This window comes from Streptomyces cylindrosporus, from assembly GCF_022698165.1.
Classification (GTDB): domain Bacteria; phylum Actinomycetota; class Actinomycetes; order Streptomycetales; family Streptomycetaceae; genus Streptomyces; species Streptomyces cylindrosporus.
The window spans coordinates 965,384-1,022,908 of record NZ_JALDAY010000001.1 but is presented as its reverse complement, the minus strand read 5'-3'; the positions used below and the strand labels follow the sequence as shown (position 1 = coordinate 1,022,908).

The window sequence follows — 57,525 nt, the reverse complement described above, 5'->3', positions numbered from 1 at the left end:
GAGGGCCCGCTGCTCGGCGCGCTGCGCGCCGCCCGCTCGCTGACCCGCTTCGAGCTGCTGGACTCGATGACGGAGATCCGCGACTTCGAGCGCCGCTTCGCACCGGGCGGCGGCTCCATCGAGCTGGACGCGGCCACCCGGTACAAGGTGCTGGCCGCCTTCGACGGCTACCTGGAGACGCTGCCGGAGACCTCCCTGACCCGCCCGGACTCCTACCGGGTCAAGGACGTGGTCGGCCGGCGCGGCATCGGCATCGGCTCGGCCGGACTGCCGTCGTACAACATCCTCCTTGAGGGCCACAGCGACGCGCTGGAGAACGACGTCGTGATCTACATCAAGCAGGCCCAGACCCCGGCCGTCTCCCGGCACATCACCGACCCGGCGATCGCCGGGTACTTCCAGCACGAGGGCCACCGCACGGTGATCTCCCAGCGCGCCCTGCAGGCCCACGCCGACCCGTGGCTGGGCTGGACCGAGCTGGGCGGGGTGGGCCAGCTGGTCGCCGAGGTCTCGCCGTACGCGGTGGACCTGGACTGGGGCGACATCGACGACCCGGAGGAGATCGCGGCCGTCGTCGCCGACCTCGGCCGGGCCACCGCCACCATGCACGCGGCGGCGGACGACACATCCGGCGAGTCCCTGGTGCCGTTCTCCACCGAGCGGGCCATCGACGCGGCGATCGCCGCCGACGAGGCCGGTTTCGCCGACCTCCTGGTCTCCTTCGCGCACGACTACGGCGCACGCGCGCGTGCCGACCACCAGATCTTCGTGGACCTGTTCCGCAACGGCCGGATTCCGGGTCTCTAACAGTCCGTAATCTCACAGGGAGCTTTTAGGGGTCTCTTACCGGACCCCGTGACAGACTCTCCACGCCATGGACATATCCGGGACCCGCATCAGAGCGCTTCGCGCGGCGCTGTTCACGACACTGGTCGTGACGCTCAGCACCGCGTCGCACGTGCTGCTGTCGCGGGTCCCGCTGCCGTTGAACACGGTGGCCGCGGTCGCCGCCGCCGTGTTCGCGCTCGCCTACGCGCTGGCCGGCCGCGAGCGCGGCTTCGGGCCCATCGCCACCCTGCTGATCCCGCTGGAGCTGGCCGCCGACACGGTCTTCACCACCGGCCAGCACGTCTGTTACGGCGCCGCGGGCGGCCCGGTCGCGGGGCCCCTCCGCTCCGTCGGCTGGGACCTGCTGTGCGGGAGCAACGCGCAGGTCGGCACCCCGCTGGCCCGGGTGACGGGCGTGACGGGCACCGGCACCGACCGCCTCGCGGCCCTGCTGGCCCACGCCGACCCGGCCACCGCCTGGCTGCTGCTCGGCGCGCACGTCGGCGTCGGCCTCGTCGCCGCCGCCTGGCTGCGCCGCGGCGAGCGGGCGCTGGCCCAGTTGCTGCGGGCGGTGGCCGCGACGACGTTCCGGCCGCTGCTGCTGGCGGTCGCCGCGGTGACGGTACGGACGGCTCCGGAGGCCCGGTCGGTGCGGCGCACCGGCCCGCGCGCCTCGGTCGTCCGCGACCTGCTCTTCGTGCACTCCCTGGGACGGCGTGGCCCGCCCTGCTCGGTCGCCTTCGCCTGAACGACCCCTGAGCACCAGCACTCCCCCACACGTATCCCGCGTACGACGTGTGCGCGTCCCATATGGAGATCACCAACATGAGCAAGCGGAACAGCGCGGCGGCGAAGACTGCGGCCCGAGAGCGGCTGCGCGCCGAGCGCGAGCGCCAGGCCAAGAAGGCCAAGGTCAAGCGGCAGATCATCGTGGCCTGCTCGGTCGTCGCGGTCCTCGCGGCGGCGGGCGGCATAGGTTATGCCGTCGTCCAGGCCAACAAGCCCACCCACTGGGAGGCCGTGAAGAGCGACAAGGTCGTCGCCCCGGCCAACACCACCGGCAAGAACGGCACCACCGTCGTCATCGGCGAGGCGAGCGCCAAGAAGACCCTCAAGATCTACGAGGACCCGCGCTGCCCGGTCTGCGCCCAGTTCGAGCAGACCGTCGGCTCGACCCTCAAGAAGGACATCGCCGACGGCAAGTTCAAGTTCCAGTACGTCGGCGCCACCTTCATCGACGACAAGGACAACGGCGAGGGCTCCAAGAACGCGCTGAGCGCCCTGGGTGCCGCGCTGAACGTCAGCGACGACGCGTTCCTCGCGTACAAGACCGCGCTGTACTCGACCAAGTGGCACCCGGACGAGACGACCGACAAGTTCAAGGACGACAGCTACCTCATCAAGGTCGCCCAGACCGTCCCCGCGCTGAAGGACAACACCAAGTTCCAGAACGCGGTGAAGAACGGCACCTACGACGCCTGGGCGATGGCCATGTCGAAGCAGTTCGACGACAACAAGGACGGCGTGACCGGCACCCCGGGCTTCGTCATGGACGGCAAGCAGCTCAACAACGGCACCCCGATGCTGACGGTGGCCGACTTCAACAAGGTGGTCGACGCGGCCCTCAAGGCCTGACCCGACGTGCAGTAGAAGAGCGGGCGAACTTTTGCGAGTTCGCCCGCTCAAGCGCTTACTGGTCAGTAACCTGATCGCTCGTGACCAGTCGATACAGAGCACCCGGGAGCGCCGCCTCGCCATCCGAGGGCGCCAACTCGCTTTCCCCTCGCCGCCGTACGGTCGTCAAGGCCGCGGCGGCGACCGCTGTGCTGGCCGGCCCGCTGGCCGCCGCGCTGCCGGCCCGCGCCGCCGCGGACGCCCCCGCCTTCCTGCACGGCGTCGCCTCCGGCGACCCGCTGCCCGACGGCGTCCTGCTGTGGACCCGGGTGACGCCCACCGCCGAGGCGGTGCCCGGCTCCGGGCTCGGCCCGGACACCGAGGTGAGCTGGGTCGTCGCCAGGGACAAGGCGCTGACGAACATAGTCGCCAAGGGCTCGACCACGGCGAGCGCCGCCTCCGACCACACCGTGAAGGCGGACATACGGGGCCTGGAGCCGGCCACCGACTACTGGTTCCGCTTCTCGGCCGGCCCGACCGACTCCCCGGTGGCGCGCACCCGCACCGCGCCGGCGGCGGACGCCTCGGTGTCCGGCCTGCGCTTCGGCGTGGTCTCCTGCGCCAACTGGGAGGCCGGCTACTTCGCCTCGTACCGCCATCTCGCGGCCCGTAACGACCTGGACGCCTGGCTGCACCTCGGCGACTACATCTACGAGTACAAGTCCGGCGAGTACGCGGCCCGCGGCACGGTCGTGCGCCCGCACGCGCCGGCCAACGAGATCATCACGCTCGCCGACTACCGCACCCGGCACGGCAAGTACAAGACCGACCCGGACCTGCAGGCCCTGCACCACAAGGCGCCGGTCGTGGCGATCTGGGACGACCACGAGTTCGCCGACAACGCCTGGTCCGGCGGCGCGGTCAACCACACCGAGGGCGCCGAGGGCACCTGGACCGACCGCAAGGCGGCCGCCAAGCAGGCCTACTTCGAGTGGATGCCGGTGCGCCCGGCGATCGCCGGCACCACCTACCGCCGGCTGCGCTTCGGCAAGCTCGCCGACCTGTCGCTGCTCGACCTGCGCTCCTTCCGCTCGCAGCAGGCCTCCACCGGCTCCGGCTCGGTCGACGACCCGGACCGCACGATCACCGGGCGGGCCCAACTCGACTGGCTGAAGGCCGGGTTGAAGGCCTCCGACACCACCTGGCGGCTGGTCGGCAACTCGGTGATGATCTCGCCGTTCGCCATCGGCTCGCTCTCCGCGGACCTGCTGAAGCCGCTCGCCAAGCTGCTCGGCCTGCCGCAGGAGGGCCTCGCCCTCAACACCGACCAGTGGGACGGCTACACCGACGACCGGCGCGAACTCCTCGCCCATCTGCGCTCGAACGCCATCGGCAACACCGTCTTCCTGACCGGCGACATCCACATGTCGTGGGCCAACGACGTGCCGGTGGACGCCGGCACCTACCCCCTGTCGGCCTCCGCCGCGACGGAGTTCGTCATCACCTCGGTGACCTCCGACAACCTCGACGACATCGTGAAGGTCCCCGAGGGCACCGTCTCCGCGATCGCCTCGCCGATCATCAGGGCCGCCAACCGGCACGTCCACTGGGTCGACACCGACCGCCACGGCTACGGCGTCCTGGACATCACCGCGGACCGGGCGCAGATGGACTACTACGTCCTGTCCGACCGCACCGACAAGAACGCGAGCTCGTCCTGGGAGCGTTCGTACCGCACCCGCACCGGCACGCAGAAGGTCGAGCGGACGTACGACCCGGTGTAGGTCACGGGGGTTCTCACAGGGTTTCGAGGAAGCCGAGCGCCACCCGCCAGGTGGCCTCGGCCGCCTCCTCGTCCCAGTCCGGCAGGCCGGGGTCGGTGTAGAGGTGGCCGGCGCCGGCGTATCTGTAGATCTCCACGTCCGCGCCCGCCCTGCCCATCTGGAGATACCAGGCGCTCAGCCAGTCGTCCGTCTCGAACGGGTCCGGCTCCGCCACGTGCAGCTGGACCGGCAGCTCGTCCACCGAGGCGCCGGCCGCGATGTCCGAGGTGCCGTGCAGGAGCAGCAGCCCGCGGGCCCGCTCGTCGCCGAGCGCGAGGGTCTGCGCGATGGAGGCGCCGAGCGAGAAACCGGCGTAGACGAGCCCCCGCTCCGAGTAGGGAGCGGCGGCCAGCACGGCTCTCCTGAGCAGCTCGTCCTTGCCGATCTCGTCCTTGGCGGCCATGCCCTCCTCGACCGTCTCGAACGTACGCCCCTCGAAGAGGTCCGGGGTCCACACCTCGTGCCCGGCGGCGCGCAGCCGGTCCGCGGCCTCGCGCACCGCGGGCCTGAGCCCATAGGTCGAGTGAAAGAGCATGATGTTCATGGGGCCATGGTGCCAGCCGGGACCGACAACGCCCGGCCCACCGTAAACAGGCCCCCATGTTCATGACCGGCCGTCGCCGGTTACGTTCGAAGGCATGGAGAACGTACTCCGCCCGCTGATCGTGATCGGTGGCTCGGTGGTGCTCACGCTGATCATCGGCTGGGTCACCGATCTGCTGCTGCGCAAGGCCGACGAACGGCACGGCGAGACCCCGCTGTGGGGTCTGCTGCGCCGCGGCCGCGTGCCCTACCAACTCGTGCTGTGCTCAGCGATGCTCAGAGGCTCCTACGACCAGGCCAAGCTGACGCGGGAACACAGCGCCGCCGTCGGCCAGACCCTGACGCTGGTGCTGATCGGGGCCACGGCCTGGCTGGTGGTGAGCATCGCGGCCGCGATCGTCGAGTCGACGTACGCCCGCTACGCGCGCGCCAATCACGACGCCGCCCGGGTCCGCCGGGTGCGCACCCAGGTGACGCTGATCATGCGCGTGGTGACGGCGATCGTCGGTGTGGTGGCGGTCGCCGCGATGCTGCTGACCTTCCCGGCGATGCGCGCGGCCGGCGCCTCGCTGCTGGCCTCGGCCGGCATCCTGGGCATCGTCGCCGGTGTCGCCGCGCAGTCCACCCTCGCCAACATGTTCGCCGGGCTGCAGATCGCCTTCGGCGACATGGTGCGCCTGGGCGACACGGTGGTGGTGGACGGCGAGTGGGGCACGGTCGAGGAGATCACCCTCACCTTCCTGACCGTGCGGACCTGGGACGAGCGCCGGATCACCATGCCGGTGTCGTACTTCACATCCAAGCCGTTCGAGAACTGGTCGCGCGGCACCCCGCAGATGACCGGCATCGTCTACTGGCACCTGGACCACTCGGCGCCGATCGAGGCGATGCGCGAGAAGCTCCGCGACATCCTGCGCGAGTGCCCGGCCTGGGACGGCCGCGACTACGGCCTCGCGGTCACCGACTCGACGCCGAACACCCTCCAGGTCCGCGCCCTGGTGACCGCCAAGGACGCGGACGACGTGTGGACGGTACGGGTCACGGTGCGCGAGCGGATGATCGGCTGGCTCTGCCAGCAGCACCCGTACGCCCTCCCGCGCGTCAACACGGCCGACGCGACCCTGCCCCCGGGCTGGCCGGCTCCGACCGCCTCCACGGACGGCAACGTGCCCCGCCCCGACCCGGACGGCGTGGTGGCCCGCCGCGCCCACGAACCACCGCGGACGGGACGGGGCTGAAACCGTACGCCGCTCGACGGGGGCTCAATGCCCCCGTTCGGCACCCCCGTTGACCTGGACGACCTGCGAGGTGACGTGCCCCGCCGCCGGTGAGGCGAGCCAGTGCAGGGTCGCCGCCACGTCACCGGGGGTGCCGGCGCGCTGGTCCAGGGTGTCGCCGATCAGCCGCTCGCGCCGGGCCGGATCGATGGCGGGCCCGAAGAACTCGGTGTCCTCGATGTACCCGGGTGCCACCACGTTCGCGGTGATCCCGCGCGGCCCCAACTCCCGCGCCAGATCATGGGCGTACGGATGCAGGGCGGCCTTGGCCCCCGCGTACGCCCCGCTCCCGGACCCCCGGTACGCGGCGATGGAGCTGACGAACAGCACCCGCCCGCCCGGCGAGGCCAGCCGGTCCTTGAGCCCCTCGGTGAGCAGGGCGGCGGTGAGGGTGTTGAGCCGGAAGTTGACGGTCCAGTCGTGCAGCACCCGGTCGAGCGGATCGTCGCTCTCGACGGCCGGCTCCAACTGCCCGGTCCCACCGGCACTGTGGATCAACACGTCCACGGCCCCGAACTCACGGGCGACGAAGTCGACGACCCCGCGCACCCCGGCCGGCTCACTCAGGTCGGCGGCACAGATCAGCGCCCCTGGCACCCCGGCCTTCTCCAGGACCTCTCTCCGCCGCCCCAGCAACAGAACCCGATCCCCGTCCGCGGCGAACACCTGCGCCGCGGCGAGCCCGATCCCCGTACCACCACCACTGATCACAACATTCCGAGCCATGATTCAACCCTAGGCACCGAAAGCCGCCAACGGCGATCACCCCCCACAGGAGGGGCCCACTTCTCAGCCAACTGGAAACGGGCGGTGCGCGGGTGGGAGATCATCTCAAACTACGCACATCAAGATGCCGAAGCACCCGGTCCACAATCTCAGGGTCGGCCCCCACCTCGCTCCGCGCCGCCAGCACCTCGTGCCGCGCCGCGCTCAGCAACTCCCCCTGGATCCGCCGCATCCGCTTCAGCCGCCGCACCCGCATGTCATGAGCCTCCCGCCGCTCCTCCTCCCCCATCTCCGGACTGATCCGCACCCCGATCTCGAAGGCCCGCCGCAGCATCTGCTCGGACAGCTCCTCCGGCAGCTCCTCGACCTCCTCGATCTCCCGGAGCCTGCGCTTGGCGGCCTTGGCCGCGCGCACCGCGAGTTCCTTCTCGAACGCCTTCTCGCGCTCCGTGTCGGCCTGCACCCCGAGCCGCTTCACCAGCCACGGCAGGGTCAGCCCCTGCAGCACCAGCGTGCCCATGATCACGCCGAACGCGACGAACACGATCTCGTCCCGGTCGGGAAAGGCCGAACCGTCGTCCGTCTTCAGGGGAATCGCCAGCGCCAGCGCGACCGAGGCCACGCCCCGCATCCCGGACCACCACATGACGACGGTCTCCCGCCAGCTCATCGGGATGTCCTCGTCGTGGTCGCGCCTGGCGTGCAGCCGCTTGGTCAGCCAGGTCGCCGGCAGCAGCCACGCCAGCCGTACGAGGACGACCACACCGAGCACGGCCGCCGCCCAGCCGAGCATCTCGCCCCACCGCCCGGACGCCGTACGGATGGCGTTGTGCAGCTCCAGGCCGATCAGCCCGAACGCGACGCCCGTGACGAGGGTGTCGACGATGTCCCAGAAGGTGTGTCCGGCGAGCCTGGTCAGCACGTCGTCGGGGTCGGTGGCGTACTCGGCGAGGAACAGCGCGCCGGTGAGCACGGCGAGCACGCCGGAGCCGTGCAGCTCCTCCGCGAGGACGTAGGAGGCGTACGGCACGAGCAGGGTCAGGCCGACCTGCAGCGTCGGGTCGCCCAGCAGGTCGAGCAGCCGGTTGGCGCCCCAGCCCAGGGCGACGCCCACGGCGACCGCGACGACGGCGGACAGCACAAGGTCGAGGGCGGCCCGCCCCGGACGGAACTCGCCGCTGACGGCCGCGGCGACGGCGACGTGGTACAGCACGATGGCCGTCACGTCGTTGAACAGGCCCTCGCCCTCCAGGATGGACACCAGTCGCCGTGGCAGCCCGAGTTGGCCCGCGACCGCGGTCGCCGCGACCGGGTCGGGCGGTGCGACGAGCGCGCCGAGCGCGACGGCGGCGGCCACGGGCAGCCCGGGCACGATGGCGTTCGCGACGACCGCCACGCAGAGGGTGGTGACGAAGACCAGGGCCACGGCCAGCAGGAAGATCGGCCGCCGGTTGGCCGCGAACTGCCGCCACGAGGTCCGCCGTACCGCCGCGTACAGCAAGGGTGGCAGCAGCAGCGGCAGGATCAGATCGGGCGGGACATTGACGTTGGGCACGAAGTCGGCGACCGCGAGCACGATCCCGAGCAGGGTCATCAGCACCGGCGCCGGCAGCCCGAACCGGTCCCCGACCGGGACACTCACCACGGCACCGAGCAACAGCACGAACAGCAGGGCCAACTGATCCACGCTCAGCACTCCGGTGGTCTAGACGATCAAGACACCCCGGCCTCCAGCGTGCCACGCCGCCCCCACCGGCCCACTCCGCACCCGCCGACCGCCCGCGACCGGCTCCGTCGGCTACAGAGCTCGCCGCATGGCCTGGTGCGGTATCCCCGCCTCCGGGTACTCCGGCCCGTACGCCTCGTACCCCAGGCGCTCGTAGAACCCCAGCGCATGCGTCTGCGCGTGCAGGTCCACCGCCGCCAGCCCACGCGCGCGTGCCGCGTCCTCGATGGCCCGTACGAGCGCCACGCCGACGCCGAGGCCGCGCGCCTCCCGGGTCACCGCGAGCCGCCCGAGCGACCCCACCGACAGGTCCCCGTCGACCTTCGCCGCGGCCACCGCGCCGTGCAGCAGCCGCCCGGTCCCGAGCGGGGTCCCGTCCTCCCGCACGGCCAGCACATGCACCGCCACGGCGTCGAACTCGTCGTACTCCAGATCCTCGGGCACCCCCTGCTCGCCGACGAAGACCTCCTTGCGTACGGCGAAGCAGGCCTCCAGGTCGGCCGCGTCCTCGGCGACGCGCACGGCGTACGCGCGCGTGCTCATCCGTACGTCTCCTCGCGGACCTGGTCCAGCGCCTTCTGCAGGTCGGCCGGGTAGTCGCTCTCGAACTCCACCCACTGCCCGTCCCCGGGGTGCTCGAAGCCCAGGCGGACGGCGTGCAGCCACTGGCGGGTCAGCTTCAGCCGCTTGGCGAGCGTCGGGTCGGCGCCGTAGGTGAGGTCGCCGACGCAGGGGTGACGGTGGGCGGCCATGTGGACGCGGATCTGGTGGGTGCGGCCGGTCTCCAGCTTCACGTCCAGCAGGGAGGCCGCGCGGAAGGCCTCGATGAGGTCGTAGTGCGTGACGGAGGGCTTGCCGTCGGCCGTGACCGCCCACTTGTAGTCGTGGTTGGGGTGACGGCCGATGGGCGCGTCGATGGTGCCGCTGGTGGGATCCGGGTGGCCCTGCACGAGCGTGTGGTAGCGCTTGTCGACCGTGCGCTCCTTGAACTGCCGCTTCAGCGAGGTGTACGCGCGCTCCGACTTGGCCACGACCATCAGACCGGAGGTGCCGACGTCCAGCCGGTGCACGATGCCCTGGCGCTCGGCGGCACCGGAGGTGGAGATGCGGTAGCCGGCGGCGGCGAGGCCCCCGATGACGGTCGGCCCGGTCCAGCCCGGCGACGGGTGCGCGGCGACGCCGACCGGCTTGACGATCACGACCACGTCATCGTCGTCGTACACGATCTCCATGCCCTCGACCGGCTCGGCGACGACCTGCACGGGCGCGGGTGCCTGCGGCATCTCGACCTCGAGCCAGGCGCCGCCCTGCACCCGCTCGGACTTCCCGACCACCGAGCCGTCGACCGTGACCTTCCCCGCCGCGGTAAGCTCCGCGGCCTTGGTACGGGAGAAGCCGAACATGCGGGAGATGGCGGCGTCGACGCGCTCGCCCTCCAGGCCGTCGGGCACGGGCAGGGTACGGATCTCGGGAATCGTGCTCACCCGTCGAGTATGCCGGACACCGCCGAGGGCCCCGAACGAGCCTGTGGAAAACCCGGCCTGTGGAAAAGCGCGACCGGCCGGAACCGGAGGCTCAGTCCTTGTGGACGGTCCCGTCCGGGTCCAGCCCCTTGAAGGACAGCAGCACGATCAGGATGCCGCCGCACACGATCGCCGAGTCGGCCAGGTTGAAGACCGCGAAGCCCTTCGGGGCGATGAAGTCGACCACCGCGCCCTCGAAGACACCCGGCGAGCGGAAGATCCGGTCGGTGAGGTTGCCCAGCGCACCGCCGAGCAGCAGGCCGAGCGCGATCGCCCAGGGCAGGCTGTACAGCTTGCGGGCGAGCCGCGCGATCACCACGATCACGGCCGCCGCGATCACCGTGAAGATCACGGTGAAGGCCTCCCCGAAGCCGAAGGCCGCGCCCGCGTTGCGGATCGCCTCGAACTTCAGCCAGTCCCCGATGATCTCGATCGGCTCGTGGTGCTCCAGCTTGGCGACCACGAGCAGCTTGCTGCCCAGGTCGAGCAGGTACGCGAACGCGGCCACCGCGAACAGCACGGCGATCCGGCGCTTGCCCCTGGGGCCTGCCGCCGCGTCCTGCTCCGGCTCGGCCCCCGCCGCCTCGGGGGTATCCGGCGTACCGATGATGCGCTCCGCCTCTGCCACGTGAGTCCCTCAACCTAGGTACCTGACTGAGCACGAGGGTACGGCACGCGCGTGTACGCCCTCAGTACCGGCGTTCCTGCTTCTGCTTGCACTCCACACACAGCGTGGCCCGCGGGAACGCCTGCATCCTGGCCTTGCCGATCGGGTTGCCGCAGTTCTCGCACAGGCCGTACGTGCCCTCGTCGAGCCGTACCAGGGCGTGCTCGGTCTGGGTGAGCATCTCGCGCGCGTTGGCCGCGAGAGCCAGCTCGTGCTCGCGCGTGATGTTCTTGGTGCCGGTGTCCGCCTGGTCGTCGCCCGCGCCGTCCCCGGAGTCCCGCATCAGGCCCTGCAGCGCGTCCTCGGACGAGGTGATCTCGGCGCGCAGCCGCAGCGCCTCGGACTGCAGCTCGGCCCGCGCCTCCTCGACCTCGTCCGGGGTCCAGGGGTCCTCACCGGGGCGCACGGCAAGCTCGCCGGGCTCCACCGCCGCGGCGACCCGAGCCTTGGGTACGGCGGTCTTCGCCGCCATGGCCGTGCCAGGAGTCTTCTTCGCAACCACCGTCGTGGCTCCCGTCTGCTCCGCGGCCTGCGCCGCGCCCGCCTTCTTGGCCGTGCTCTTGCTCTTCCTGGCCGCGCTCTTCCTGGCCGGGGCCTGTGCGGCGACTGCCTTCTCCGCGACCGTCTCCTCGGCCGCCGTCTCCTTCACAGCCACCTTCTTCGCAGCCACCTTCTTCGCAGCCACCTTCTCGGCCGCCGTCTTCTTCGCGGCCACCTTCTTGGCCGGGGCCTTCTTGGCCGGGGCCTTCTTCGCGGGGACCTCCGCCTCCGCCGTCTTCCCGGCCACCGTCCTCTTCACCGCCGCCTTCTTGTCGACTGCCGTCTTACCGACTGCCGCCTTTTTCGCGACCGCCTTCTTGGCGACCGCCCCGCCGACCGCTGCCCCCGTGGCCGCCGCCTCCTTCACGGCCACCTTCTTGGCCGCCGTCTCCTTCACAGCCGCCTTCTTGGCCGCCGTCTTCTTCGCCGCCGCCTTCTTGCCGACCGCGGTCTTCTTCGTACCGGCAGGTCGCTCCGGACCGTCCTCCTCGACGGTCCCCCGCGCCCGCACCCGCTTCACCGCTCCAGCGGCCTTCTTCCCCCGCGCCGAGGCCTCTCCCTGCGCGCTCTTCTTCCCGCTTACATCCTTGGCCGCACCGCCCGAGGCCTGTGTGGACCTGCCCGACGCCGAATGCTGTACGGCGGTCTTCTTCGCCACCATGGCCGCGGCCCCTTCACATATTGTGATCTTGCACGCGAATCGTGCTGGGACGATAAATCGACTTGAGCCCCGCGGCAACGGGGCACACCGCCCGATTCGCCCGGCTCGCGCATGCCGCGACGCGAGCCTGCATCCGTTGTGCCCAGCTCCCCTCGGCATAATCCGCCGGACCGCCCGTCCCAGAATCCGAACACGCGTACCGCTCCATTCGGGTCATCTCCGCACCTACCGCGCCCGGTCCCCCGGGGCACCGAAAACCGGTCGGCCGCTGTCCGCGCGGCGCCGTACACTGGGCGGAGCGAGAAGCGTGGATGGGGACGAGTAGCGGCGTACGCAGCCCAGAGCGACCCGGGGACGGTGGAAGCCCGGGGGCGAGCGCGACGTGAAGATCACCCCGGAGCCGCCGGAAGAACGCCCGCCAAGGCAAGTAGACCCGGCATCGCGACCCCAATGAGGGGGCTCACCGGAGCGCAGTGCGCACCGGAGGGCCAAGGAGGGTGGTACCGCGGGAGCGCGCCGAAAGCGGCGTAGAGAAGACAGCTCTCGTCCCTCCGGACGGAAGGCAGCAAGTCCGCCGGAGGAAGCTCGCTGATGACAACGCCGACGTACCGCCAGGTGCCCGCCCAGGTCGACCTGCCCGCGCTCGAGCACGCGGTGCTCGACTTCTGGCGCGAGCAGAAGATCTTCGCCAAGACCCTGGAGCAGTCCGAGGGCCGCCCCGAGTGGGTGTTCTACGAGGGCCCGCCCACCGCCAACGGCATGCCGGGCGCCCACCACATCGAGGCCCGCGTCTTCAAGGACGTCTTCCCCCGCTTCCGCACCATGCGCGGCTACCACGTCGCCCGCAAGGCCGGCTGGGACTGCCACGGCCTCCCGGTGGAGCTCGCGGTCGAGAAGGAGCTCGGCTTCTCCGGCAAGCAGGACATCGAGGCGTACGGCATCGCGGAGTTCAACGCGAAGTGCCGCGAGTCGGTGACCCGGCACACGGACGCCTTCGAGGCGCTCACGACCCGCATGGGTTACTGGACCGACCTCGACGACGCGTACCGCACGATGGACCCCGAGTACATCGAGTCGGTCTGGTGGTCGCTCAAGGAGATCTTCAACAAGGGCCTGCTGGTCCAGGACCACCGCGTCGCCCCCTGGTGCCCGCGCTGCGGCACCGGCCTCTCCGACCACGAGCTGGCGCAGGGCTACGAGACGGTCGTCGACCCGTCCGTGTACGTCCGTTTCCCCCTCACCTCCGGTCCGCTCGCCGGCGAAGCCGCGCTCCTGGTCTGGACGACGACCCCCTGGACGCTGGTCTCCAACACGGCGGTCGCCGCGCACCCCGACGTCACCTACGTCGTGGCGACGAACGGCGAGGAGAAGCTCGTCGTCGCCGAGCCGCTCGTCGCCAAGTCCCTCGGCGAGGGCTGGGAGACCACCGGCCAGTCCTTCACCGGCGCCGAAATGGAGCGCTGGACGTATCAACGTCCGTTCGAGCTCGTCGAGTTCCCGGAACCGGCACATTTCGTCGTCAACGCCGAATACGTCACGACCGAGGACGGCACGGGTCTGGTCCACCAGTCCCCCGCCTTCGGCGAGGACGACCTCAAGGTCTGCCGCGCCTACGGCCTGCCCGTGGTGAACCCGGTGCGCCCCGACGGCACGTTCGAGGAGGACGTCCCGCTGGTCGGCGGCGTCTTCTTCAAGAAGGCGGACGAAAAGCTCACCGAGGACCTCCAGCAGCGCGGCCTCCTCTTCAAGCACATCCCGTACGAGCACAGCTACCCGCACTGCTGGCGCTGCCACACCGCGCTCCTCTACTACGCGCAGCCGTCCTGGTACATCCGCACCACCGCCGTCAAGGACCGCCTCCTCCAGGAGAACGAGAACACCAACTGGTTCCCGGACACGGTCAAGCACGGCCGGTACGGCGACTGGCTGAACAACAACATCGACTGGGCGCTGTCCCGCAACCGCTACTGGGGCACCCCGCTGCCGATCTGGCGCTGCGGGGACGACCACCTCACGGTCGTCGGCTCCCGCGCCGAGCTGACCGAGCTGACCGGCACGGACCAGTCCGAACTCGACCCGCACCGCCCGTACATCGACGACGTCACCTTCGACTGCCCGAAGTGCGCCAAGACGGCCACGCGCGTGCCGGAGGTCATCGACGCCTGGTACGACTCGGGTTCGATGCCGTTCGCGCAGTGGGGCTACCCGCACAAGAACAAGGAGCTGTTCGAGAGCCGCTACCCGGCGCAGTTCATCTCCGAGGCGATCGACCAGACCCGCGGCTGGTTCTACACGCTGATGGCGGTCGGCACGCTGGTCTTCGACAAGTCCTCGTACGAGAACGTGGTCTGCCTCGGCCACATCCTCGCCGAGGACGGCCGCAAGATGTCCAAGCACCTGGGCAACACCCTGGAGCCGATCCCGCTGATGGACCGCCACGGGGCGGACGCGGTGCGCTGGTTCATGGCGGCCGGCGGCTCGCCGTGGGCGGCCCGCCGGGTGGGCCACGGCACCATCCAGGAGGTCGTCCGCAAGACGCTCCTCACGTACTGGAACACGGTCGCCTTCCAGGCCCTGTACGCCCGCACCTCCGACTGGGCGCCCAGCGCGGCGGACCCGGCCCCGGCCGACCGCCCGGTCCTGGACCGCTGGCTGCTCTCCGAACTGCACGCCCTCACCGACCAGGTGACACAGGCTCTGGAGGCGTACGACACCCAGCGCGCCGGCAAGCTCCTGTCGGCGTTCGTCGACGACCTGTCCAACTGGTACGTCCGCCGCTCGCGCCGTCGCTTCTGGCAGGGCGACAAGGCGGCACTGCGCACCCTGCACGAGGTCGTCGAGACGGTCACCAAGCTGATGGCCCCGCTGACCCCGTTCATCGCCGAGCGGGTCTGGCAGGACCTGGTCGTGCCGGTGACCCCGGGCGCCCCGGAGTCGGTCCATCTGTCCTCCTGGCCGGAGGCGGACCTGACGGCGATCGACCCCGAGTTGTCGCGGCAGATGGTCCTGGTACGACGGCTGGTCGAGCTCGGCCGCGCCACGCGCGCGGAGTCGGGCGTGAAGACGCGTCAGCCGCTGTCCCGTGCGCTCATCGCGGCGACCGGCTTCGACACCCTCGACCGTGAACTGCACGCGCAGATCACGGAGGAGCTGAACGTGAGCTCGCTCGCGTCCCTCTCCGAGGTGGGCGGCAGCCTGGTCGACACCACGGCGAAGGCCAACTTCCGCGCCCTGGGCAAGCGTTTCGGCAAGCGCGTCCAGGACGTTGCCAAGGCCGTCGCGAACGCGGACGCGGCCGCGCTGTCCCTCGCCCTGCGCGAGGGCACGGCGTCGGTCGAGGTCGACGGTGAGACGGTCACCCTCGCTCCCGATGAGGTGATCATCACAGAGACCCCGCGCGAGGGCTGGTCGGTGGCCTCCGACTCCGGTGCCACGGTCGCCCTGGACCTGGAGATCACCGAGGAGCTGCGCCGGGCGGGCCTGGCCCGTGACGCGATCCGGCTGATCCAGGAAGCCCGCAAGAACAGCGGCCTCGACGTGGCGGACCGCATCGCCCTGCGCTGGACGTCGACGGACCCGGCGGTCATCGCGGCCCTGTCCGAGCACACGGCCCTGATCGCCGACGAGGTCCTGTCGACGGACTTCGCCCAGGGCGAGGCCGACGACGCCGGCTACGGCGACCCGTTCACCGACGAGGGCCTGTCCCTCGTCTTCCGCCTGCGCAAGGCGTAACGAGCGCGCAAAGGCCCGGTCTCCCTCACGGGGGACCGGGCCTTTGTCGTCGGCAACTCCCGTACAAGAGGCGTACAACACGCGTAAAAGGGCGGGGCCCCGGACCGAAATCCGGGGCCCCGCCCTATTTGAACGCTGCCGACGCCTGACGCGTACTACTGGCCGTGCCCGGCCGTCAGTTGTCGTCCTCGTCGATCAGGAACCCGCGCATCGGCGAGGGAGCCTGGCCCATCGGGCCGGGGCCCTGCGGACGGACCGGAGCCATCGGCTGGGTCATCGCCGGGGACATCTGCTGCTGGCCGCCGTAGGACGGAGCAGCGGGGCTCGGCGCACCCATGCCCTGGTTGCCGCCGTAGGACGGGGCGCTCGCGCCGGCCGGGGCCATCGACGGCGCCGGGGACGGCGGCAGGGAGGCCGTGGCCGGGGTGCGCGGCGGAGCCAGCGAGTCGTCGGCCTGGGTCTCCAACTGACGCAGCTGCGACTCCAGGTAGGACTTCAGGCGGGTGCGGTACTCGCGCTCGAAGCCGCGCAGGTCCTCGACCTTGCGCTCCAGCGTGGCGCGGGCGGACTCCAGGGAGCCCATCGCGACGCGGTGCTTCTCCTGCGCGTCCCGCTCCAGGGCGTCGGCCTTGGCACGGGCGTCACGCTCGAGACCCTCGGCACGCGAACGCGCCTCGCCGACGATCTTGTTGGCCTCGGAGCGGGCCTCGGCGATCGCCTGGTCGGCGGTCTGCTGGGCCAGCGAGAGGACGCGGGCGGCGCTGTCGCCACCGGGGCCCTGACCGGGGCCGCCCATCGGACCGCCCATGGGGCCACCCATCGGGCCGCCCATCTGCTGCTGCATGGGGGGCTGGCCCATGGGGCCGCCCATCTGGCCCTGGCCCATGGGGCCGGGACCCATCGGACCCTGGCCCATCGGGCCGGGACCCTGCGGGCCGCCCTGTCCACCGGGACCGGCGGGCAGCTGCGGCGCACCGCTCGGCAGCTGGGGCGGGCCGCCCATGGGGCCGCCCATCTGCTGCTGCGGCGGGCCCGATATGCCGGCCGGCACGGGGGCGCCCGGACCGCGCATGCCCTGCTGCGGCATACCGCCCTGCTGGGGCATGCCCTGCCCCTGATCCTGCGGACCGGGACCCTCCGGGGGCTTGCGCATGTTCTGCTGGTTCTGGGCAGCAGCGCGCGTGGCCGCGGCCAGTTTGGCGCGCAGGTCCTCGTTCTCGCGGAGCAGGCGGGTCAGTTCGGCTTCGACCTCGTCGAGGAAGGCATCGACCTCGTCCTCGTCATAGCCTTCTCGGAGGCGGACGGTCGTGAACTGCTTGTTCCGCACGTCCTCGGGGGTCAACGGCATCTCTTCACCTCAACGTAGTCATCGGCAGTCGGCAAGACCGGGTCGTCCACAGTCACCTCAGGAAATTCTGTGTGATGGTGATGAGGATGTAGACGATGATCATCAGCACGAAGAAGGACAGGTCGAGCGCCACGCCCCCGAGGCGCAGCGGCGGGATGAACCGCCGCAGAAGCTTGAGCGGTGGGTCGGTGACAGTGTAGGTGGCCTCCAGTACGACCACCATCGCCTTGCCGGGTTGCCATGAGCGGGCGAACTGGAACACGTAGTCCATGACGAGCCGGAAGATCAGCACGATGAGGAACACCATCAGCGCGATGTAGATCACCTGCGCGAACACGCCCATGGTTTGTGCTTCCCTCTCCCCTGTTCCGTACTTCGTTCCGGTGTTGCGTCTCAGCTCTGGTTGAAGAACCCGCCCTCTGCGATACGGGCCTTGTCCTCCGCCGTGACATCGACGTTAGCAGGAGACAACAGGAACACCTTCTGGGTCACCCGCTCGATGCTGCCGTGAAGACCAAACACCAAACCGGCCGCAAAGTCGACAAGTCGCTTCGCATCTGTGTCATCCATCTCAGTCAGATTCATGATCACCGGGGTGCCCTCACGGAAGTGTTCCCCGATGGTACGGGCCTCGTTGTAGGTCCGCGGGTGCAGTGTGGTGATCCGGTAAGGCTCTCGTTCCGACACGACCTTGGGCATGATCACCGGTGCGTTCTTCTCCAGGCTTGCGCGTTCTTGTGTGATGGACGCCACGGGCGCGATGCGCGCCGGGCGGCCGGATTCCGCGGGTAGCGAAGCGGAACGGGCGACCGGTTCGCGCGGAGTGGGCGGTTGCACGACTCGTACCTCTTCGTCCCTTTGGGACTGATGTGCGACGTGCGACTGGTGCGACGGCTCGTGCCGTCGATGGTCCCGCTCCGGCTCCGGGTCGAGTTCGGGCTCGAAGTCGTCATCGGGGTCGAATCCCCGGCCGTCGTACCCATCGTCCTCCACGAGGCCGAGGTAGACCGCCATCTTGCGCATCGCGCCGGCCATGCTCTGAGTCCTCCGCTCTGTGGTGGATCGGCTGACGACTGCCAAGTGCCCGCGATCCACGAGGTCGTTACGCCCGCCTTCGGCGGCATTGACCATATTTTCTGCTGTGGTCCGACTTCCTGGCGACGTTACCCGAGCCTCGGGCGGACTCCGAGTACCGCGGTGCCGACGCGCACATGTGTCGCTCCGGCCGCCACGGCCTGTTCGAGGTCCGCACTCATCCCTGCCGAGACCATGTTCGCAGCCGGATGGATTCGGCGCAGGTCGGTCGACAAATCCATCAACCGCTCGAACGCCGCCAGTTCACGTCCCGCGTACTCGCCGGTGAGTGGCGCGACGGTCATCAGTCCCGCCAGCCGCAGCCCCGGTGCCGCGGCCACGAGTTCGGCCAACTCTTCGATTCCGCCGGGCCCCACGCCCCCGCGCTCACCGCGTCCGCTCTCGTCCGCGTCCAGCGCGACCTGGACCAGACAGCCGATCTCGCGCCCCTGCCGCTCCGCTTCCTTGGAGAGCGCCGTGACCAGCCGGGCCCGGTCGACGGACTGCACCATATCGGCATAACCCGCCACGGAACGAACCTTGTTGGTCTGCAACTGACCGACGAAGTGCCAAGTCAGCGGCAGATCCGCGCACTCGGCGGCCTTCGGGGCGGCGTCCTGGTCCCGGTTCTCGGCCACGTGCCGCACACCGAGCTCCGACAGGATCCGCACGTCGCTCGCGGGGTAGGTCTTGGTGACCACGATCAGGGTCACCTCCTCGCGCCCCCGGCCGGCGGCCGCGCACGCGTCGGCGATACGACGCTCCACCTTCGCCAGGTTTTCGGCGAGTTCGTCCTTACGGTCCGTCATGCCCCTCAGTCCAGCCAGACATATCCCGCGAGTCGCCCCGTGGTGCGATCGCGGCGGTACGAGAAGTGATCGGCCGACTCCAGCGTGCACACCGGGGACTGCTCCCGGTCACGCACCCCGAGCCGTTCGAGCTGGGCATGCACTCCGGCGGTCACGTCGACCGCGGGCGTACCCCAACTCGTCTCGGAGTACGCCGCCGGTTCGACGACGGCCACCTCGGCGCGCATCGCCTCCGGCACCTCGTAGCACCGGCCGCAGACGGCCGGCCCGGTGCGGGCGACGATCCGGGCGGGGTCCGCGCCGAGTTCGGTCATCGCGCGTAGCGCGGCCGGGACGACGCCGGCGACCATGCCGGGCCGGCCCGCGTGGGCCGCGGCGACCACCCCGGCGACCGGGTCGGCGAGCAGGACGGGCGTGCAGTCGGCGGTGAGGACGGCGAGGGCGAGTCCGCGGCGGGCGGTCACGATCGCGTCGACCGACGGGATCTCGGCGCCGGAGCCCCAGGGCCCGTCGACCACCGCCACGTCGTTGCCGTGCACCTGGTTCATCCAGACCACGTCCGCGGCTTCGAGGCCGAGGGACTTGGCCGCCAGCTCGCGGTTGGAGCGTACGGCGTCGGGGTCGTCGCCGACCGCGCCGCCGAGGTTGAGCTCCTCGTACGGAACGGCGCTCACCCCACCCCACCGGTCGGTGAAGGCGAAGTGCGCGCCGCTCACGGTGTCGCGCCGTCCTATCACTTCAGGAAGTCCGGCACGTCCAGTTCCTCCGCCGCGCTGTCCGTGTAGGACCGGGACGGCGGGACCGGCGGGGCGACCGGGAGGTCGGCGGCCGGCTCGGGCGCGGGCTCCGGGTCCTCCTTCGGCGTGACGCTGCCGAGCGAGCCGAAGGACGGGCGGGACTCGGGCTGCCGTACCGGGGTCGGCTCGTCGCGGCGGGCGGAGGCCGAGGACGAGCCGAGGACGGTGTCCCGGCGGGCCGGCGGCTGGCCGCCGTCGAAGCCGGCCGCGATGACCGTGACCCGGACCTCGTCGCCGAGGGCGTCGTCGATGACCGCGCCGAAGATGATGTTGGCCTCGGGGTGGGCGGCCTCGCTGACCAGCTGGGCCGCCTCATTGATCTCGAACAGGCCGAGGTCGCTGCCGCCGGAGATGGAGAGCAGCACACCGCGGGCGCCGTCGATGGAGGCCTCCAGCAGCGGCGAGGAGATCGCCATCTCGGCGGCGGCCACCGCGCGGTCATCACCGCGGGCCGAGCCGATGCCCATGAGGGCCGAACCGGCCTCGGACATCACGGACTTCACGTCGGCGAAGTCGAGGTTGATCAGGCCCGGCGTGGTGATCAGGTCGGTGATGCCCTGGACACCGGAGAGCAGCACCTGGTCGGCCGACTTGAAGGCGTCGAGCACCGAGACCTGGCGGTCCGAGATGGACAGCAGCCGGTCGTTCGGGATGACGATGAGGGTGTCGACCTCTTCGCGCAGTTCGGCGATGCCGTCCTCGGCCTGGTTGGCGCGGCGCCGGCCCTCGAAGGTGAACGGGCGGGTGACCACGCCGATGGTGAGGGCGCCCAGGGAGCGGGCGATGTTGGCCACGACGGGCGCGCCGCCGGTGCCGGTGCCGCCGCCTTCACCGGCCGTCACGAAGACCATGTCGGCCCCCTTGAGGACCTCCTCGATCTCCTCGCGGTGGTCCTCGGCGGCCTTGCGGCCGACGGCCGGGTTGGCTCCGGCGCCGAGTCCGCGCGTCAGTTCGCGGCCGACGTCGAGCTTGACGTCGGCGTCGCTCATCAACAGCGCCTGCGCGTCGGTGTTGATGGCGATGAACTCGACGCCCTTGAGACCGACCTCGATCATCCGGTTGATGGCATTGACACCACCGCCGCCGACACCGATGACTTTGATGACTGCGAGGTAGTTCTGCGGTGCTGCCACGTCGAAGGCCTCTCGCCTCGAGTTACGTGTCGCCGTTCCGCGGTTGGCCGCGATCCGACGACGGATGCCGAATGGGACGGTCCGTAGCGCCGACCCGAACCCTAACGTTGAAGTTTAGGGTTACCAGTGTGTCTGTTCCTTGAAGTCTTCTGAACAGGACACTAAGTCGACAAGTGGCGCGCGTTCAACGAACACGCCGAACCTCCCGTTTTTCTTTTCACCCTATGTGATCAGCCGTAGCGGTGCCCAACCAGGGTGCTGGCCTGCGCGGATGTGCGTCAACTCCCCGATGACGCAGGGGCGGTGGGAACCGAGACGTCGAAGTGCCGCGCGTCCGGCGCCGCTTTCATGAGAGCGGTGAGCGTACGCGCCTTCAGCGCACCCCGCTCGGAACTCCCCCAGGCGACGGTCCGTCCGTCGTTCAACTCCAGCGAGATGTCGTCGTAGGAACGCACCTTGACGGTCCGCGCGATCCGGGCGACCCCGCTCGGCAGGGAACCGGCGACCCGTACCGCCTCGCGCACCAGCCGGTCCTCGCCGAAACGGCGCAGGCTCGCGCCGGTGGAACCGGTGGAGGAGAGCTTCAATTCCAGTTCGGGAACGGCTTTCGGGGCCCGGGAAACCGTGGCGAAACGGACACCGTCATCGTCCACTTCTACGAAGTTTCCGCCCTTTTGGACAATCAGAACCGGAGTGCGCTCAACCACTTTCAGGCCGATTCCGTGCGGCCAGGAACGGACCGCGTCAACCGTGTCAATTCGGGGCAGTTTCGCGCGCAGTCGCGACTCGATCGCATCGGTGTCGACGGAAATCAGCGGTGCCCCGACGGGGACTTCGGCGGCGGCGCGAACCTGTTCGGGCGTCAGCACCCGGGTGCCGGAAATCGATACGCGTTCAACGCGGAGCCACCGGGATCCGTACAACAGCCAGACGGTGCCCGCGCCGAGGAGGGTGAGCGCGATGGCGAGGATGATGATCGTACGAAGGCGGAGGCGGAGGCGTGTCGGCCTCAGCCGCCGGGCGAGAGGCGGGCCGGACGACTCCTGCTCACGTTCACCGCGTTGCTCCGCGGTGGTCGGTCCGGCCACGCTTCCTGCCCTTCGCCTACATGGAAATGCCGTTCCTAATGATGTGCACGACGGGCGGCGATCGCCTCGTACACCATGCCGACGAGCAGGTCGTCGGCGTCCCGGCGGCCGAACTCGGCGGCGGCGCGGGACATCTCGTACAGCCGGTGCGGATCGGCGAGCACGGGCAGGACGTTGGTCCGGACCCAGTCCGGCGTCAGTTCCGCGTCGTCGACCAGCAGTCCGCCGCCGGCCTTGACCACCGGCTGGGCGTTCAGCCGCTGTTCGCCGTTGCCGATGGGCAGCGGGACATAGGCGGCCGGGAGCCCGACGGCGGAGAGCTCGGCGACGGTCATCGCGCCCGCGCGGCAGAGCATCATGTCGGCAGCGGCGTACGCGAGGTCCATCCGGTCCAGGTAACTTACCGGGATGTAGGGGGGCATTCCCGGCATCTGCTGCACATGCGGCAGTTCGTTCTTCGGCCCGACCGCGTGCAGGATCTGGATGCCGGCCTGCTGCAGCCAGGGCGCGACCTGCTGGATCACCTCGTTGAGGCGGCGGGCGCCCTGGGAGCCGCCGGAGACCAGCAGCGTCGGCAGGTTGGGGTCGAGCCCGAACATCGCGCGGGCCTCGGGGCGGGCGGCGGCCCGGTCCAGGGTGGCGATGGTGCGGCGCAGCGGGATGCCGATGTAGCGGGCGTCACGCAGCTTGCTGTCCGGGGTGGAGACGGCGACCTTGGCGGCGTACCGCGAGCCGATCTTGTTGGCCAGGCCCGGGCGGGCGTTGGCCTCGTGGATGACGATCGGCACGCCGAGGCGCTTGGCGGCGAGGTAGCCGGGCAGGGCCACGTAACCGCCGAAGCCGACGACCGCGTCGGCCTTGGTGCGCTCCAGGATCTGCTCGGTCGCCTTGATCGTGCCGCGCAGCCGGCCCGGGACGGTGATCAGCTCGGGCGTGGGCTTGCGGGGCAGCGGCACGGCCGGGATGAGCGCGAGCTCGTAGCCCCGCTGCGGTACGAGCGTGGTCTCAAGTCCCCGCTCCGTGCCCAGGGCCGTGATCCCCACGGTGGGGTCCTGCCTGCGCAGGGCGTCCGCGAGGGCGAGCGCGGGCTCGATGTGGCCGGCGGTCCCCCCACCGGCGAGTACGACATGCACCGAAATTCACCGCTCTCCGGACGAGCGCGCCGCCGAGGCACGCCGTCGCATCGTGTTCCATCTCCGAGGCCCCCGTGCCGATGCGGCGCCTCTGGCCCGCTTTCTACCAAAGCGAGGTTGCCGCATCGAAAGCGCCGCCCGCGCAGCGGGCTCGTCACGCGCGAAGGCGATCAGCAGCCCGATGGCGAACATGGTCGGCAGCAGGGCGGATCCCCCGTAGGAGAACAGCGGGAGGGGGACGCCGGCGATCGGCAGCAGGCCGAGCACCGCACCGATGTTGATCACGGCCTGGGCCGTGATCCAGGTGGTCACGCCTCCCGCGGCATACCTGACGAAGGGGTCCTCCGTGCGGCCGGCCACGCGGATACCCGCATAGCCTAGAGCCGCGAAGAGGGCGAGCACCGACAGCGTCCCCGCGAGGCCCAGTTCCTCACCGGTGACGGCGAAGATGAAGTCCGTGTGCGCTTCGGGGAGTTGACCCCATTTTTCCACACTGGCGCCGAGCCCGGATCCGAAGATTCCGCCGGATGCGAGGGCGTAGATGCCGTGCACGGCCTGCCAGCAGTCCACCGGGCCCGACTGCGGTGAGGTCGCGCCGATGCAGGAGAGGCGGGCCATGCGGTTCGGGCTGGTCTTGATGAGGATCACACCGAGGGTGGCGGCGATGGACAGGACCCCCACGAACAGCCGTGTCGGGGCTCCCGCCAGCCACAACAGCCCGAACAGGATCGCCGTCAGGATGATCGCCGTACCCATGTCGCCGCCGAGCATGATCAACCCGAGCAGCATGAAGGCGACCGGGACCAGTGGCACCAGCATGTGCTTCCACTGGTTCAGCAGGTTCTTGTCCTGCTTGCGGGCGAGCAGGTCGGCGCTCCACAGGACGAGGGCGAGCTTGCCGAACTCGCTGGGCTGGATCTGGAAGGAGCCGCCGAGCGAGATCCAGTTCTGGTTGCCGTTGACCGACATCCCTATCCCCGGCACCTGCACGAGCGCCATCAGGAAGACGGCACCGGCGAGGATCGGGTAGGCCAGCGCCCGGTGCAGCTTGACCGGCATCCGGGAGGCGATCAGCAGCAGGACACCGCCGATGACGGCCGCGAGCAGCTGCTTGCGGAAGAAGTAGGAGCCCGGCAACGACATCTGCAGCGCGGTGATCTGGGAGGCCGAGTAGACCATCACCAGGCCCAGCACGGTGATCAGCACCGAGCCGCCGGCGATCAGGTAGTACGCGGTCAGCGGCCGGTCCCAGGCCCGCTTGGCGTTGAGATACAGCCGGCGCACGGGGTTGTCGCGAGGCGCCCGGGAAGCGGCGGGACGTCCGACCGCCCGCTGAACGGGCGGCCGTCCGGTACGGCTACTGGGCATCAGACGCCTCCGCTACGTCGGTCAGACGCCGAGTTCGCGAACCGCCTCCGCGAACGCGTCGCCGCGCTTGTTGTAGTTGGCGAACATGTCCATGGAGGCGCAGGCCGGGGCAAGCAGCACCGTGTCGCCTGCGGACGCGAGCCGCCGGGCCTCCTGGACAGCCGCGAGCATCGCCCCAGTGTCGGTCCGGTCGAGGTCGACGACGGGTACTTCCGGCGCGTGTCGCGCGAGGGCTTCCCGGATGAGGGCACGGTCCTTGCCGATGAGCACGGCACCGCGAAGTCGCTTTGCCGACTTGGCGACCAGTTCGTCGAAGGTGGCGCCCTTGGCGAGCCCGCCCGCGATCCAGACGATGGACTCGTACGCCGCCAAAGAGGCTTCCGCCGCATGCGTGTTGGTGGCCTTGGAGTCGTCGACGTACGCGACCCCGTCCACGTCCGCCACGTGCGCGATGCGGTGCGCGTCCGGCGTGAAGTTCCTCAGGCCGTCCCGTACGGCGGCCGCGGGCACCCCGAACGCTCGCGCGAGGGCCGCCGCCGCAAGGGCGTTGGCGATGTTGTGCGGGGCCGGCGGGTTGACGTCGGAGACCTCGGCGAGCTCCTGGGCGTTCTTCTGCCGGTTCTCCACGAAGGCGCGGTCGACCAGGATGCCGTCCACGACCCCGAGTTGGGACGGGCCCGGCGTGCCCAGCGTGAACCCGATCGCCCGGCAGCCCTCCTCGACGTCGGCCTCGCGGACCAGGTCCTCGGTGGCCTTGTCGGCGACGTTGTAGACGCAGGCGACCCGATTGCCCTCGTAGATACGGCCCTTGTCCTTGGCGTACGCCTCCATGGAGCCGTGCCAGTCGAGGTGGTCCGGCGCCAGGTTCAGCACCGCGGCCGAGTGCGGGCGCAGCGAGGGCGCCCAGTGGAGCTGGTAGCTGGACAGCTCCACGGCGAGGACGTCGTACTCCTGCTCGCCGAGCACAGCGTCCAGCACGGAAACGCCGACGTTGCCGACGGCGGCCGTGCGCAGGCCCGCGGCCGTGAGGATCGACGCCAGCATCTGGACGGTGGTGGTCTTGCCGTTGGTGCCCGTGACGGCCAGCCAGGGGGCCGCCTCCGGGCCGCGCAGGCGCCAGGCCAGCTCGACGTCGCCCCAGATGTCGACGCCGGCCGCGCGGGCCGCCTCGAACAGGGGCTTGTCGGGCTTCCAGCCGGGCGCGGTGACGACGAGTTCGGTGCCTGCCGGCAGGGTCGCGCCGTCGCCGAGCCGCACGGTGATGCCCAGCGCCTCCAGTTCGGCGGCCTGTTCACGCGCGCGTGCGTCGTCGCCGTCGTTGACGACCGTGACGAGCGCTCCACGCGCGTGCAGCACCTTGGCCGCCGGGACACCGGAGACACCGAGTCCGGCGACGGTGACGTGCTTGCCCTCCAGGGAGAGCCCCTGCCAGTCGGTCACTTGTCCGCTGCCCATCCCGCGTAGAAGAGGCCCAGTCCGACGATCACACAGATGCCCTGGATGATCCAGAAGCGGACCACCACGAGTACCTCGGACCAGCCCTTGAGTTCGAAGTGGTGCTGGAGTGGCGCCATCCGGAAGACGCGCCTGCCGGTGAGGCGGAAGGAGCCGACCTGGATGACCACCGACATGGTGATGAGGACGAACAGGCCGCCCATGATGGCCACGAGCAGCTCGGTGCGGGAGAGGATCGCCAGACCCGTGAGGACACCGCCGAGCGCGAGCGAACCGGTGTCGCCCATGAAGATCTTGGCCGGCGAGGTGTTCCACCACAGGAAGCCCAGGCAGGCACCCATCAGCGCGGAGGCGATGACCGCGAGGTCGAGCGGATCGCGCACCTCGTAGCAGGCGTTGGGGTTGGTCAGGGTCGTCGCGTTGGCGCAGGACTCCTGGAACTGCCAGACGCCGATGAAGGTGTAGGCGCCGAAGACGAGCACCGAGGCGCCGGTGGCGAGGCCGTCCAGACCGTCCGTCAGGTTCACGCCGTTCGACATCGCCAGGATCATGAACAGCGCCCAGACCACGAACAGCACCGGCCCGATCGACCAGCCGAAGTCCGTGATGAACGACAGCTTGGTGGAGGCCGGGGCGTTGCCGCGGGCGTCCTGGAACTGCAGCGCGAGCACCGCGAAGCTGATGCCGACGATCAGCTGGCCGGCCATCTTGGCCTTGGCCCGCAGACCCAGCGAACGCCGCTTGACGATCTTGATGTAGTCGTCGAGGAAGCCCACCAGGCCCATGCCGCACATCAGGCCGAGCACCAGCACACCCGAGTAGGTCGGGGCGTAGCCGGTGATGACCTTGGAGAGGAAGTACGCGGCCACGGTCGCCAGGATGAAGGCGATACCGCCCATGGTCGGCGTACCGCGCTTGCTGGCGTGCTCGCGCGGGCCGTCGTCCCGGATGTACTGGCCGTAGCCCTTGCGGGCGAGGAGCTTGATCAGCAACGGGGTGCCGACCAGGGTGAGGAAGAGACCAATGACTCCTGAGAACAGGATCTGCTTCATCATCGGGCGGCAACCTCACCCTCGGCACCGGTCTCGAGCAGCGCCTGGGCAATGCTCTCAAGCCCGACCGAACGGGACGCCTTCACGAGTACGACGTCCCCCGGGCGCAACTCGCTGCGCAACAGGTCGACCGCCGCCTGTGCGTCGGACACGTGCACCGACTCCTCACCCCACGAACCCTCGTTATATGCGCCCAGTTGCAGCCAGGACGCTTCCCTGCCCCCGACCGCGACGAGCTTGCCGACATTGAGCCGGACGGCGAGCCGTCCGACCGCGTCGTGCTCGGCGAGCGCCTCGTCCCCGAGCTCGGCCATCTTGCCGAGCACCGCCCAGGTCCGCCGCCCCTGGCCCATGGCCGCGAGCGCGCGCAGGGCGGCTCGCATGGACTCGGGGTTCGCGTTGTAGGCGTCGTTGACGATGGTCACGCCGTCCGGTCGCTCGGTGACCTCCATGCGCCAGCGGGAGAGGGAGCCCGCCTCGGAGAGCGCGGTGGCGATCTCTTCCGCGGACATGCCCAGCTCATGGGCGACGGCGGCCGCGGCGAGCGCGTTCGACACGTGGTGCTCACCGTACAGGCGCATGGTCACGTCGCTTGCACCGGAGGGTGTGCAGAGCCTGAAGGCGGGCTGTCCGGTGTCCGTGAGTCGCACGTTCTCGGCGCGTACGTCCGCTTCGTCGGCCTCTCCGAAAAGGAGCACCTTCGCCTTCGTACGGGATGCCATGGCCCGTACGAGCGGGTCGTCCGCGTTGAGGATCGCGGCGCCGTCCTCCGGAAGGGCTTCCACCAGTTCGCCCTTGGCCTGGGCGATCTGCTCCCGGCCGCCGAACTCGCCGATGTGGGCGGTGCCGACGTTCAGGACGAGGCCGATCTTCGGGGGCGTCAGCTCGGTCAGGTAACGGATGTGCCCGATGCCCCGCGCGCCCATCTCCAGCACGAGGAACTTCGTCTCCTCGGTGGCGGACAGGGCGGTCAGCGGCAGCCCGATCTCGTTGTTGAGCGAGCCCGGCGTGAACACCGTCGGCGCCTTGGTCCGCAGCACCTGGGCGATCAGGTCCTTGGTGCTGGTCTTGCCCGCGGAGCCGGTGAGGGCCACGAGGGTCGCGCCGAGACGTCGTACGACATGACGCGCGAGGGCGCCGAGGGCGCTCTGGACGTCCTCGACGACGATCGCGGGCACGCCGACGGGCCGGGACGCCAGCACGGCGACCGCGCCCGCCTCGACGACCTGCTCGGCGAAGTCGTGGCCGTCGACCCGTTCTCCGACGAAGGCGACGAAGAGGCTGCCGGGCTCCACCTCGCGGGAGTCCCGGACGACCGGAGCGGTGACCTGGACGGACGGATCCGGTATGTCGTGCGTCTGCCCGCCGACGACTGAGGCGATCTCGGCGAGAGAGAGGGCGATCACAAGTTCATCCCTGGGTCTTCTGGATGGCTTCTCGAAGCACCTGGCGGTCGTCGAAGGGACGGACCACCCCGGCGATGTCCTGGCCCTGCTCATGGCCCTTGCCCGCGACCAGCACGGTGTCCCCGGGCCGTGCTCGGGCGACGGCGGCGGCGATCGCGGCGGCCCGGTCCTCGAAGACCTGGACCTCGCCGCGTTCGTGTGCTGGTACGGACGCGGCGCCCTCGAGCATGGTTGCAAGGATCGCCAGGGGGTCCTCGGAGCGGGGGTTGTCGGAGGTCAGTACGGCGGTGTCGGCGAGCCGGGCCGCGGCGGCACCCATCGGCGCCCGCTTCGTCTTGTCGCGGTCGCCGCCGCAGCCGAGCACGACGTGCAGCCTGCCCTCGGTGACCTTGCGCAGGGCGCGCAGGACCGATTCGACGGCGTCGGTCTTGTGGGCGTAGTCGACGACCGCGAGATACGGCTGCCCGGCGTCCACGCGCTCCAGCCGGCCCGGTACGCCCGGCACGGCGGCGATGCCGTCGGCGGCGGCCTGCGGGTCGAGCCCGGCGGCGGCCAGGGCGACGATCGCGGCGAGGGTGTTGGCCACGTTGAAGCCGCCCGGCAGGGGCGCCCTGGCCTCGATGCGCTCGCCCTCGGGGCCGATCACGGTGAACGTCGAGTCCATGGGGCCGACCCGCACGTCCTCGGCCCGCCAGTCGGCGTCCGGGTGGCCCTCGGCGGAGAAGGTGACGACCGGGACGGTGGCCTCCCTGGCGAGCCGGCGGCCGTACTCGTCGTCGGCGTTGACCACGCCGAGTCTGCTGCGTTTCGGCGTGAACAACTGCGCCTTGGCCCGGAAGTAGTCCTCCATGTCGGAGTGGAACTCCATGTGTTCCGGGCTGAGGTTGGTGAAGACGCCGATGTCGAAGACACAGCCGTCGACCCGGCCGAGCACCAGCGCGTGGCTGGAGACCTCCATCGCGACCGCCTCGACCCCGCGCTCGCGCATGACCGCGAACAGGGCCTGGAGATCGGTCGCTTCGGGGGTGGTCCGCTCGGACTTGATGCGCTCGTCGCCGATGCGCATCTCGACCGTGCCGATCAGGCCGGTGTTGCTCTTGGTCTTCAGACCGCCCTCGACGAGGTAGGCGGTGGTGGTCTTGCCGGAGGTGCCGGTGATGCCGATCTGGAGCAGGTCGCGGCCGGGGTGGCCGTAGATGGTGGCCGCCAGTTCGCCCATCCGCCCGCGCGGGTCGTCGACGACCAGGACCGGCAGGCCCGTTGCCGCGGCGCGCTCGGCGCCGGTCGGGTCGGTCAGCACGGCGACCGCGCCCAGGCCCGCGGCCTGGGTGACGAAGTCGGCGCCGTGCAGGCGGGCGCCCGGGAGGGCGGCGTACAGGTCGCCGGGGCGGACGGCGCGCGAGTCATGGGTGATGCCCGTGATCTCGGCGGGACTGCCCGGCGCGGCGGCACCCAGCTGATCGGCGAGCTCCGCGAGGGGTGTGGCGGAGACCCGAACCGGTCGTGGCGGCCCCGGATATGTCACGGAAACGCCCTTCTGGGTGGTTTGGGACTGATCAGCGTGTGGCACGGCGGTGAGCGTACCGGGCGCACCCGCCTGCGAGCGAAGTGAGGGGCGGGGGGTGCCCGGGTTGCCGGAGTCGGGAGTGATCATGGTCACGGAGCGTTCCTGGCTGGTTGCGCTGATCAGGGCGTGAAGGTGACGGGCAGGTTCGCGGCCTTCGCCCCGGTGGGCGGGACCTGGAGGGTCTTCAGGGCGAACTCCATCACCTGCTTGTAGATGGGCCCGCAGATCTGGCCGCCGAAGTAACTGCCGCTCGTGGCGTTCTGGATGGCGCAGTAGACGGTGATCCGGGGGTTGTCCGCGGGGGCGAACCCGGCGAACGAGGACGTGTATCCGTGGTACTTGCCGGTGGCCGGATCCACGCGGTTGGCCGTACCCGTCTTGCCCGCGACCCGGTAGCCGGGGATGCGCGCCTTGGTGCCGGTGCCCTCCTGGTCGTCCACGACCGACTCCAGCATCTGGGCGAGCTCCTTCGCCGTCTTCGCGCTGACGACCCTTGTCTTCTTGGGCGTTGCGGCCGGTGTGAAGCGCCCGTCGGGTCCCTTGGTGCCGCGCACGAGGGTGGGTTCGACGCGTACGCCGCCGTTGGCGATCGTCGAGTAGACGGACGCCGCCTGGATCGCGTTGATGGACACGCCCTGGCCGAAAGGAATCGTGTACTGCTGCGAGGTCGACCACTTGTCGGGCGGCGCGAGGATGCCCTTGGTCTCGCCCGGGAAGTCGAGCCCGCTGTAGCTGCCGAGGCCGAACTTGCGCAGGTACTTGTAGAGGACCTTGTTGGCCTGCGTCTGGGTCTTGCCGAGCTGGCCGGTGGCCTCGATGGTGCCGATGTTGCTGGACTTGGCGAGCACGCCGTTGAGCGTGAGGTTCCAGGTGGCGTGGTCGATGTCGTCCTTGAAGAGCCGGTCGCCGCGGTGCAGCCGGTTGGGCACGACGACGTGCGTCAGCGGCGTGGCCACGTTCTCCTCCAGTACGGCGGCCATCGACATGACCTTCGCGGTGGAGCCCGGCTCGTAGGCGTCCTCCACGGCCCAGTTGTGCAGGGCGCTGCCACTCGCCTTGGAGAGGTCGTTCGGGTCGAAGCCGGGCGAGTTCGCCATGGCGAGGATCTGGCCGGTCCGGGTGTCCTGCACTATCACGTACCCGCGATCGGCCTTGGACTTCTTCACCTGCTCGGTGATGGCGTTCTGCGCGGCCCACTGGATGTCGCGGTCGATGGTGAGCTCGACGTCGCTGCCGGGCACCGCGGGCGTCTCGGTGGAGCCCGCGGTGGGCACCAGACGGCCGCCGGACTGGGCGTAGCGGATCTTGCCGTCCTTGCCGGAGAGCTCCTTGTTCAGCTCCTGCTCCAGGCCGCCGCCGCCCTTGCCGTCGGCGTTGACCCAGCCCAGTATCCCGGCGGCGAGATCGCCGTTCGGGTACACGCGCTTGCTGCTGGGGGTGGAGAAGACACCGGCGAGGACGTTGGCGGTGTCCGGCTTGTCGGCGAGCGCGGCCTTGAGGTCCTTGATCTGCGACCAGACCTGCGGGGTCTGGCGGCTGGCGAGCAGGACGTAGCGCAGCGCCTTGTTCTTCGGGCGGAGCTTGGTGACGAGGGACTCCTGGTCCACTCCGAGGATCGGCGCGAGGAGCGCGGCCGCCTGCTCGGGCCCGTCGTCGATCTTCAGCTGCTTGCGGGTGAACATCGTCGGGTCCGCGGTGAGGTCGTACGCGTCCACGCTGGTCGCCAGGGCCACGCCGTTGCGGTCGGTGATGCCTCCGCGCACGGCGGGCAGGACCTGGCCGACGTAACGGTTCTGGTCGGCCTTGGCGGCGTATGTGCTCGCGTCCACGGCCTGGACCTGGAGCAGCCGTACGACGAAGGCGATCAGCACCAGGGTCAGCGCCAGGCTGACCATGCGCAGCCGGGGGCGGGGGCTGCCCAGGCGCAGCAGGTTCGGGGCCGAGGGGCGGGCCGGTGCGGGGCGGCGGGCCTGCGGGCGGGCGCCGGGGCCGGGGCGCCGCCGGGCCGCGGCGGGGCGGGCGGGGTGCGAGGGGCGCGCGGGGCCGGGCACGCGGCGGCGCGGCGGTTCCCTGTCGGACACTTCTCCGTCACCTGCCGGGGGTCGTGGTCGGAGTGGGCGTGGGCGTGGGAGTGACCGCGGGGGTGGTCGTGGGGGTGGCGGCCGGGCTGTGCGTGATGGTCTCCGGCGGGCGCAGGACCAGCGGGACCTGTACGGCGGACTGCTGGGCGGCGGCGGACGGGACGCCCTTCACGGTGCCGTCCGGGTTCAGGAAGGCGGGGTCGCCGCCGGGGACCATGCCGAGCTCACGGGCGCGGCGCACCAGGGCGTCGGGAGCGGAGTAGGAGTCGATGTCCCGCTGGAGCGCCTGTTCCTCGTCGGTGAGGTTCTTGGTGTCCTTCTGGAGGTCGTCGAGCTTGAAGGAGCCTTCGCTGAGCGCGGAGTTCAGCACCAGGAGCCCGATCAGTCCGCCGCCCAGGAGGAGTACGACGAGGAGGACGAAGGGGGTGCGGGCGGCCTGGGGGCCGCTGCCCGACGGGCCCGGGAAGAGGCGTGCGAGACGAGCCGCGCGCCCCCTCAGTTCGGGTTTCCTACTCACACGGCCTCCAGTGAGTCCGGTTTCCCAACCCGCTCGCTGCCCGCATCACTCGCTCACGTCCTCCCTGATGCGCTCGGCCCCGCGCAGTCGCGCCGGTGCCGCCCGCCGGTTCTCGGCGACCTCTTCCTCGGTGGGAAGTTCGGCACCGCGCGTGAGCAGCTTGAGCCGCGGCTGGTACTGCTCGGGCACGATCGGCAGCCCGGGAGGCGCGGTGGTGGCGGCGCCGGCCGCGAACACCTGCTTGACCAGGCGGTCCTCCAGCGAGTGGTACGACAGCACGGCGATCCGTCCGCCCACGGCGAGGGCCCGCACGGCGGCCGGGATCGCCCGCTCCAGGACGGACAGCTCGCCGTTGACCTCGATGCGCAGGGCCTGGAAGGTGCGCTTGGCCGGGTTGCCGCCGGTGCGCTTGGCGGCCTGCGGCAGCGAGTCGCGGATCAGCTCGACGAGCCGCGCGCTGTTGGCGAACGGCTCCTTCTCGCGCTCGCGCACGATCGCGCCGACGATCCGCTTGGCCTGCTTCTCCTCGCCGTACGCGCGCAGGATGCGGACGAGTTCGCCGGCCGGATAGGTGTTGAGGACCTCGGCGGCGCTGATGCCGGTCGTCTGGTCCATGCGCATGTCGAGCGGGGCGTCCTGGGCGTAGGCGAAGCCGCGGTCGGCCTCGTCGAGCTGCATGGAGGAGACGCCGAGGTCGAACAGGACGCCCTGCACGCGCGCGATGCCGAGCCGGTCGAGCACGTCCGGGAGCTCGTCGTAGACGGCGTGCACCAGGGTGGCCCGCTCGCCGAAGGGGGCGAGCCGCTCGCCGGACAGGCGCAGCGCCTCCTTGTCGCGGTCGAGGGCGACCAGCCGGACCTCCGGGAACCGCGTGAGGAGCGCCTCACTGTGTCCGCCGAGGCCGAGCGTGCAGTCGACGACCACCGAGCCGGGCCGCTCCAGGGCGGGGGCCAACAGATCCAGGCACCGCTGGAGCATCACCGGGACATGTCGACTCTGGCTCAAGGGGCCCTCTCAGATCCGGCGGGCCCGCACCGCCGGGTCCCCGCCCGCGGGGAGAATCGGCGCGGCGGCCAAGGTCTCCTGGGGATTTCAGTCCAGCAGGGAGAGCCTCCCCTCCCGCTTCGCGTCACTTTAGTCCACGGTGTCTCGCGGTCAATCAACCGGCCTGCGCGTCGCGCCCCGGCGTGCGTGCGAAGCGGCAAACCAGGGAAAATCACCCTTACGGCTCCACCCCCGCCACCTATGTGGGTTACGTCACAAGAGGACCGTGATGACGCTCTTTTCCCGCTCTCACAGGCAGACCGGATCGCAGGTGACCAGTAACGTCATGACTATGACGACTTCTGCATCCGTTCCCACCGAGTCCGAAGGCGCCATACGCGGCGGCACCGTCACCGACCGTCTCGTCGATGCCAACGGACGGTACGCCGCCGAATTCACCGACCCCGGAATGGACGCCCGCCCGGTCCTGCACGTGGCGGTCGTGGCCTGCATGGACGCCCGTCTCGACCTGCACGCGGCGCTCGGCCTGGAGCTGGGCGACTGCCACACCATCCGCAACGCCGGCGGCGTGGTCACCGACGACGTGATCCGCTCCCTCACCATCAGCCAGCGCAAGCTCGGCACCCGCAGCATCGTCCTCATCCACCACACGGGCTGCGGCCTGGAGGCGATCACCGAGGACTTCCGCACCGAGCTGGAGATGGAGGTCGGCCAGCGTCCCGCCTGGGCGGTGGAGGCCTTCCGGGACGTCGACCAGGACGTACGCCAGTCCATGCAGCGGGTGCGCACCTCGCCGTTCCTGCTGCACACCGACGACGTGCGCGGCTTCGTCTTCGACGTGAAGACGGGTCTGCTGCGCGAGGTCGACCCGGCGTAACGGGGCCGCGTGACCCTCCCCGGCCCTTCTCGTTTTTCGCAAATCCCGCGCATGCTGGAGCCCAAGCACCGTAAAACCCGACATAACGCAGCCAGTTGTCCACAGTCGAGTGACACGAAACGGTAACGGCAGCAAGAATGCGGGTGTGGCGTCGCGCGGAACTTTTCACGCGTGGTGTCCGTGTTTCGGGGTGGGCCGGTCCGCACAGCAAGCGTCGGCCCGGAGAAAGAACGGGCCGAGGAGGGCCGGGTGACGACCTATGACGATCGAGCGAGCCTTACAGATCTGACTGCCACTGTGGAGCGGGTCCGCAGTTCGGTGGAAGGAGTGATCGAGGGCAAGCCCGAGGTCGTACGGCTTTCGCTGACCGTACTGCTCGCCGAGGGACATCTTCTGATCGAGGATGTGCCGGGCGTGGGCAAGACCATGCTCGCGAAGGCGCTGGCGCGGTCCATCGACTGTTCGGTGCGGCGCATCCAGTTCACGCCCGACCTGCTGCCCTCGGACATCACCGGTGTGTCCATCTGGGACCAGCAGCGCCGGGACTTCGAGTTCAAGCCGGGCGCGATCTTCGCGCAGATCGTGATCGGCGACGAGATCAACCGCGCCTCGCCGAAGACCCAGTCCGCGCTCCTGGAGTCCATGGAGGAGCGGCAGGTCACGATCGACGGGCAGACCTACGAGCTGCCCAGCCCCTTCATGGTGGTGGCCACGCAGAACCCGGTCGAGATGGAGGGCACCTACCCGCTGCCCGAGGCCCAGCGCGACCGCTTCATGGCCCGGGTGTCGGTGGGCTACCCCAGCGTGGAGGCCGAGCTGCAGATGCTCGACGTGCACGGCGGGGTGTCCCCGCTGGAGGACCTCCAGCCGGTGGCGCACGCGCACGACATCGTGAAGCTGATAGAGGCCGTGCGGGGCGTGCACGTCGCCGAGTCCGTCCGGCGGTACGCGGTGGACCTGGTCGCCGCCACGCGCAACCACCCCGACCTCAGACTCGGCGCCTCCCCGCGCGCGACGCTGCACCTGCTGCGCGCGGCGAAGGCCTCCGCGGCCCTGAGCGGCCGGGAGTACGCGCTGCCGGACGACGTGCAGGCCCTCGCGGTCGCCGTCCTGGCGCACCGCCTGCTGCCCACCGCACAGGCCCAGCTCAACCGCCGCACCTCGGAGCAGGTCGTCCAGGAGATCCTGCAGCGCACCCCGGTGCCCGCGGCGCCCCAGCAGCAGAGCGGCTTCGGCGGCCTCGCGCACGGCACGCCGGCGTACGGCCAGCAGCCGCCGCGGAGGCTGTGATGTCCTCCGCGGGGACCGGGCAGCCGGACGCCGACCGCGGCGAGAAGGGCGGCGTCCGTACGGCCCTCGCGGGTCTGACCACCCGCGGCCGCTCCTTCCTGGCGGCCGGCATCGCGGCCGCGATCTGCGCCTACGTCCTCGGCCAGAGCGACCTGCTCAGGGTCGGCCTGCTGCTCGCCGTGCTGCCCCTGGTGTGCGCGCTGTTCCTGTACCGCACGCGCTACCGGGTGGCCGGCAGCCGCCGGCTCTCCCCCGCGCGCGTGCCCGCCGGCAGCGAGGCCCGCGTCCATCTGCGGATGGACAACGTCTCGCGGCTGCCCACCGGCCTGCTGATGCTCCAGGACCGGGTGCCGTACGTCCTCGGCCCCCGGCCCCGCTTCGTCCTCGACCGGGTCGAGCCGGGCGGCCGCCGCGAGGTCTCCTACCGCGTCCGCTCCGACCTGCGCGGCCGCTACCCGCTGGGCCCGCTCCAGCTGCGCCTGACCGACCCGTTCGGCATGTGCGAGCTGACCCGGTCCTTCTCCTCGTACGACACCCTGACGGTGATCCCGCGCGTGGAGGCGCTGCCGCCGGTGCGCTTCAGCGGGGAGTCGAAGGGGTACGGCGACGGGCGGCAGCGTTCGCTCGCGCTGGCCGGCGAGGACGACGTGATCCCGCGCGGGTACCGCTACGGCGACGATCTGCGCCGCGTCCACTGGCGGCTGACCGCCCGCTACGGCGAGCTGATGGTGCGCCGCGAGGAGCAGCCGCAACGGGCCCGCTGCACGGTGCTGCTCGACACCCGCGCCATCGCCTTCCAGGGCGCGGGCCCCGACTCGGCCTTCGAATGGTCGGTGTCGGGCGCGGCCTCCGTGCTGGTGCACATGCTGGAACGGGGCTTCTCCGTCCGCCTGTTGACGGACACCGGCAGCTCGGTGCCCGGCGAGGGCGCGGACGGGTTCGCCGGCGCGAGCCAGGAGACCGCCGACTCGGCCGGGCTGATGATGGACACCCTCGCCGTGGTCGACCACTCGGACGGCGCGGGTCTGTCCCGCGCGTACGACGTGCTGCGCGGCGGGAACGAGGGACTGCTGGTCGCCTTCTTCGGCGACCTCGACGAGGAGCAGGCCACCGTGGCCGCCAAGATGCGCCAGCGCAGTGGGGGCGCGGTCGCGTTCCTGCTGGACAGCAGCACCTGGATGCGGGAACCGACCGATGTGCCCGGCCCGTTGGACATGCGTGAGGAGCGGCAGCGGATGCTGCGGGAAGCGGGCTGGACCGTCCTGAGCGTGCCGCGCGGCGCCTCGCTGAGCGAGCTGTGGCGGCAGGCGGACCGCGAGCGCGCGGGCCTGGCCGCCTCCGGCGGTACCGCCGCGGCGAGCGGTACGAGCGGTGAGGGGGCGGGGTCATGAGCGGGCGGGCACGACTGGCGCTGGGCGCCTGGGCGGCCACGCTGATGGCGGCGTGCGCGCTGCTGCCCCTGGTCTCCCCGGCCACCTGGATCGTGCAGGCGGCCTTCCTGCTGGGCGTGCAGAGCGCCGTGGGCGCGGTGACGCGGCGGGTGCCGCTGGCCCGGCCGCTGACGGTGGCGGCGCAGGCGCTGGTCACCCTGCTGATGCTGACCCTGATCTTCGCCCGGCAGCAGGCCTTCCTCGGGATCGTCCCGGGCCCCGAGGCCTTCCAGCACTTCGCCGACCTGCTGCAGCAGGGCAGCGACGACATCGCCCGGTACGCGATCCCGGCGCCGCTGGACTCCGACGGCATCCGGCTGATGCTGCTCGGCGGGGTCCTGGTCATCGGGCTGGCGGTGGACACCCTCGCGGTGACCTTCCGCAGCGCGGCCCCCGCCGGACTGCCCCTGCTCGCGCTGTACTCGGTCGCCGCCGGGCTGTCCGACGGCGGCGCCGACTGGTTCTGGTTCCTGGTCGCGGCGGGCGGCTATCTGATGCTGCTGCTCGCCGAGGGCCGGGACCGGCTCTCCCAGTGGGGCCGCGTCTTCGGCGGGGCACCGCGCACCCCGGGCGGCGAGCCCGGCCCGGTGGCCCCCGTCCGCACCGGGCGGCGCATCGGCGTGCTCGCGCTGGGCATCGCCCTCGTGGTGCCGGTCGCGCTGCCCGCCATGAGCGGCGGGCTGCTGGACGGAGCCGGCACGGGCGTCGGCTCGGGCACCGGCGGCGGGGGCACGATCTCCGCGGTGAACCCGCTGGTGTCGCTGCGCGACAGTCTGAACGTGGACGAGGACCGCCAGGTCCTGACCCTGAAGACCAACACGAGCGACATCTCGGACCTGTATCTGCGGATCGTCTCCCTGGACGACTTCGACGGCAGCACCTGGAAGCCGTCCAAGCGGCACATCACCTCCGTGCCGGACAAGCTTCCGACCCCGACCGGCCTGGGCCCGGACGTCAAGCGCGCGGAGATCGAGACCCGGATCTCGGCGTCCGACTGGTACGCCCAGGACTGGCTGCCGATGCCGTACCCGCCCAGCGGCGTGGACGTCAGCGGCAAGTGGCGCTACGAACCGGTGGGCATGACGCTGGTCGGCGACCACGGCGAGACCACGCGCGGGAAGACGTACCTGGTCAAGAGCCTCGACGTGCAGCCGACGGCCGAGCAGCTGGCCGACGCGCCGGACCCGTCCCCGGCCCTGGAGCGGGAGTACACCAAGCTGCCGAGCTCGGTGCCGGCGGTGGTGGGCAAGACCGCCCGCCAGGTCACCGCGGGCTCCGCCAACCACTACGAGCAGGCGGTCAAGCTCCAGGAGTACTTCGCCTCCACCGGCGGCTTCCAGTACAGCACCCAGGTACAGGTGGGCACCGGCCCGCAGGCGATCGCCAAGTTCCTGAAGGACAAGGAGGGCTTCTGCGTCCACTTCTCCTTCGCGATGGCGGCGATGGCCCGCAGCCTGGGCATACCGGCCCGGGTCGCGGTGGGCTTCGCCCCCGGTTCCCCGCAGGCCGACAACACGGTCTCGGTGGGCCTGAAGGACGCGCACGCCTGGCCGGAGCTGTACTTCGAGGGCGTGGGCTGGACCCGCTTCGAGCCGACGCCGACCCGGGGCGTGACGCCCTCGTACACGCAGTCGGACAACACGGGCAACACCCTCCCGGATGTCACGCAGCCCTCCGCGTCGGCGGGTTCGTCGGCCTCGGCGGCTCCGTCGGCGACCACGAGCTGCTCGGCGCAGGACCGCAAGCTCGGGGCGTGCAGCGCGGCGCTCCCGCTGGACACCGCCAAGCCGGGTGACAGCGGCCCGCCGTGGTACCAGATCGCCGGCTGGGTGCTGCTCGGTGTCCTGGTGCTCGCCGTACCGCTGGTGCCCATGCTGTGGCGGCTGCGCCGGCGCTCGGTGCGGCTGGCGTCGGGTCAGCACGCCTCCGTCGGCCTCACGCGGCCCGAGGCGGACAGAGCCCGGAACGGCGGCCGGGGGTCCACGGACGTGGACATGGAATCCCCGGCGACGGCGGTGGAGGCGGATGCCCGTTACTCCGCCGAGGTGGCCGCCGGGCATGTGCTGGCGGTCTGGCGCGAACTCACCGACACCGCCTGGGACTACGGCATCCCGCCGGACGACGCGCTGACCCCGCGCAAGGCGGCGGCGCGGATCGTGCGGCTGGGGCAACTGGACCCGGCCACGGCCGAGTCGGCGCACCGGGTGGCGAGCGCCGTGGAGCAGGTGCTGTTCTCACCGAGGCCGCATGCCGTGCCCGGCCTGGCCGACGACGTCCGCAGGGTGCGGGCCGCGCTGCGGGCCCGGGTCAGCTGGCCCACCCGGGTACGCGCGGTCGTGGCGCCCCGCTCGGCCGTCCGAGCGGTCTGGGACCTCATGGACCGCTGGACGGACGTCCAGGCCCGCGCGAACGAACGCTGGACGGCGGTACTGAGCCGGGCCCGGCGCCCGTCGGGCCAGCAGAGCGGCTGACAGGCGCTGACAGGCAGGGCCCGGCTCCAGGGCATACGTGAGGGGGTGACCACCGACCGGGTGGTCACCCCCTCAACTGCTTCTGGGAGCTTCGTGGAAGTCGCTGCTTCCGGCTGGCCGAGAGGCTACTGGCCGCCCTGCTGCTCGTCGCGGCGGCGCTGCCAGCGCTGCTCGATACGGTCCATCATGGAGCGCTTCTGCCGAGCCTGACGGCGCGCGTGCGGAGCGGCACCGCCGGCGGGCTGTTCACCCGGCTTGGGGGCCTTGCGCCAGCCGGTCACGGCGAGCACCGCACACCCCAGCATGACGAGGAAACCCACCACGCTGAGCCAGACCTGCTTGGCGACCATTCCAGCCATGAGGAGCGCAATACCCACGAGGAAGCCGGCGACCGCCTGGTAGACCCGCCGCCGGGTGTACGTACGCAGCCCGCTTCCCTCAAGCGCCGACGCGAACTTGGGATCTTCGGCGTACAGCGCTCGCTCCATCTGCTCGAGCATTCGCTGCTCGTGCTCCGAGAGCGGCACGGAGTCCTCCTCATCGTGCAGTCGCCGGGGGCGACCCGGGGGGTCCCTTCAGGATAGGCAGGGAATCGCCCCCGTGAAACCCGCCCCTCTGCGCCAATTGGCCAACCGGATTCCGCCATGGCCGTCCCGGCTCGCTGAATCTTCCATTCCCCAGCGGCCGACCCGTCATGCCGGGTGATCTCCTTCGATCATACGGCGCCAAGCCCCCGTTCGGGGGGCCTGTGGCGTACTCCATCCGCAGCCAACGCGCTGATCAGCGGCTCGCCCCGGGAGGCCGCTCAGGCCCCGTCGGTCCCCCGGGTCTCACCGAGCACATGGAGCTGGGTGGCGACGGAGTGGAAGGCGGGCAGCTCGGCAGCCGCCTCCTCCAGCTTGAGCAGCGCCTCCAGGGCGCCGGGCTCGGTGTCCACGAGCACGCCCGGGACCAGGTCGGCGAAGACCCGCACGCCGTGCACGGCGCCCACCCGCAGGCCGGCGCCCTCGACCAGAGCGGTGAGCTGCTCGGCGGTGAAGCGGCGCGGCACGGGGTCGCCGTCGCCCCAGCGGCCGTCCGGGTCGCCGAGGGCCTGCCGGGCCTCCTTGAAGTGGCCGGCCAGGGCGCGCGCGAGCACGGCGCCGCCGAGGCCGGCGGCGAGCAGGCTGAGGACGCCCTCGGGGCGCAGGGCGGCGACGACGTTGCGTACACCCTCGGCCGGGTCGTCGACGTACTCCAGGACGCCGTGGCACAGCACCACGTCGTGGCCGCCGCGCTCCACCACGTCGAAGAGGCCGTGGGCGTCGCCCTGGACACCCCGGACGCGGTCGGCGACGCCGGCCTCGGCGGCGCGGCGCTCCAGGGCGAACAGCGCGTTGGGGCTGGGGTCGACGACGGTGACCTGGTGGCCGAGGCGGGCGAGCGGCACCGCGAAGTTGCCGCTGCCGCCGCCGGCGTCGAGCACGTCCAGCGCCTGGCGTCCCGTGGCCTTGACCCGGCGGTCGAGGGCGTCCTGGAGGACCTCCCACACCACGGCGGTACGGAGGGAGGCGCGAGGCCTCATCGGGTCCGACACGGCAGTTGACTCCTCGGCGCGGCACCGCCCTTGGCACGGCGGAGCGAACGGGCTGCCTCCCCTGCCCGGGGTGCGGGAGGAAAGGCTTCAGGCGCCCTCCACCCTATTGCCTGCACCGCTGCCCCCGGTCACTTCACCCACACGACCTGCGGAACATCTCGCACCGCGGACGCGGGCGGTTGCCGGCACACCTTGCGAGCCGCCGTCCCGCGACCCGCCTCACCCATGAAGCGGCTCACGCGTGAAGCGGCTCACGCATGCTTCGGCTCGCGCATGAATCGGCTGAATCGGCTCACCCCGTATCGGGTAAGTCCCGGTCCGCCCCGGGGCCGGGCTGGGGGTGGTCGGGGTCGTGGCGGGGCTGTGGGAGGACCGGCTGGAGGACAAGCATGCGCTCGACCAGGCGCAGGAACATCGCCACGTCGCGTATCAGGTCGTCGGCGTCCCGGCGGCTCGCCGCGCCCTGGATGCCGGCCTCGGCCCGGGCGCGGCGCCGGGCACCGGAGGCGAACAGCGCGCTCCACTCGGCGAGTTCGGGCGCGATTTCGGGGAGCACTTCCCAGGCGCTCCGGATGCGTGCCCGGCGTCGCTCGGAGGTCTCCGGGCGGCCCCGCGCGGCGAGCACGGCGGCGGCGGTGCGCAGGGCGGCGAGGTGGGCGGTGGCATAGCGCTCGTTCGACGTTTCGAGGACGGCCGCCTCGTCCAGTCCGGCGCGGGCCTGGGCGAGCAGGTCGAGGGCGGCGCGCGGCGCGGCGGCCCGGCGCAGCACCGGGTGGACGTCGCTCGCCGGACCGGTCAGTGAGGGGGCAGGGCCGGTGGCGCGGCGCCGGCGGGCGGCTGCTGCGTGATAGCTGGCCATGACGAACCTCCTGTCTCTGCGTGACGGCATGCCCGCATTCGGGTAGCCGTATGTCCCCATCGTGCGGTATGGCACTGACAATCCGTTCTGACCTGGGGTTTTGCTTCGATCTAAGGTTCGGAGTAGTTTTTGCACTGACCAGTCAGTTCAAATTCAGTTCCGCATCCAGGGGAATGGGGGGAACCGTGCCCGCAACCGGTGTCACGGCCCGCGGCCTCGGGCTCAGGGGGCCGCGCGGCTGGGCCTTCCGCGAGGTCACGTTCGAGGCGGCGCCCGGCTCGCTGATCGCGATCGAGGGACCGTCGGGGTCCGGCCGCACCTGCCTGCTGCTCGCGCTCACCGGCCGGATGAAGGCCACCGAGGGCACGGCCGAGGTGGGCGAGTGGAGGCTGCCCAAGCAGCTGGCGGCGGTGCGCCGGGTGAGCGGACTCGCGCACGTCACCGGGGTCACCGACCTCGAACCGGCCCTGACCGTCGGCGAGCACCTGCACGAACGGGCGCTGCTGCAGCGGCGGTTCGGCGACTCGCTGAAGGCGCTGCTACGACCGCGGGCCGAGCGCGCGGCAGAGGCGAAGCTACGGATCGACACCGCGCTCGCCGCCGCCGGACTCGACCGCGCGGCCCTGCCCAAGGGCTCCCGGACCGCCGTACGGGATCTGGAGCGGATGGAGGCGCTGCGCCTGTCCATCGCGCTCGCCCTGCTCGGCCGGCCCCGGCTGCTCGGTGTCGACGACGCCGATCTGAAGCTCTCGGACGCCGAACGGGCCGAGGTGTGGGCGCTGTTGAGGTCCGTCGCGGAGACCGGGACCACGGTCGTGGCGGTGTGCAGCGAAGCACCCGAGGACGCCGTCGTCGTCACCACCGCGGAGACCGGGAAGGAGAAGGCCGATGCGCTCGCCGAAACTGGCCGCCCTTGAGCTCAGGCGCTTCGGCCGGGGGAAGCTCCCGCGGGCCGCGCTCGTCGCGCTCCTGGTGCTGCCGCTGCTGTACGGCGCGCTGTACCTGTGGTCGTTCTGGGATCCGTACGGCCGCCTGGACCGGATCCCCGTGGCGCTCGTCAACGACGACAAGGGGGCGATGGCCGGCGGCAAGCGGGTCACGGCCGGCGACGACATCACCGAGGGGCTGCGCGAGAGCGACACCTTCGACTGGCACGAGGTCAGCGCGAGCGAGGCACGCGCGGGCGTGGAGGACGGCACGTACTACCTGTCGCTGACCATGCCGGCCGACTTCAGCGAGCGGATCGCGTCCAGCGCGGGCGACTCACCGGAGACCGGCGCGCTCCAGGTGCGTACGAACGACGCGAACAACTACATCGTCGGGCAGATCTCGCGGACGGTGTTCAGCGAGGTGCGGACCGCCGCGTCCACCAAGGCGTCGCGGTCCTTCCTGGACCGGATCTTCATCTCGTTCTCCGACATCCACGGCGCGACCGTGAAGGCCGCCGACGGCGCCGACCAGCTCACGGGCGGCATCGGGAAGGCCGAGAAGGGCTCCAAGGACCTCGCGGACGGCCTCAAGGGCGCCAAGGACGGCAGCAGTGCGCTGTCCAAGGGGCTGAAGAAGCTCGACACGGGCGCGGGCGCCCTGGAGGACGGCTCGCGACAGGTCGCCGACGGCACGCGCACGCTCGCCGACAAGGTCAACGCGGTCGACGACAAGGTGGGCCCCTTCATCAAGGGCAACGAGAAGACCATCGGGGACACGGCCCGGCTGGTGGCCGACTCCTCGAAGGCGATCCGCGACAACCTGGACACCTTGGTGAAGGCGGCCCCGACCGCCGCCAAGGGCGCGCACGCGGCCTCCGAGGTGCTGAACGACGTCTACAAGGCGCGCTGCGAGCAGGCCGTACTCCCCGACCCGGCCTGCGCCGACCTCAAGAAGGCCAAGACGGCCGCGGCGGACGTGGCGGCGATCGCCGACGACCTCAACACCCTGATCGGCGACCAGCACGGCGACCTGAAGAAGCTCGACGCCGACCTCGCGACCCTCCAGAAGCAGGCCCAGGCCCTCGCCGACCGCGCCCCGCACCTCTCCGAGGACCTCCAGGACGCCGTCGCCAAGATCAACAAGCTGAACGAGGGCGCCACGAAGGTCGCCGCGGGCGCCAGGAAGCTGCACTCCGGGCTCGGCACCGCCACCACCGGCGCGTCCGAACTCGACACGGGCGTAGGCAAGCTGAAGACGGGAGCCCAGACCCTCAACGGCGGCATGTACAAGCTCGTCGACGGCTCCGGGAAGCTCGCGGGCGGACTGCACGACGGCGCCGGCAAGATCCCCGACTACGACAAGAAGGACCGCGACCAGCGCACCGGGGTGATGGCGGATCCGGTCCGGCTGGTCTCCAAGGACCTGCACAACGCGCCCAATTACGGCACCGGGTTCGCCCCGTACTTCATCCCGCTGTCCCTGTGGGTGGGCGCGATGGTGGCCTACATGCTGATCCCGCCGATGAACCGGCGCGCGCTCGCCACGGGCGCCCCCGCCTGGCGGATCGCGCTGGCGGGCTGGCTCCCGGTGGTCGCGATCGGCGCGCTCCAGACGGTGGCGCTGATGTCGGTGCTGCACTGGGCGATCGGCCTGGAGATGGCGCGGGCGGCCGGGACGGTCGGCTTCCTGTTCCTGGTGACGGCGTGCTTCGCGGCGATCGTGCAGTGGCTCAACGCGCGCTTCGGGGCGGCCGGCCGGATCCTCGTACTGGCGCTGCTGATGCTGCAGTTGACGTCCGCGGGCGGCACCTATCCCGTGCAGACCAGCCCGCGCTTCTTCAACGCGATCCACCCCTTCCTGCCGATGAGCTACATCGTGGAGGCCCTCCGGAGGCTCATCACGGGCGGCGGCCTCGGACCCGTGTGGCACGCGTGCGTGGTGCTCCTCGCGTTCACCGCGGGCGCGCTCGCGCTGACCGCGCTGTCGGCCCGCCGCCGCCAGGTGTGGACACTGGACCGGCTGCATCCGGAACTGAGCCTGTGAGAAGCCCGGTGACGACCTCGGAAGGGACGGCTCCTGTGACAATCAGGACCATGGAAAGCAGCAGCGCCCCGTCGGGCGGCAGCACGCGCCGCGAGGCCACCCGGCAGAAGCTCTACGAGGCCGCCGTCACGCTCATCGCCGAGCAGGGCTTCTCCGCCACCACGGTGGACGAGATCGCCGAGCGGGCCGGGGTGGCCAAGGGCACGGTCTACTACAACTTCGCGAGCAAGTCCGTCCTCTTCGAGGAGCTGCTGCGGCACGGTGTGGGCCTCCTGGCCGCCTCTCTGCGGGAGGCGGCGGAGAAGACGGCACGGGACGGCGGCAGCAAGGTCGACGCCCTGGACGCGATGATCCGCGCGGGTCTCGTCTTCATCGACCGCTACCCGGCCTTCACGCAGCTGTACGTGGCCGAGCTGTGGCGCACCAACAGGGCCTGGCAGTCGACCCTGATGGTGGTCCGTCAGCAGGCCGTCGCGGTGGTCGAGGACGTGCTGCGCGAGGGTGTGGCGAACGGCGAGTTCAGCGACGAGATCGACGTGTCGCTGACGGCCTCCGCGCTGGTCGGCATGGTCCTGGTGGCCGCCCTGGACTGGCAGTCCTTCCAGCCCGAGCGTTCCCTGGACGACGTGCACGCGGCCCTGTCCCGGCTGCTCCAGGGGCGCGTGAGCGGGCGCGCCAACCGCTAGCGCCGGTCCGTTCCGGGCACACACGAAAGCGCCGGTCCGCTGTGGCCGCGTCCCCCGCGGGCCACCTCGAACCGGCGCCTTCTCGTGCTCCCCCGTTTTCTTTTTTCTTTCCCCCGTGTCCCCCCGTTGGGACCCCCGTATCGGTCGTTTCCCCCGGGTTCCCCCGTGCCTCGCTCCCGCCGACGGCAGTCGGCGGAAGGAGCGGATCGTGGGCGGCTCCGTTTCCGGCGCCCCGTGTCGCCGGTTCCGGAGCCGTACCCCTTTCCGTGTCTCCACTCTCTCGTTCGCGCAGGTCGGGCCCCATCCGCGCGCGTACTCATCTCACTCACTAGGTACGCGTACTCAGCCGTCCGTGCTCACCCCCAGGACGCTCCGTTGCCGACTGGTTACGATCGCCCCCGTGTCCGTACTCCCTCTTGTCTTCACCAGCGGCTGGGCCAGCGGCATCAACGCCTACGCCGTGGTGCTGCTGCTCGGCCTCTTCGGCGCGGCCGGCGTGAGCGACGACGTCCCGGAGACGCTCCAGCGCCCTGAGGTGCTCGTCACAGCGGGCGTGCTCTTCCTCTGCGAGGCGGTCGCCGACAAGATCCCGTACGTCGACTCGGTGTGGGACTCGGTGCACACCGTGGTCCGGCCGGTCGCGGGCGCGTGGGTCGGGGCGCTGCTGGCCGGGCACAGCGGTTCCGTCAACGACGTGGTCGCCGGTCTGGTCGGTGGTTCGACGGCGCTGGCCAGCCACACCGTGAAGGCCGGGACGCGGATGGCGGTGAACACCTCGCCGGAGCCGTTCAGCAACATCGTGCTGAGCCTGGCCGAGGATCTCGGCGTCGGCGGGATCGTGACGTTCGCGATGTTCCACCCGGGCGCGGCGGCCGTCGTCGCCGGTGTGCTGCTGGTGTCCGGGCTGGTGGTGCTGGTCTTCCTGGTCTCCCGGATCCGTCGGTTCCTGCGGCGCCGGGCCCAGCGGCGGGAGGAGCGGCGGCTGGCGGACAGATCCTCCGGCGGATCCTCCGGTGGGCCGCCCGTGCGGTGACTGTCAGTGGCGGTCGATAAAGTCGCTGGCATGGGACGGATTGCGGTGATCGGCGCCGGGATGGGCGCGATGGCGGCCGCCGCCCGGCTGGCCGTCGCGGGCCACCGGGTGACGGTGTACGAGCGTGCGGAGACGTACGGCGGTGCGGTGCGCCGGTTCGAGCGGGACGGGTTCGGCTTCGACACCGGGCCGGGGCTGCTGACGCTTCCCGCGGTGTGGCGCGATCTGTTCGTCAAGACCGGCAAGGAGCCACTGGAGGACTGCGTCGAGCTGGTCCAGGTCGACCCGTCCGCACGGCACGTGTTCGCGGACGGCACGGAGGTCTCGCTGCCGAACGCCTCGCGCGCGGGCGTGGTCGCGGCCCTGGACGAGGCGCTGGGCGCGGGGGCCGGGGAGCGCTGGGGCGACTTCCTGGTGCGGGCCCGCGAGGCCTGGGACCGCACCCGCCGCCCGCTCCTGGAGGAGCCGCTGTGGCCGAACTGGCCGGTGCTGGCGGAACGCGAGCCCTACCCCTCGGTCCCGCACCGGCGGCTGCTGCGCACGCGCCGGGCGACCACGCTCGCCGAGGTCGCCGCCTGGGAGCTGCGCGACGAGCGGCTCGCGGCGCTCCTGGAGAGCCACGCGCTCGCGTACGGCCTCGATCCCCGCACCGCCCCGGCGAGCGCGGCGGTGCTGCCGTACATGGAGCACGCCTTCGGGACCTGGTATGTCCGCGGTGGGATGCGGGAGTTGGCGCGGGCGGTGTACGAGCGGTGCGTGCGGCGCAGGGTCGAGTTCGTCTTCGGCGCCGAGGTCACCCGGATCGTGGAGAAGGACGGGCGGGCGGCAGGGATCGAGCTGGGGGACGGCTCGGTGGCCGAGGCCGATCATGTCGTGGCGGACGTCGACCCGGCGAGGCTGCGGGCCCTGACGGACCGTCCGCTGGACGAGGCCGGCGACGTGCAGCCGCGCCAGGACGCGCCCACCCGGTTCACCGTCCTGCTGGCCCTGCGCGGCGCGCGCGAGGCGGGCGCCGCGCATCGCACGGTCGTGCACGCGCCGGCACCCGGGTCCGAGCCGGCCTTCCTGGTCTCCCCCGGCGGGGACGAGCCGCCGCGTCCCACGGTGACCGTGCTGCGCCCCGACGACCCGGCGCTCAGGCCGGACGGCGAGCACGAGTCGGTGGTGCTGTCCGCGGTGGTGTCGGCCGAGGCCGGCTGGGAGTCCGAGGGCGCGGTCCGGCGCTGTACGGAGCTGCTGTTGGAGGCCGCCGGGTCCGCGATAGCGGGACTGTCGGAGCGCCTGCTGTGGCACGAGGTGCGTACGCCCGGGCACATCGCGGACGAGACGGGCGCCCGCTTCGGAGCCGTACCCGCGCCCGCGCTCGCCGCCGGCGAGGGCCGCTTCCTGCACCCGGCGAACACCACCCGGCTGCCCGGCCTCTACCGGGCGGGAGGCTGGTCCCACCCCGGCGGCGGCCTCCCCCACGCCGGCATGTCGGGCGCTCTGGTGGCCGGGCTGATCGTGGAGGGACCGGAGTTTAAGGGCTCTCAGTGAGGGACCGGCGCTGAGCAGCTGTCAGAAGCGGTACTGCTGCTCGTCGTACCCGTTGCCCTGCGGCTGCTGCTGGCCGTTGCCCTGGTACGGGTACTGCTGTTCCGGCGGGAGTTCGCCGCCGTAGGTCTCGTCCGTGCGCTGCTGCGGGACCCAGACCCCGCCGGCCGGGGTGGTCTCGCCGCCGTACTGGCCGGTGGCGTACTGGTCCTGGCCGTAGCCCTGCTGGTCGTACTGGCCGTACGTGGCGTCGTAGCCGCCGCCGTAGGTCTGGGTGCCGATGTACGGGTCGGAGTAGGCGGCGTACTGCTGCTGGCCGGTGGTGTCGTAGCCGTACTGCTGCTGGTTGTAGCCGGAGTAGTCGTAGCCGTAGTTCTGGTCGGCGCCCTGGGCGGCCGTGGCGTACTGGTCCTGGCCCGCGTTCGCGTAGGACTGGTCGGCGGCGCCCGCGTACGCGGGGTCGCTGTATATGCCGTAGGAGCCGGTGTCGTCGGGCATGGGCTGCGGCTCGTAGACGGCGGTGGACTCGGCGGCCGTCGGCTGCGGAGAGCGGGCCGGGGTGAAGACGTCGTCGCGGTCGTAGTCGTCCTCGGCGCCGTAGGACGCGTTGTCCTGGCCGAAGGAGCGGTCGTCGCCGTAGCCGCCCTCGGCGGGCTCCAGGTCGGAGACCTCCAGCGTCGGGTCCTGGCGCTCGGCCTTGCCGCGCCGGCGCTTGCTGCTGCCGCCGTCCAGCAGCTCGGCGTCGGCGTCCGGGCGCTTGACCGCCCAGCCGGCCGAGAAGCCGCGGCGGAAGGAGAGCGTGACGTACGTCTGGCCGACCGCGAACGCGGCGGCGCCGAGACCGATGACGATCACGGACGGAATGAGGACACCGAGGACGACGCCGAGGAAGCCGACGAAGGCGAGCAGCCGCCAGCGCAGGCGCGCCTTGTACTGCAGCAGCACCTCACCCAGCAGCCACAGCGCGACGATGCCGAACGCGATGTAGAGGACCGTCCAGCCCATGTACGCCCCTCTCCCAGTCGCCGCTACGCAGTGTGTCGTATACCCGTGCGGCCGGTCTAGGCCTGCGGGGGGTGGTGCAGGCCCAGGTTTTCGTAGATTTCCAGCGTCGCCGTGGAGTTGTTGAGCGTGATGAAGTGCAGTCCGGGCACTCCCTCGGCCAGCAGCCGTGCGCAGAACTCCGTGGCGAATTCGATGCCAATGGAGCGTACAGCGGCCGGATCGTCTTTTGCTGTGAGGATCCGCTCTTTCAGGACGGACGGGATCTGCGCGTTGCTGAGCTGCGGCAACCGTTCCAGCATCCGCACGCTGGTGACCGGCATCACCTCGGGGATGACGGGGGTCTCGCACGCGGCGGCGGCGACCCGGTCGCGCAGGCGCAGGTACGACTCCGGCTGGAAGAACATCTGGGTGATGGCGTAGTCGGCGCCGGCCCGGCACTTGTCGACGAAGCGGGAGACGTCCGTGTCCCAGTCGTCGGAGCGCGGGTGCATCTCCGGGAAGGCCGCTACGCCGACACAGAAGTCGCCCGACTCCTTGATGAGGTGGACGAGTTCGGCGGCGTAGGTCAGGCCCTTCGGATGCGGGACCCACTCGCCCATGGGGTCGCCCGGCGGGTCGCCCCGCACCGCGAGCATGTTGCGGATCCCGGCGTCGGCGTACTGGCCGATGATGTTGCGCAGCTCGGCGACGGAGTGGTTGACCGCGGTGAGGTGGGCGACCGGCGTGAGCGTGGTGTCCGCGACGATCTGCTCGGTCTCCTTGACCGTGCCCGCGCGGGTGGAGCCGCCGGCGCCGTAGGTCACGGAGACGAAGTCGGGGGCGACCGCCTCGACCCTGCGCAGCGCGCTCCACAGGTTGCGCTCGCCCTTGGGCGTCTTGGGTGCCGAGAACTCGAAGGAGTACGTCGTCTTGCCCGTGGCGAGCATGTCACGCACGGTGCGTGCGCGATCAGTCCTGGTGGATGCGGTTCCGAGGGCCATACCCGCAGGTTAGTCAGGGGCTGGCGGTCTCCCAACCGAAGTCGGAAATTTGCCCGTTTTGTCGGGTTGTTGTCCACCCATCGGACAGTCGCGCCCGTTATACGCTCCGCAGCCGCTTCGCGAACTCCGCCGCCGCCGCGCCCGGGTCGTCCGCCTCGGTGATCGCGCGGACGACCACGACCCGGCGGGCGCCGGCCTCCAGCACCTGGTCGAGGTTACCCAGGTCGATGCCGCCGATGGCGAACCAGGGGCGGTCGGTGCCCAGCCCGGCGGTGTACCGGACCAGGTCGAGGCCGGGGGCGTGGCGGCCGGGCTTGGTGGGGGTGGGCCAGCAGGGGCCGGTGCAGAAGTAGTCCACTCCCTCCTGGGCGGCGGCCGCGGCGGCCTCGCTCTCCGCGTGCGTGGAGCGGCCGATGATCACGTCCTCGCCGAGGATCGCGCGGGCGGCGGGGACCGGGAGGTCGCCCTGGCCGAGGTGGAGCACGTCGGCGCCGGCCGCGTGGGCGACGTCCGCGCGGTCGTTCACCGCGAGGAGCCTGCCGTGCCGGGCGCAGGCCTCCGCGAAGGCCTCCAGGTGCTCCAGCTCCTCGGCCGCCTCCATGCCCTTGTCGCGCAGTTGCACGATGTCGACACCGCCCGCGAGGACGGCGTCCAGGAACTCGGGCAGGTCGCCCTGGGCCCTGCGGGCGTCCGTGCACAGATAGACGCGGGCGTCGGCGAGCTCGGCGCGTGCGGTGTCGGGCATACGAGGGTCCCCCTGGGTGTCGTTCGATGTCGGCGGCGTACGGGCCGCGGGCCGCACTGAAGCATGGCCGTGGCCTGCGCGGACCCGGCCCGTACGCCGGACGGTTGTTCAGATGAGCTCGGTCGGATCAGACGGCGAGCGCCTGGGCCCGGCGCTTCACCTCCGTGCCGCGATTCTCGCTGAGGGCCTGCGCCGGGGTGCCCGGCAGGCTCTCGTCCGGGGTGAAGAGCCACTCCAGCATCTCTTCGTCGGTGAAGCCGTCGTCCCGCAGGAGCGTCAGGGTCCCGGACAGGCCCTTGACGACCTTCTGCTCGGCCCCGTCGATGAAGGCGGCGGGGACGTGCAGCGCGCGGTTCTCACCACGGCGTACGGCGATGAGCTGGCCCTCCTTGACCAGCTGCCGCACACGCGTCACCTCGACGTCCAGCATCTCTGCGATGTCGGGGAGGGTGAGCCAGGCGGGGACGAGAGCATCGATCTTTGCGTCAATCTCGGTCACGGGAACAAGCCTGCCATCCCGGACTGACAGTCGGAAGCCAGACCCGTCCGACCTGGTGCTTCAGGTCAGGCCGTGGCCGCTTTCAACGGTTTCGCCGGATCCGCCAGCAGCCGCGGGTCCATCACCGTGCCCGCCTCGATCAGCCGCCTTCCCTGCGCCAAGTCCCGCGGCCGGCCCACCGCCAGCAGGGCGATCAGGCGGTTCTCGCGCAGCCAGCACACCGACCAGGCCGGGCCGGCCGGGTCGCCGCGCCACAGGGTCGTGTCGGCGGAGGTGTGGTGGCCGGCGTACTGGACGAAGCGGCCGAACTGCTCGGACCAGAAGTACGGGACCGGGTCGTAGACCGCCGAGGGCTCCCCGGTGGCCTCGCCGATGATGTTGGCGGCCACCGTGCGCGGGCCCTGGAGGGCGTTGTCCCAGTGGTGGACCAGCAGGCGCTCGCCGTAGCGCCCGGAGGGGAAGGAGGCGCAGTCGCCGACGGCGTAGACGTCCGGTGCCGAGGTGCGCAGGTGGGCGTCGGCGACGACCTCGCGGTGCGCGCCGAGCTCGATGCCGGAGCCGGTCAGCCAGGCGGTGGCGGGGCGGGCGCCGATGCCGACGACGACCGCTCCCGCGGGCACGCGCGTGTGGTCGTCGAGGACGACCGCACCGGGCTCGATGCGCGCCACGCGCGCGTGCGTACGCAGCACGGCGCCCGCGTCGGCGTACCAGCCGGCCATCCGGGTGGCGACCTCGGCGGGCAGCGCGCCCGCGAGCGGGCGGTCGGCGGCCTCGACGACGGTGACCGTGCAGCCCGCCTCGCGCGCGGCGGTGGCGAACTCGGCGCCGATCCAGCCCGCGCCGACGACCACGATGTCGTGCTGCCGCGCGAGCACGGGCCGCAGCCGCTCGGCGTCGTCCAGGGTGCGCAGCAGATGCACGCCGGGCACGCCCTCGGTGCCCGGCAGCATGATCGGTTCGGCGCCGGTGGCGAGCACCAGCACGTCGTACGGCACCGGGCCCGCCCCGGTCTCCAGCTCGTGTTCGCCGGGGCGCACGCCCAGCGCCTCGCGGCCGAGCCTGAGCTCGATGCCGAGCGCCTCGAAGTCGACGTCGAAGGCGGAGCCCTCGGCCTTGCCGAGCAGCACGGCCTTGGACAGCGGCGGCCGGTCGTACGGCTGGTGGGGCTCGGCGCCGATCAGGGTGACGGTGCCGGTGAAGCCCTGTTCGCGCAGGGCGACCGCGGTCTGGACGCCGGCCATGCCCGCGCCGACCACGACCACCCTCCGCTGCGACTGCGTCGTCTGCTCGCTCACCTGATCACCATAGTCAACTGACAAATTGTCAGTCAGCCGTCGTGCTCACTCAGTGACCTGCTCCACAACGCTCGTGCCGCTGCCGGACTGCGACTCCCACTCCCAGGTCTCCTCCAGCCGCACGCGCCCGTCCGGCAACTCCACCACCGTGGACACGCAGTGCCCCGAGGACGTCGTCCCGTCCCGCTTGAGCTGCACGTAGCGGAAGTCCAGCCGGTCACCTGACCGAGTGCCCACGAGATGGCCGCGCACGACGTCGCCGCCCGCGTACTCGGCCCAGATCTCGCCGTCCTTCTCGTGGTAGGCGAACCGGGTGCGCGTACCCACCTGACCTGGGGCCTGGTCGGCGACGGGCGCGAGGACGAGGCCGTCCAGCGAGCGGGGCATGGCGGGAGGCTCCCTTACAGAGGCTTGGCGGGTCGGGCTAGGGTGGCCAACGTACAAGCACTCGCGGGAGCCCGGACGCACCGGGCTGAGAGGGAGGCTGGCGGCCTCCGACCGTACGAACCTGATCCGGGTCATGCCGGCGAAGGGAGGGGCTGGACGCCCATGTCGTCACGTACGTCAGACGTCCTCGTCATCGGGGGCGGAATCATCGGCCTGGTCACGGCCTGGCGGGCCGCGCAGCGCGGGTTCGCCACGGCCGTGGTGGACCCCGAGCCGGGCGGCGGGGCCGCCCAGGTGGCCGCCGGGATGCTGGCCGCGGTCACCGAGCTGCACTACGGCGAGCAGACCCTGCTCGGCCTGAACCTGGCCTCGGCCCGCCGCTACCCCGACTTCGCGGCCGAGCTCTCCGACGTCACCGGCCACGACCTCGGCTACCGCCGCTGCGGCACGCTCGCCGTCGCGCTGGACGCCGACGACCGTGCCCATCTGCGCGAACTGCACGCCTTGCAGCAGCAGTCGGGCCTGGAGTCCGAGTGGTTGTCCGGGCGCGACTGCCGGCGCCTGGAGCCGCTGCTCGCGCCGGGCGTGCGCGGGGGGCTCAGGGTGGACGGCGACCACCAGATCGACCCGCGGCGGCTGGCACGCGCGCTGGTGGCCGCGTGCGAGCACGCGGGCGTGGTCTTCCACCGCACCTGGGCCGAGCGCTTCGACGTCGTGCGGGAGCGCGCCGCCGGGATCACCACGAGCGACGGCACCGAGCTGGGCGCGGGCCAGGTGGTGCTGGCCGCCGGAAGTCTCAGCGGACGGCTGCCGGGCGTCCCCGACGACGTACTGCCGCCCGTGCGGCCTGTGAAGGGCCAGGTGCTGCGGCTGACCGTGCCGAAGCGGTACGCGCCGTTCCTGAGCCGTACCGTGCGGGCCGTCGTCCGCGGCAGCAGCGTCTACCTGGTGCCGCGCGAGAACGGCGAGCTGGTGGTCGGCGCGACCAGCGAGGAACTCGGCTGGGACACCACGGTGACCGCGGGAGGCGTCTACGAGCTGCTGCGCGACGCGCACGAGCTGGTCCCCGGCATCACCGAGCTGCCGCTGACGGAGACCCGCGCGGGTCTGCGCCCCGGCTCCCCCGACAACGCGCCGCTGCTCGGCCCGACGCAGCTGGCGGGCCTCCTGCTGGCCACCGGCCACTACCGCAACGGCGTGCTGCTGACGCCGGTCACCGGCGACGCCATGGCGCATGTCCTGGACACCGGTGAACTCCCGGACGAGGCCCGCCCGTTCACCCCGAAGCGCTTCGCGCGCGTGGAGCAGCCCGCATGAACATCTCCGTCAACGGGGAGCCCCGCCGGTTCGCTCCCGGCACGGCTCTCGACACCGTCGTCCGCGCGCTCACCCCGGCTCCGTCCGGAGTGGCCGCCGCCCTCAACGAAACCGTCGTCCCGCGCGCGGAGTGGCCGTCGACGCCCCTGTCCGAGGGGGACCGCGTCGAGGTCCTCACCGCCGTCCAAGGAGGCTGACCCATGGCCGACGACCCCCTTGTCATCGGCGGTACGTCCTTCACGTCCCGCCTGATCATGGGCACCGGCGGTGCCCCCAGCCTCGACGTCCTGGAGCGGGCCCTGGTCGCCTCGGGCACGGAGCTGACCACGGTCGCGATGCGCCGCGTGGACCCCTCGGTGCACGGCTCCGTCCTGTCCGTGCTGCAAAAGCTCGGCATCCAGGTGCTGCCGAACACCGCCGGCTGCTTCACCGCCGGGGAGGCCGTCCTCACCGCCCGTCTCGCCCGCGAGGCCCTCGGCACCGACCTGGTCAAGGTCGAGGTCATCGCCGACGAGCGCACCCTGCTGCCCGACCCGATCGAGCTGCTGGAGGCGGCCGAGACCCTGGTGGACGACGGCTTCACCGTGCTGCCGTACACGAACGACGACCCGGTCCTCGCCCGGAAGCTGGAGGACGTCGGCTGCGCGGCGATCATGCCGCTGGGCTCGCCGATCGGCTCCGGGCTCGGCATCCGCAACCCGCACAACTTCCAGCTGATCGTCGAGCACGCGCGCGTACCCGTGATCCTGGACGCGGGCGCCGGTACGGCCTCGGACGCGGCGCTCGCCATGGAACTGGGGTGCGCGGGCGTGATGCTCGCCTCGGCGGTGACACGGGCGCAGGAGCCCGAGCTGATGGCCGAGGCGATGCGGCACGCCGTGGAGGCCGGGCGGCTGGCCCGGCGGGCGGGGCGCATTCCGCGGCGGCATTTCGCCGAGGCGTCCTCGCCGACGGAGGGGCTGGCGCGGCTCGACCCGGAACGGCCCGCTTTCCGAACCGGCGGGGCCGGATCCGGAGCGACCGAGCTTTCCTGAACGTACGTTCGAGCGGATCCGGACGGCGGTGCGATGTCCGTCACAGCTCGGCTGCAGTACCGCCCCGATCTCCCCCGAACCCAGGGCCCTGTCAGTCACGGCTCGTACACTCACCTGCGTGGATACGACCCTTCAGGACCCTCTGGTCGGGCAGGTGCTCGACGGCCGCTATCGCGTGGACGCGCGGATCGCGGTCGGCGGGATGGCCACGGTCTACCGGGCCCTGGACACCCGCCTCGACCGTGTGCTCGCACTGAAGGTGATGCACCCGGCCCTCGCCTCCGACGGCACCTTCGTCGAGCGGTTCATCCGGGAGGCGAAGTCGGTCGCGCGCCTCGCGCACCCGAACGTGGTGCAGGTCTTCGACCAGGGCACCGACGGGTCGTACGTCTACCTCGCCATGGAGTACGTCGCCGGCTGCACCCTGCGTGACGTGCTGCGCGAGCGCGGGGCGCTGCAGCCGCGCGCCGCCCTGGACATCCTGGAGCCGGTGCTCGCCGCGCTGGGCGCCGCGCACCGGGCCGGGTTCGTGCACCGGGACATGAAGCCGGAGAACGTGCTGATAGGGGACGACGGCCGGGTCAAGGTCGCCGACTTCGGGCTGGTGCGGTCCGTGGACACGGTGACCAACACGACCGGGACCGTCCTCGGCACCGTCTCCTACCTCGCGCCGGAGCAGATCGACAACGGCACGACCGACCCGAGGGTCGACGTGTACGCGTGCGGTGTCGTCCTGTACGAGATGCTCACCGGCGACCGCCCGCACGAGGGGGACTCCCCCGCCATAGTCCTCTACAAGCACCTCCACGAGGACGTCCCGCCCCCCTCGGCCGTCGTGCCCGGACTGCCGTACGAACTGGACGAGTTGGTCGCCTCGGCCACCGCCCGCACCCCCGACCTGCGCCCGTACGACGCGGTGGCGCTGCTCGCGCAGGCCCGTGACGTGCGCGCGGCGCTGAGCGCGGACCAGCTGGACGCGGCGCCGCCGCGGGCCGTCACCTCGGACCGGGACATCTCCGAGGACCGTACGAGCGTCATCCCGCGCTCGCTCACGGTGCCGCGTCCCCTGCCGGTCGACGAGGACGAGCAGGGGCTGCACCACACCAGCGTGCTGGAGAGCCCCCCGCCGCCCCCGCGCCGGCGCGGCGCGCGCTCCCGGCGCGGACCGCTCGCCGTCGTCGTCGCCGTCCTGCTGATCCTCGGCGTCGGCACGGGCGTGTGGTACATCAACTCCGGCCAGTTCACCAAGGTCCCCCTGCTGCTGGCCAAGACGCAGGCCCAGGCGAGCAAGCAGCTGAGCGACGCCGGGCTGGACCTCGGCACGGTCAAGCACGCCTACAGCGACACCGTGAAGCGCGGCACGGTCATCAGCTCGGACCCCGAGCCCGGCAGCCGTGTCCGCGACAACTCCAGGGTGACGCTGACCATCTCCGACGGCCCGGAGACCGTGCACGTGCCCGCGCTGAAGGGCTACCGGCTCGACAAGGCGCGCGCCCTGCTGAAGAAGGACGGGCTCGAACCGGGCATGGTCACCCGGGAGTTCAGCGACGACGTCCCCAAGGGCTTCGTGATCTCCACGGACCCGGAGGAGGGCACCGAGCGGCACGCGGGCTCGGCGATCGCGCTGACCGTCAGCAAGGGCAGCGCCGTCGACGTCCCGGACGTCACGGGCGAGGACCTCGCGGACGCCAGGGCCGACCTGGAGGACGCGGGCCTGACCGTGAAGGTAGCCGCCCAGCAGGTCAACTCCGAGTACGACAAGGGGCAGGTCGCCGCGCAGACCCCGGCGGGCGACGCCCAGGCCGCCGAGGGCGACACGGTGACGCTGACCCTGTCCAAGGGCCCCGAGATGGTCGAGGTCCCGGACGTCACGGGCGACAGCGTGGACGACGCGAAGAAGGCACTGGAGGACGCCGGCTTCCAGGTCGAGGAGGACCGAGGGCTGCTGGGCCTGTTCGGCGACACTGTCAAGAGCCAGTCCGTGGAGGGCGGGCAGACGGCGCCGAAGGGGTCGACGATCACCATCAAGATCCGGTGACGGA

The 57,525-nt window shown here is 71.3% G+C and carries 51 protein-coding genes and 1 riboswitch (1 of these 52 running past the window's edge); of the genes, 19 read left to right on the top strand and 32 right to left on the bottom strand.

Features of this window, described 5'->3' with window-relative positions:
- The 4 genes from MQP27_RS04530 to MQP27_RS04515 form a co-directional block, all read left to right on the top strand.
- Positions 1-807, top strand: the 3' portion of a protein-coding gene (locus MQP27_RS04530) for a DUF2252 domain-containing protein (RefSeq protein ID WP_242761041.1). 519 nt of this gene lie to the left of the window's left edge; the window shows 807 of its 1,326 coding nt (coding positions 520-1,326); its start codon lies beyond the left edge, outside the window; its stop codon occupies positions 805-807.
- A gap of 67 nt (positions 808-874) precedes the next feature.
- The gene (locus tag MQP27_RS04525) at positions 875-1,576 is read left to right on the top strand and encodes a hypothetical protein (protein WP_242761039.1); all 702 of its coding nucleotides are present in this window, start codon (positions 875-877) and stop codon (positions 1,574-1,576) included.
- Between the two features lie 77 nt (positions 1,577-1,653).
- A complete protein-coding gene (locus MQP27_RS04520; protein WP_242761037.1) occupies positions 1,654-2,463 on the top strand; it encodes a thioredoxin domain-containing protein in 810 nt (269 codons plus the stop codon).
- An 80-nt stretch (positions 2,464-2,543) separates the two neighbouring features.
- Complete coding sequence (locus tag MQP27_RS04515) at positions 2,544-4,226, top strand: alkaline phosphatase D family protein (protein WP_242761035.1); 1,683 nt, start codon at positions 2,544-2,546, stop codon at positions 4,224-4,226.
- Positions 4,227-4,239: 13 nt separating this feature from the next.
- On the opposite strand, the gene MQP27_RS04510 is transcribed toward MQP27_RS04515, so the two are convergent.
- Positions 4,240-4,809 (bottom strand): dienelactone hydrolase family protein, encoded by a 570-nt coding sequence (locus MQP27_RS04510; protein WP_242761033.1) that lies wholly within the window; start codon positions 4,807-4,809, stop codon positions 4,240-4,242.
- Between the two features lie 94 nt (positions 4,810-4,903).
- Here MQP27_RS04510 and MQP27_RS04505 point away from each other — a divergent pair, with 94 nt between their 5' ends.
- A complete protein-coding gene (locus tag MQP27_RS04505; RefSeq protein WP_242761031.1) occupies positions 4,904-6,046 on the top strand; it encodes a mechanosensitive ion channel family protein in 1,143 nt (380 codons plus the stop codon).
- Positions 6,047-6,070: 24 nt separating this feature from the next.
- On the opposite strand, the gene MQP27_RS04500 is transcribed toward MQP27_RS04505, so the two are convergent.
- From MQP27_RS04500 to MQP27_RS04475, 6 genes are all read right to left on the bottom strand, one after another.
- The gene (locus MQP27_RS04500; protein WP_242761029.1) at positions 6,071-6,811 is read right to left on the bottom strand and encodes an SDR family NAD(P)-dependent oxidoreductase; all 741 of its coding nucleotides are present in this window, start codon (positions 6,809-6,811) and stop codon (positions 6,071-6,073) included.
- Positions 6,812-6,911: 100 nt separating this feature from the next.
- Positions 6,912-8,498: a Na+/H+ antiporter gene (locus MQP27_RS04495; protein WP_242761027.1), complete on the bottom strand. Its 1,587-nt coding sequence runs from the start codon at positions 8,496-8,498 to the stop codon at positions 6,912-6,914.
- Positions 8,499-8,609: 111 nt separating this feature from the next.
- Positions 8,610-9,080, bottom strand: coding sequence for a GNAT family N-acetyltransferase (locus MQP27_RS04490; RefSeq protein WP_242761025.1), 471 nt, complete (start codon positions 9,078-9,080; stop codon positions 8,610-8,612).
- Positions 9,077-10,021: an RluA family pseudouridine synthase gene (locus MQP27_RS04485; protein ID WP_242761023.1), complete on the bottom strand. Its 945-nt coding sequence runs from the start codon at positions 10,019-10,021 to the stop codon at positions 9,077-9,079. Before MQP27_RS04485 ends, MQP27_RS04490 begins: the two co-directional genes overlap by 4 nt.
- Positions 10,022-10,112: 91 nt before the next feature.
- Positions 10,113-10,688 carry a signal peptidase II gene (gene lspA, locus MQP27_RS04480; RefSeq protein WP_242761020.1) on the bottom strand — a complete coding sequence of 192 codons (576 nt, stop codon included), beginning with the start codon at positions 10,686-10,688 and terminating at the stop codon, positions 10,113-10,115.
- Between the two features lie 61 nt (positions 10,689-10,749).
- On the bottom strand, positions 10,750-11,928 hold the full coding sequence (locus MQP27_RS04475; RefSeq protein ID WP_242761018.1) for a TraR/DksA family transcriptional regulator: 1,179 nt from the start codon (positions 11,926-11,928) through the stop codon (positions 10,750-10,752).
- Between the two features lie 591 nt (positions 11,929-12,519).
- On the opposite strand from MQP27_RS04475, the gene ileS reads away from it, so the two are divergent.
- Positions 12,520-15,660: an isoleucine--tRNA ligase gene (ileS, locus tag MQP27_RS04470; RefSeq protein WP_242761016.1), complete on the top strand. Its 3,141-nt coding sequence runs from the start codon at positions 12,520-12,522 to the stop codon at positions 15,658-15,660.
- 175 nt (positions 15,661-15,835) lie between these two features.
- Here ileS and MQP27_RS04465 read toward each other — a convergent pair whose 3' ends face one another.
- From MQP27_RS04465 to rsmH, 16 genes are all read right to left on the bottom strand, one after another.
- Positions 15,836-17,008, bottom strand: a complete 1,173-nt coding sequence (locus MQP27_RS04465; protein ID WP_242761014.1) for a DivIVA domain-containing protein — start codon at positions 17,006-17,008, stop codon at positions 15,836-15,838.
- Between the two features lie 52 nt (positions 17,009-17,060).
- Positions 17,061-17,351: a YggT family protein gene (locus MQP27_RS04460; protein WP_242761012.1), complete on the bottom strand. Its 291-nt coding sequence runs from the start codon at positions 17,349-17,351 to the stop codon at positions 17,061-17,063.
- Between the two features lie 50 nt (positions 17,352-17,401).
- The gene (locus MQP27_RS04455; protein WP_242761010.1) at positions 17,402-18,043 is read right to left on the bottom strand and encodes a cell division protein SepF; all 642 of its coding nucleotides are present in this window, start codon (positions 18,041-18,043) and stop codon (positions 17,402-17,404) included.
- Positions 18,044-18,171: 128 nt separating this feature from the next.
- Positions 18,172-18,891 carry a YggS family pyridoxal phosphate-dependent enzyme gene (locus tag MQP27_RS04450; protein WP_242761008.1) on the bottom strand — a complete coding sequence of 240 codons (720 nt, stop codon included), beginning with the start codon at positions 18,889-18,891 and terminating at the stop codon, positions 18,172-18,174.
- 5 nt (positions 18,892-18,896) lie between these two features.
- The gene (gene pgeF, locus MQP27_RS04445; RefSeq protein WP_242761006.1) at positions 18,897-19,628 is read right to left on the bottom strand and encodes a peptidoglycan editing factor PgeF; all 732 of its coding nucleotides are present in this window, start codon (positions 19,626-19,628) and stop codon (positions 18,897-18,899) included.
- A complete protein-coding gene (gene ftsZ / locus MQP27_RS04440; RefSeq protein ID WP_242761004.1) occupies positions 19,625-20,821 on the bottom strand; it encodes a cell division protein FtsZ in 1,197 nt (398 codons plus the stop codon). Before ftsZ ends, pgeF begins: the two co-directional genes overlap by 4 nt.
- 278 nt (positions 20,822-21,099) lie before the next feature.
- Positions 21,100-21,909: a cell division protein FtsQ/DivIB gene (locus tag MQP27_RS04435; RefSeq protein WP_242761002.1), complete on the bottom strand. Its 810-nt coding sequence runs from the start codon at positions 21,907-21,909 to the stop codon at positions 21,100-21,102.
- A 35-nt stretch (positions 21,910-21,944) separates the two neighbouring features.
- Positions 21,945-23,042 (bottom strand): undecaprenyldiphospho-muramoylpentapeptide beta-N-acetylglucosaminyltransferase, encoded by a 1,098-nt coding sequence (murG, locus tag MQP27_RS04430; protein WP_242761000.1) that lies wholly within the window; start codon positions 23,040-23,042, stop codon positions 21,945-21,947.
- A 6-nt stretch (positions 23,043-23,048) separates the two neighbouring features.
- Positions 23,049-24,410, bottom strand: a complete 1,362-nt coding sequence (ftsW, locus tag MQP27_RS04425) for a putative lipid II flippase FtsW (RefSeq protein ID WP_242760998.1) — start codon at positions 24,408-24,410, stop codon at positions 23,049-23,051.
- A 21-nt stretch (positions 24,411-24,431) separates the two neighbouring features.
- Positions 24,432-25,865: a UDP-N-acetylmuramoyl-L-alanine--D-glutamate ligase gene (gene murD, locus MQP27_RS04420; protein ID WP_242760996.1), complete on the bottom strand. Its 1,434-nt coding sequence runs from the start codon at positions 25,863-25,865 to the stop codon at positions 24,432-24,434.
- Positions 25,847-26,917 carry a phospho-N-acetylmuramoyl-pentapeptide-transferase gene (mraY, locus tag MQP27_RS04415; RefSeq protein WP_242761417.1) on the bottom strand — a complete coding sequence of 357 codons (1,071 nt, stop codon included), beginning with the start codon at positions 26,915-26,917 and terminating at the stop codon, positions 25,847-25,849. Before mraY ends, murD begins: the two co-directional genes overlap by 19 nt.
- Complete coding sequence (locus MQP27_RS04410; RefSeq protein ID WP_242760994.1) at positions 26,917-28,323, bottom strand: UDP-N-acetylmuramoyl-tripeptide--D-alanyl-D-alanine ligase; 1,407 nt, start codon at positions 28,321-28,323, stop codon at positions 26,917-26,919. Before MQP27_RS04410 ends, mraY begins: the two co-directional genes overlap by 1 nt.
- 4 nt (positions 28,324-28,327) lie before the next feature.
- The gene (locus tag MQP27_RS04405; RefSeq protein WP_242760992.1) at positions 28,328-29,848 is read right to left on the bottom strand and encodes a UDP-N-acetylmuramoyl-L-alanyl-D-glutamate--2,6-diaminopimelate ligase; all 1,521 of its coding nucleotides are present in this window, start codon (positions 29,846-29,848) and stop codon (positions 28,328-28,330) included.
- Positions 29,849-30,009: 161 nt separating this feature from the next.
- Positions 30,010-31,971: a peptidoglycan D,D-transpeptidase FtsI family protein gene (locus tag MQP27_RS04400; RefSeq protein WP_242760990.1), complete on the bottom strand. Its 1,962-nt coding sequence runs from the start codon at positions 31,969-31,971 to the stop codon at positions 30,010-30,012.
- Between the two features lie 7 nt (positions 31,972-31,978).
- Positions 31,979-32,488: a cell division protein FtsL gene (gene ftsL, locus MQP27_RS04395; protein ID WP_242760988.1), complete on the bottom strand. Its 510-nt coding sequence runs from the start codon at positions 32,486-32,488 to the stop codon at positions 31,979-31,981.
- 45 nt (positions 32,489-32,533) lie between these two features.
- Positions 32,534-33,493 carry a 16S rRNA (cytosine(1402)-N(4))-methyltransferase RsmH gene (gene rsmH / locus MQP27_RS04390; RefSeq protein ID WP_242760986.1) on the bottom strand — a complete coding sequence of 320 codons (960 nt, stop codon included), beginning with the start codon at positions 33,491-33,493 and terminating at the stop codon, positions 32,534-32,536.
- Between the two features lie 268 nt (positions 33,494-33,761).
- Here rsmH and MQP27_RS04385 point away from each other — a divergent pair, with 268 nt between their 5' ends.
- The 4 genes from MQP27_RS04385 (at position 33,762) to MQP27_RS04370 (ending at position 39,561) form a co-directional block, all read left to right on the top strand.
- Complete coding sequence (locus tag MQP27_RS04385; protein ID WP_242760984.1) at positions 33,762-34,370, top strand: beta-class carbonic anhydrase; 609 nt, start codon at positions 33,762-33,764, stop codon at positions 34,368-34,370.
- Positions 34,371-34,619: 249 nt separating this feature from the next.
- The gene (locus MQP27_RS04380) at positions 34,620-35,660 is read left to right on the top strand and encodes an AAA family ATPase (protein WP_242760982.1); all 1,041 of its coding nucleotides are present in this window, start codon (positions 34,620-34,622) and stop codon (positions 35,658-35,660) included.
- Positions 35,660-37,051 (top strand): DUF58 domain-containing protein, encoded by a 1,392-nt coding sequence (locus MQP27_RS04375; RefSeq protein ID WP_242760980.1) that lies wholly within the window; start codon positions 35,660-35,662, stop codon positions 37,049-37,051. The genes MQP27_RS04380 and MQP27_RS04375 overlap by 1 nt, the downstream gene beginning before the upstream one ends.
- Positions 37,048-39,561, top strand: coding sequence for a transglutaminase TgpA family protein (locus MQP27_RS04370; protein WP_242760971.1), 2,514 nt, complete (start codon positions 37,048-37,050; stop codon positions 39,559-39,561). Before MQP27_RS04375 ends, MQP27_RS04370 begins: the two co-directional genes overlap by 4 nt.
- A gap of 125 nt (positions 39,562-39,686) precedes the next feature.
- On the opposite strand, the gene MQP27_RS04365 is transcribed toward MQP27_RS04370, so the two are convergent.
- The 3 genes from MQP27_RS04365 to MQP27_RS04355 form a co-directional block, all read right to left on the bottom strand.
- Entirely contained in the window at positions 39,687-40,088 is a 402-nt protein-coding gene (locus MQP27_RS04365) for an SCO2097 family morphological protein (RefSeq protein ID WP_242760969.1), read from the bottom strand.
- Between the two features lie 278 nt (positions 40,089-40,366).
- The gene (locus tag MQP27_RS04360; protein WP_242760967.1) at positions 40,367-41,137 is read right to left on the bottom strand and encodes a methyltransferase; all 771 of its coding nucleotides are present in this window, start codon (positions 41,135-41,137) and stop codon (positions 40,367-40,369) included.
- A 292-nt stretch (positions 41,138-41,429) separates the two neighbouring features.
- On the bottom strand, positions 41,430-41,996 hold the full coding sequence (locus tag MQP27_RS04355) for an SAV_6107 family HEPN domain-containing protein (RefSeq protein ID WP_242760964.1): 567 nt from the start codon (positions 41,994-41,996) through the stop codon (positions 41,430-41,432).
- Between the two features lie 173 nt (positions 41,997-42,169).
- Here MQP27_RS04355 and MQP27_RS04350 point away from each other — a divergent pair, with 173 nt between their 5' ends.
- The 5 genes from MQP27_RS04350 to MQP27_RS04330 all read left to right on the top strand — a co-directional run bounded on the left by MQP27_RS04350 (position 42,170) and on the right by MQP27_RS04330 (position 48,224).
- A complete protein-coding gene (locus tag MQP27_RS04350; protein WP_242760956.1) occupies positions 42,170-42,913 on the top strand; it encodes an ATP-binding cassette domain-containing protein in 744 nt (247 codons plus the stop codon).
- Positions 42,885-44,969, top strand: coding sequence for a YhgE/Pip family protein (locus MQP27_RS04345; protein ID WP_242760954.1), 2,085 nt, complete (start codon positions 42,885-42,887; stop codon positions 44,967-44,969). The genes MQP27_RS04350 and MQP27_RS04345 overlap by 29 nt, the downstream gene beginning before the upstream one ends.
- Positions 44,970-45,019: 50 nt before the next feature.
- Positions 45,020-45,655: a TetR/AcrR family transcriptional regulator gene (locus MQP27_RS04340; protein ID WP_242760946.1), complete on the top strand. Its 636-nt coding sequence runs from the start codon at positions 45,020-45,022 to the stop codon at positions 45,653-45,655.
- Between the two features lie 400 nt (positions 45,656-46,055).
- Positions 46,056-46,688, top strand: coding sequence for a DUF4126 domain-containing protein (locus MQP27_RS04335; protein WP_242760944.1), 633 nt, complete (start codon positions 46,056-46,058; stop codon positions 46,686-46,688).
- A 30-nt stretch (positions 46,689-46,718) separates the two neighbouring features.
- Positions 46,719-48,224, top strand: a complete 1,506-nt coding sequence (locus MQP27_RS04330; protein ID WP_242760942.1) for a phytoene desaturase family protein — start codon at positions 46,719-46,721, stop codon at positions 48,222-48,224.
- Positions 48,225-48,245: 21 nt separating this feature from the next.
- Here the strand turns inward: MQP27_RS04330 and MQP27_RS04325 are convergent, their stop codons facing one another.
- From MQP27_RS04325 to MQP27_RS04300, 6 genes are all read right to left on the bottom strand, one after another.
- A complete protein-coding gene (locus MQP27_RS04325) occupies positions 48,246-49,226 on the bottom strand; it encodes an SCO2102 family sporulation regulator (protein ID WP_242760940.1) in 981 nt (326 codons plus the stop codon).
- A 56-nt stretch (positions 49,227-49,282) separates the two neighbouring features.
- A complete protein-coding gene (gene metF, locus MQP27_RS04320; RefSeq protein ID WP_242760938.1) occupies positions 49,283-50,206 on the bottom strand; it encodes a methylenetetrahydrofolate reductase [NAD(P)H] in 924 nt (307 codons plus the stop codon).
- Positions 50,207-50,303: 97 nt separating this feature from the next.
- Positions 50,304-50,951, bottom strand: a complete 648-nt coding sequence (gene thiE, locus MQP27_RS04315) for a thiamine phosphate synthase (RefSeq protein ID WP_242760930.1) — start codon at positions 50,949-50,951, stop codon at positions 50,304-50,306.
- Positions 50,952-51,078: 127 nt separating this feature from the next.
- Positions 51,079-51,450 (bottom strand): Rv2175c family DNA-binding protein, encoded by a 372-nt coding sequence (locus MQP27_RS04310; RefSeq protein WP_123760175.1) that lies wholly within the window; start codon positions 51,448-51,450, stop codon positions 51,079-51,081.
- A gap of 65 nt (positions 51,451-51,515) precedes the next feature.
- Positions 51,516-52,745: an NAD(P)/FAD-dependent oxidoreductase gene (locus MQP27_RS04305; RefSeq protein WP_242760928.1), complete on the bottom strand. Its 1,230-nt coding sequence runs from the start codon at positions 52,743-52,745 to the stop codon at positions 51,516-51,518.
- A 45-nt stretch (positions 52,746-52,790) separates the two neighbouring features.
- On the bottom strand, positions 52,791-53,132 hold the full coding sequence (locus MQP27_RS04300; RefSeq protein ID WP_242760926.1) for an avidin-fold protein: 342 nt from the start codon (positions 53,130-53,132) through the stop codon (positions 52,791-52,793).
- A gap of 53 nt (positions 53,133-53,185) precedes the next feature.
- Positions 53,186-53,297, top strand: a riboswitch (TPP riboswitch).
- On the opposite strand from MQP27_RS04300, the gene thiO reads away from it, so the two are divergent.
- The 4 genes from thiO to pknB all read left to right on the top strand — a co-directional run bounded on the left by thiO (position 53,295) and on the right by pknB (position 57,521).
- Positions 53,295-54,449, top strand: coding sequence for a glycine oxidase ThiO (gene thiO / locus MQP27_RS04295; protein WP_242760924.1), 1,155 nt, complete (start codon positions 53,295-53,297; stop codon positions 54,447-54,449). Its footprint overlaps the riboswitch before it by 3 nt.
- Complete coding sequence (gene thiS, locus MQP27_RS04290; RefSeq protein WP_242760922.1) at positions 54,446-54,646, top strand: sulfur carrier protein ThiS; 201 nt, start codon at positions 54,446-54,448, stop codon at positions 54,644-54,646. The genes thiO and thiS overlap by 4 nt, the downstream gene beginning before the upstream one ends.
- A gap of 3 nt (positions 54,647-54,649) precedes the next feature.
- Positions 54,650-55,483, top strand: a complete 834-nt coding sequence (locus tag MQP27_RS04285) for a thiazole synthase (protein WP_242760913.1) — start codon at positions 54,650-54,652, stop codon at positions 55,481-55,483.
- A 118-nt stretch (positions 55,484-55,601) separates the two neighbouring features.
- Positions 55,602-57,521: a Stk1 family PASTA domain-containing Ser/Thr kinase gene (gene pknB / locus MQP27_RS04280; protein ID WP_242760910.1), complete on the top strand. Its 1,920-nt coding sequence runs from the start codon at positions 55,602-55,604 to the stop codon at positions 57,519-57,521.
- Positions 57,522-57,525: the final 4 nt, after the last annotated feature.

What these genes read in the sequence shown, in the direction of transcription:
- MQP27_RS04525 (WP_242761039.1), top strand. Translation starts at nt 875, where the DNA reads ATGGACATATCCGGGACCCGCATCAGAGCGCTTCGCGCGGCGCTGTTC.
- MQP27_RS04520 (WP_242761037.1), top strand. Translation starts at nt 1,654, where the DNA reads ATGAGCAAGCGGAACAGCGCGGCGGCGAAGACTGCGGCCCGAGAGCGG.
- MQP27_RS04510 (WP_242761033.1), bottom strand. Translation starts at nt 4,809, where the DNA reads ATGAACATCATGCTCTTTCACTCGACCTATGGGCTCAGGCCCGCGGTG.
- MQP27_RS04505 (WP_242761031.1), top strand. Translation starts at nt 4,904, where the DNA reads ATGGAGAACGTACTCCGCCCGCTGATCGTGATCGGTGGCTCGGTGGTG.
- MQP27_RS04500 (WP_242761029.1), bottom strand. Translation starts at nt 6,811, where the DNA reads ATGGCTCGGAATGTTGTGATCAGTGGTGGTGGTACGGGGATCGGGCTC.
- MQP27_RS04490 (WP_242761025.1), bottom strand. Translation starts at nt 9,080, where the DNA reads ATGAGCACGCGCGCGTACGCCGTGCGCGTCGCCGAGGACGCGGCCGAC.
- MQP27_RS04475 (WP_242761018.1), bottom strand. Translation starts at nt 11,928, where the DNA reads ATGGTGGCGAAGAAGACCGCCGTACAGCATTCGGCGTCGGGCAGGTCC.
- ileS (WP_242761016.1), top strand. Translation starts at nt 12,520, where the DNA reads ATGACAACGCCGACGTACCGCCAGGTGCCCGCCCAGGTCGACCTGCCC.
- MQP27_RS04465 (WP_242761014.1), bottom strand. Translation starts at nt 17,008, where the DNA reads ATGCCGTTGACCCCCGAGGACGTGCGGAACAAGCAGTTCACGACCGTC.
- MQP27_RS04460 (WP_242761012.1), bottom strand. Translation starts at nt 17,351, where the DNA reads ATGGGCGTGTTCGCGCAGGTGATCTACATCGCGCTGATGGTGTTCCTC.
- MQP27_RS04455 (WP_242761010.1), bottom strand. Translation starts at nt 18,043, where the DNA reads ATGGCCGGCGCGATGCGCAAGATGGCGGTCTACCTCGGCCTCGTGGAG.
- MQP27_RS04450 (WP_242761008.1), bottom strand. Translation starts at nt 18,891, where the DNA reads ATGACGGACCGTAAGGACGAACTCGCCGAAAACCTGGCGAAGGTGGAG.
- ftsW (WP_242760998.1), bottom strand. Translation starts at nt 24,410, where the DNA reads ATGCCCAGTAGCCGTACCGGACGGCCGCCCGTTCAGCGGGCGGTCGGA.
- murD (WP_242760996.1), bottom strand. Translation starts at nt 25,865, where the DNA reads ATGGGCAGCGGACAAGTGACCGACTGGCAGGGGCTCTCCCTGGAGGGC.
- mraY (WP_242761417.1), bottom strand. Translation starts at nt 26,917, where the DNA reads ATGAAGCAGATCCTGTTCTCAGGAGTCATTGGTCTCTTCCTCACCCTG.
- MQP27_RS04385 (WP_242760984.1), top strand. Translation starts at nt 33,762, where the DNA reads ATGACGCTCTTTTCCCGCTCTCACAGGCAGACCGGATCGCAGGTGACC.
- MQP27_RS04375 (WP_242760980.1), top strand. Translation starts at nt 35,660, where the DNA reads ATGTCCTCCGCGGGGACCGGGCAGCCGGACGCCGACCGCGGCGAGAAG.
- MQP27_RS04370 (WP_242760971.1), top strand. Translation starts at nt 37,048, where the DNA reads ATGAGCGGGCGGGCACGACTGGCGCTGGGCGCCTGGGCGGCCACGCTG.
- MQP27_RS04355 (WP_242760964.1), bottom strand. Translation starts at nt 41,996, where the DNA reads ATGGCCAGCTATCACGCAGCAGCCGCCCGCCGGCGCCGCGCCACCGGC.
- MQP27_RS04350 (WP_242760956.1), top strand. Translation starts at nt 42,170, where the DNA reads ATGGGGGGAACCGTGCCCGCAACCGGTGTCACGGCCCGCGGCCTCGGG.
- MQP27_RS04345 (WP_242760954.1), top strand. Translation starts at nt 42,885, where the DNA reads ATGCGCTCGCCGAAACTGGCCGCCCTTGAGCTCAGGCGCTTCGGCCGG.
- MQP27_RS04340 (WP_242760946.1), top strand. Translation starts at nt 45,020, where the DNA reads ATGGAAAGCAGCAGCGCCCCGTCGGGCGGCAGCACGCGCCGCGAGGCC.
- MQP27_RS04330 (WP_242760942.1), top strand. Translation starts at nt 46,719, where the DNA reads ATGGGACGGATTGCGGTGATCGGCGCCGGGATGGGCGCGATGGCGGCC.
- MQP27_RS04325 (WP_242760940.1), bottom strand. Translation starts at nt 49,226, where the DNA reads ATGGGCTGGACGGTCCTCTACATCGCGTTCGGCATCGTCGCGCTGTGG.
- metF (WP_242760938.1), bottom strand. Translation starts at nt 50,206, where the DNA reads ATGGCCCTCGGAACCGCATCCACCAGGACTGATCGCGCACGCACCGTG.
- thiE (WP_242760930.1), bottom strand. Translation starts at nt 50,951, where the DNA reads ATGCCCGACACCGCACGCGCCGAGCTCGCCGACGCCCGCGTCTATCTG.
- MQP27_RS04300 (WP_242760926.1), bottom strand. Translation starts at nt 53,132, where the DNA reads ATGCCCCGCTCGCTGGACGGCCTCGTCCTCGCGCCCGTCGCCGACCAG.
- thiO (WP_242760924.1), top strand. Translation starts at nt 53,295, where the DNA reads ATGTCGTCACGTACGTCAGACGTCCTCGTCATCGGGGGCGGAATCATC.
- thiS (WP_242760922.1), top strand. Translation starts at nt 54,446, where the DNA reads ATGAACATCTCCGTCAACGGGGAGCCCCGCCGGTTCGCTCCCGGCACG.
- MQP27_RS04285 (WP_242760913.1), top strand. Translation starts at nt 54,650, where the DNA reads ATGGCCGACGACCCCCTTGTCATCGGCGGTACGTCCTTCACGTCCCGC.